Annotated in this window: 53 protein-coding genes and 1 pseudogene (2 of these 54 only partly in view); 35 read left to right on the top strand and 19 right to left on the bottom strand. The window is 70.2% G+C overall.

Annotated elements, in window-relative coordinates:
• Positions 1–1087, top strand: the 3' end of a protein-coding gene (locus ACQPXB_RS48770) for a DUF7507 domain-containing protein (protein ID WP_432848881.1). It extends 4268 nt beyond the left edge of the window; 1087 of the gene's 5355 nt are visible here — the last part of the coding sequence; the start codon falls outside the window, past its left edge; its stop codon occupies positions 1085–1087.
• 270 nt (positions 1088–1357) lie between these two features.
• Positions 1358–2014 carry a CAP domain-containing protein gene (locus ACQPXB_RS48765; protein WP_432848879.1) on the top strand — a complete coding sequence of 219 codons (657 nt, stop codon included), beginning with the start codon at positions 1358–1360 and terminating at the stop codon, positions 2012–2014.
• A 7-nt stretch (positions 2015–2021) separates the two neighbouring features.
• On the opposite strand, the gene ACQPXB_RS48760 is transcribed toward ACQPXB_RS48765, so the two are convergent.
• The 4 genes from ACQPXB_RS48760 to ACQPXB_RS48745 all read right to left on the bottom strand — a co-directional run bounded on the left by ACQPXB_RS48760 (position 2022) and on the right by ACQPXB_RS48745 (position 7150).
• Positions 2022–3023 (bottom strand): cation diffusion facilitator family transporter, encoded by a 1002-nt coding sequence (locus ACQPXB_RS48760; RefSeq protein WP_432848877.1) that lies wholly within the window; start codon positions 3021–3023, stop codon positions 2022–2024.
• Between the two features lie 27 nt (positions 3024–3050).
• On the bottom strand, positions 3051–3464 hold the full coding sequence (locus tag ACQPXB_RS48755) for a DUF742 domain-containing protein (protein ID WP_432848875.1): 414 nt from the start codon (positions 3462–3464) through the stop codon (positions 3051–3053).
• Between the two features lie 300 nt (positions 3465–3764).
• Entirely contained in the window at positions 3765–4700 is a 936-nt protein-coding gene (locus tag ACQPXB_RS48750) for a hypothetical protein (protein ID WP_432848873.1), read from the bottom strand.
• Between the two features lie 149 nt (positions 4701–4849).
• Positions 4850–7150, bottom strand: coding sequence for a (Fe-S)-binding protein (locus ACQPXB_RS48745; protein ID WP_432848871.1), 2301 nt, complete (start codon positions 7148–7150; stop codon positions 4850–4852).
• Positions 7151–7328: 178 nt separating this feature from the next.
• Here ACQPXB_RS48745 and ACQPXB_RS48740 point away from each other — a divergent pair, with 178 nt between their 5' ends.
• The 3 genes from ACQPXB_RS48740 to ACQPXB_RS48730 all read left to right on the top strand — a co-directional run bounded on the left by ACQPXB_RS48740 (position 7329) and on the right by ACQPXB_RS48730 (position 8765).
• The gene (locus tag ACQPXB_RS48740; protein ID WP_366580175.1) at positions 7329–7655 is read left to right on the top strand and encodes a DMT family transporter; all 327 of its coding nucleotides are present in this window, start codon (positions 7329–7331) and stop codon (positions 7653–7655) included.
• Positions 7652–8212, top strand: coding sequence for a TetR/AcrR family transcriptional regulator (locus ACQPXB_RS48735; RefSeq protein WP_364054429.1), 561 nt, complete (start codon positions 7652–7654; stop codon positions 8210–8212). Before ACQPXB_RS48740 ends, ACQPXB_RS48735 begins: the two co-directional genes overlap by 4 nt.
• Positions 8213–8324: 112 nt before the next feature.
• Complete coding sequence (locus tag ACQPXB_RS48730) at positions 8325–8765, top strand: GNAT family N-acetyltransferase (protein WP_366580178.1); 441 nt, start codon at positions 8325–8327, stop codon at positions 8763–8765.
• Between the two features lie 17 nt (positions 8766–8782).
• Here the strand turns inward: ACQPXB_RS48730 and ACQPXB_RS48725 are convergent, their stop codons facing one another.
• From ACQPXB_RS48725 to ACQPXB_RS48715, 3 genes are all read right to left on the bottom strand, one after another.
• Entirely contained in the window at positions 8783–9598 is an 816-nt protein-coding gene (locus tag ACQPXB_RS48725; protein WP_366580180.1) for an IclR family transcriptional regulator, read from the bottom strand.
• Between the two features lie 244 nt (positions 9599–9842).
• Positions 9843–10760 (bottom strand): amidohydrolase family protein, encoded by a 918-nt coding sequence (locus ACQPXB_RS48720; RefSeq protein WP_432848868.1) that lies wholly within the window; start codon positions 10758–10760, stop codon positions 9843–9845.
• 159 nt (positions 10761–10919) lie between these two features.
• Entirely contained in the window at positions 10920–11459 is a 540-nt protein-coding gene (locus ACQPXB_RS48715; protein ID WP_432848866.1) for a YbhB/YbcL family Raf kinase inhibitor-like protein, read from the bottom strand.
• A 171-nt stretch (positions 11460–11630) separates the two neighbouring features.
• Here ACQPXB_RS48715 and ACQPXB_RS48710 point away from each other — a divergent pair, with 171 nt between their 5' ends.
• The 6 genes from ACQPXB_RS48710 to ACQPXB_RS48685 all read left to right on the top strand — a co-directional run bounded on the left by ACQPXB_RS48710 (position 11631) and on the right by ACQPXB_RS48685 (position 17182).
• On the top strand, positions 11631–12401 hold the full coding sequence (locus ACQPXB_RS48710; RefSeq protein WP_432848864.1) for a DUF4097 family beta strand repeat-containing protein: 771 nt from the start codon (positions 11631–11633) through the stop codon (positions 12399–12401).
• 21 nt (positions 12402–12422) lie between these two features.
• A complete protein-coding gene (locus ACQPXB_RS48705; RefSeq protein WP_366580188.1) occupies positions 12423–12665 on the top strand; it encodes a hypothetical protein in 243 nt (80 codons plus the stop codon).
• Between the two features lie 313 nt (positions 12666–12978).
• Entirely contained in the window at positions 12979–14838 is a 1860-nt protein-coding gene (dnaK, locus tag ACQPXB_RS48700) for a molecular chaperone DnaK (protein WP_386944153.1), read from the top strand.
• Positions 14835–15530, top strand: a complete 696-nt coding sequence (grpE, locus tag ACQPXB_RS48695; RefSeq protein WP_432848862.1) for a nucleotide exchange factor GrpE — start codon at positions 14835–14837, stop codon at positions 15528–15530. Before dnaK ends, grpE begins: the two co-directional genes overlap by 4 nt.
• 33 nt (positions 15531–15563) lie before the next feature.
• Positions 15564–16742: a molecular chaperone DnaJ gene (gene dnaJ / locus ACQPXB_RS48690; RefSeq protein WP_386944155.1), complete on the top strand. Its 1179-nt coding sequence runs from the start codon at positions 15564–15566 to the stop codon at positions 16740–16742.
• Positions 16743–16747: 5 nt separating this feature from the next.
• Positions 16748–17182, top strand: coding sequence for a heat shock protein transcriptional repressor HspR (locus ACQPXB_RS48685; RefSeq protein ID WP_366580196.1), 435 nt, complete (start codon positions 16748–16750; stop codon positions 17180–17182).
• Positions 17183–17686: 504 nt separating this feature from the next.
• On the opposite strand, the gene ACQPXB_RS48680 is transcribed toward ACQPXB_RS48685, so the two are convergent.
• The 3 genes from ACQPXB_RS48680 to ACQPXB_RS48670 form a co-directional block, all read right to left on the bottom strand.
• A complete protein-coding gene (locus ACQPXB_RS48680) occupies positions 17687–18403 on the bottom strand; it encodes a dienelactone hydrolase family protein (protein WP_432848859.1) in 717 nt (238 codons plus the stop codon).
• An 11-nt stretch (positions 18404–18414) separates the two neighbouring features.
• Positions 18415–19587, bottom strand: coding sequence for a globin domain-containing protein (locus tag ACQPXB_RS48675; protein WP_366580200.1), 1173 nt, complete (start codon positions 19585–19587; stop codon positions 18415–18417).
• Between the two features lie 252 nt (positions 19588–19839).
• Positions 19840–21015, bottom strand: coding sequence for a globin domain-containing protein (locus ACQPXB_RS48670; protein ID WP_366580202.1), 1176 nt, complete (start codon positions 21013–21015; stop codon positions 19840–19842).
• A 376-nt stretch (positions 21016–21391) separates the two neighbouring features.
• Between ACQPXB_RS48670 and ACQPXB_RS48665 the strand changes: the two genes are divergently transcribed.
• Together ACQPXB_RS48665 and ACQPXB_RS48660 are read left to right on the top strand one after the other, a co-directional pair.
• A complete protein-coding gene (locus tag ACQPXB_RS48665) occupies positions 21392–21877 on the top strand; it encodes a MarR family winged helix-turn-helix transcriptional regulator (RefSeq protein ID WP_366580204.1) in 486 nt (161 codons plus the stop codon).
• Positions 21878–21914: 37 nt separating this feature from the next.
• Complete coding sequence (locus ACQPXB_RS48660) at positions 21915–23999, top strand: MFS transporter (RefSeq protein ID WP_432857165.1); 2085 nt, start codon at positions 21915–21917, stop codon at positions 23997–23999.
• Positions 24000–24092: 93 nt separating this feature from the next.
• Here ACQPXB_RS48660 and ACQPXB_RS48655 read toward each other — a convergent pair whose 3' ends face one another.
• Positions 24093–24383, bottom strand: a complete 291-nt coding sequence (locus tag ACQPXB_RS48655; protein WP_432848856.1) for a hypothetical protein — start codon at positions 24381–24383, stop codon at positions 24093–24095.
• 156 nt (positions 24384–24539) lie between these two features.
• Between ACQPXB_RS48655 and ACQPXB_RS48650 the strand changes: the two genes are divergently transcribed.
• From ACQPXB_RS48650 to ACQPXB_RS48640, 3 genes and pseudogenes are all read left to right on the top strand, one after another.
• On the top strand, positions 24540–25727 hold the full coding sequence (locus ACQPXB_RS48650) for an MFS transporter (protein ID WP_366580210.1): 1188 nt from the start codon (positions 24540–24542) through the stop codon (positions 25725–25727).
• A gap of 94 nt (positions 25728–25821) precedes the next feature.
• Entirely contained in the window at positions 25822–28416 is a 2595-nt protein-coding gene (gene clpB, locus ACQPXB_RS48645) for an ATP-dependent chaperone ClpB (protein WP_432848853.1), read from the top strand.
• Positions 28417–28656: 240 nt separating this feature from the next.
• Positions 28657–29347, top strand: a pseudogene (locus ACQPXB_RS48640) (hypothetical protein); the annotation flags it as partial.
• Positions 29348–29794: 447 nt separating this feature from the next.
• On the opposite strand, the gene ACQPXB_RS48635 reads toward ACQPXB_RS48640, so the two are convergent.
• Positions 29795–30688 (bottom strand): hypothetical protein, encoded by an 894-nt coding sequence (locus tag ACQPXB_RS48635; protein ID WP_432848851.1) that lies wholly within the window; start codon positions 30686–30688, stop codon positions 29795–29797.
• A 55-nt stretch (positions 30689–30743) separates the two neighbouring features.
• Between ACQPXB_RS48635 and ACQPXB_RS48630 the strand changes: the two genes are divergently transcribed.
• The 11 genes from ACQPXB_RS48630 (at position 30744) to ACQPXB_RS48580 (ending at position 39017) form a co-directional block, all read left to right on the top strand.
• Positions 30744–31511 (top strand): SDR family NAD(P)-dependent oxidoreductase, encoded by a 768-nt coding sequence (locus ACQPXB_RS48630; protein WP_432848849.1) that lies wholly within the window; start codon positions 30744–30746, stop codon positions 31509–31511.
• Positions 31512–31587: 76 nt separating this feature from the next.
• Positions 31588–32331, top strand: a complete 744-nt coding sequence (locus ACQPXB_RS48625) for an ABC transporter ATP-binding protein (protein WP_366580217.1) — start codon at positions 31588–31590, stop codon at positions 32329–32331.
• Entirely contained in the window at positions 32331–34829 is a 2499-nt protein-coding gene (locus ACQPXB_RS48620) for an ABC transporter permease (protein WP_432848846.1), read from the top strand. Before ACQPXB_RS48625 ends, ACQPXB_RS48620 begins: the two co-directional genes overlap by 1 nt.
• A gap of 39 nt (positions 34830–34868) precedes the next feature.
• A complete protein-coding gene (gene pyrE / locus ACQPXB_RS48615) occupies positions 34869–35432 on the top strand; it encodes an orotate phosphoribosyltransferase (protein ID WP_366580221.1) in 564 nt (187 codons plus the stop codon).
• An 80-nt stretch (positions 35433–35512) separates the two neighbouring features.
• Complete coding sequence (locus ACQPXB_RS48610; protein WP_366580223.1) at positions 35513–36061, top strand: RNA polymerase sigma factor; 549 nt, start codon at positions 35513–35515, stop codon at positions 36059–36061.
• The gene (locus ACQPXB_RS48605) at positions 36052–36609 is read left to right on the top strand and encodes an Asp23/Gls24 family envelope stress response protein (RefSeq protein WP_432848844.1); all 558 of its coding nucleotides are present in this window, start codon (positions 36052–36054) and stop codon (positions 36607–36609) included. The genes ACQPXB_RS48610 and ACQPXB_RS48605 overlap by 10 nt, the downstream gene beginning before the upstream one ends.
• The gene (locus tag ACQPXB_RS48600) at positions 36606–36974 is read left to right on the top strand and encodes an Asp23/Gls24 family envelope stress response protein (RefSeq protein ID WP_432848843.1); all 369 of its coding nucleotides are present in this window, start codon (positions 36606–36608) and stop codon (positions 36972–36974) included. Before ACQPXB_RS48605 ends, ACQPXB_RS48600 begins: the two co-directional genes overlap by 4 nt.
• A complete protein-coding gene (locus tag ACQPXB_RS48595; RefSeq protein ID WP_432848841.1) occupies positions 36971–37228 on the top strand; it encodes a hypothetical protein in 258 nt (85 codons plus the stop codon). The genes ACQPXB_RS48600 and ACQPXB_RS48595 overlap by 4 nt, the downstream gene beginning before the upstream one ends.
• Before the next feature lie 109 nt (positions 37229–37337).
• Positions 37338–37775, top strand: a complete 438-nt coding sequence (locus ACQPXB_RS48590) for an Asp23/Gls24 family envelope stress response protein (RefSeq protein ID WP_364054515.1) — start codon at positions 37338–37340, stop codon at positions 37773–37775.
• A 182-nt stretch (positions 37776–37957) separates the two neighbouring features.
• Positions 37958–38344: a DUF2784 domain-containing protein gene (locus ACQPXB_RS48585; RefSeq protein WP_432857162.1), complete on the top strand. Its 387-nt coding sequence runs from the start codon at positions 37958–37960 to the stop codon at positions 38342–38344.
• 16 nt (positions 38345–38360) lie between these two features.
• Positions 38361–39017 carry a TrmH family RNA methyltransferase gene (locus tag ACQPXB_RS48580; RefSeq protein ID WP_432848839.1) on the top strand — a complete coding sequence of 219 codons (657 nt, stop codon included), beginning with the start codon at positions 38361–38363 and terminating at the stop codon, positions 39015–39017.
• 305 nt (positions 39018–39322) lie between these two features.
• Here the strand turns inward: ACQPXB_RS48580 and ACQPXB_RS48575 are convergent, their stop codons facing one another.
• Positions 39323–40240 carry a hypothetical protein gene (locus ACQPXB_RS48575; protein ID WP_432848837.1) on the bottom strand — a complete coding sequence of 306 codons (918 nt, stop codon included), beginning with the start codon at positions 40238–40240 and terminating at the stop codon, positions 39323–39325.
• Positions 40241–40372: 132 nt separating this feature from the next.
• On the opposite strand from ACQPXB_RS48575, the gene ACQPXB_RS48570 reads away from it, so the two are divergent.
• Positions 40373–41392, top strand: a complete 1020-nt coding sequence (locus ACQPXB_RS48570; protein WP_432848835.1) for a glycoside hydrolase family 76 protein — start codon at positions 40373–40375, stop codon at positions 41390–41392.
• A 1082-nt stretch (positions 41393–42474) separates the two neighbouring features.
• On the opposite strand, the gene ACQPXB_RS48565 is transcribed toward ACQPXB_RS48570, so the two are convergent.
• Both ACQPXB_RS48565 and ACQPXB_RS48560 read right to left on the bottom strand, forming a co-directional pair.
• Positions 42475–43341, bottom strand: a complete 867-nt coding sequence (locus tag ACQPXB_RS48565; protein ID WP_432848833.1) for a LacI family DNA-binding transcriptional regulator — start codon at positions 43339–43341, stop codon at positions 42475–42477.
• A gap of 107 nt (positions 43342–43448) precedes the next feature.
• Positions 43449–44477, bottom strand: a complete 1029-nt coding sequence (locus tag ACQPXB_RS48560; protein WP_432848831.1) for a LacI family DNA-binding transcriptional regulator — start codon at positions 44475–44477, stop codon at positions 43449–43451.
• Positions 44478–44583: 106 nt separating this feature from the next.
• Between ACQPXB_RS48560 and ACQPXB_RS48555 the strand changes: the two genes are divergently transcribed.
• From ACQPXB_RS48555 to ACQPXB_RS48525, 7 genes are all read left to right on the top strand, one after another.
• Positions 44584–45606, top strand: a complete 1023-nt coding sequence (locus ACQPXB_RS48555; RefSeq protein WP_366580242.1) for a substrate-binding domain-containing protein — start codon at positions 44584–44586, stop codon at positions 45604–45606.
• Positions 45603–46598 carry an ABC transporter permease gene (locus ACQPXB_RS48550; protein WP_366580244.1) on the top strand — a complete coding sequence of 332 codons (996 nt, stop codon included), beginning with the start codon at positions 45603–45605 and terminating at the stop codon, positions 46596–46598. Before ACQPXB_RS48555 ends, ACQPXB_RS48550 begins: the two co-directional genes overlap by 4 nt.
• A complete protein-coding gene (locus ACQPXB_RS48545) occupies positions 46595–47419 on the top strand; it encodes an ATP-binding cassette domain-containing protein (RefSeq protein WP_432848828.1) in 825 nt (274 codons plus the stop codon). Before ACQPXB_RS48550 ends, ACQPXB_RS48545 begins: the two co-directional genes overlap by 4 nt.
• 7 nt (positions 47420–47426) lie before the next feature.
• Positions 47427–48281, top strand: coding sequence for a PfkB family carbohydrate kinase (locus tag ACQPXB_RS48540; protein ID WP_432857159.1), 855 nt, complete (start codon positions 47427–47429; stop codon positions 48279–48281).
• Entirely contained in the window at positions 48278–48913 is a 636-nt protein-coding gene (locus ACQPXB_RS48535) for a nucleoside/nucleotide kinase family protein (RefSeq protein WP_366580250.1), read from the top strand. The genes ACQPXB_RS48540 and ACQPXB_RS48535 overlap by 4 nt, the downstream gene beginning before the upstream one ends.
• Positions 48910–49656 carry an SDR family oxidoreductase gene (locus ACQPXB_RS48530; protein WP_366580252.1) on the top strand — a complete coding sequence of 249 codons (747 nt, stop codon included), beginning with the start codon at positions 48910–48912 and terminating at the stop codon, positions 49654–49656. The genes ACQPXB_RS48535 and ACQPXB_RS48530 overlap by 4 nt, the downstream gene beginning before the upstream one ends.
• Before the next feature lie 294 nt (positions 49657–49950).
• Positions 49951–50364, top strand: coding sequence for a VOC family protein (locus ACQPXB_RS48525; RefSeq protein WP_366580254.1), 414 nt, complete (start codon positions 49951–49953; stop codon positions 50362–50364).
• A gap of 939 nt (positions 50365–51303) precedes the next feature.
• On the opposite strand, the gene ACQPXB_RS48520 is transcribed toward ACQPXB_RS48525, so the two are convergent.
• The 4 genes from ACQPXB_RS48520 to ACQPXB_RS48505 form a co-directional block, all read right to left on the bottom strand.
• Positions 51304–51972, bottom strand: a complete 669-nt coding sequence (locus tag ACQPXB_RS48520; protein WP_360598142.1) for a DedA family protein — start codon at positions 51970–51972, stop codon at positions 51304–51306.
• A 162-nt stretch (positions 51973–52134) separates the two neighbouring features.
• The gene (locus ACQPXB_RS48515) at positions 52135–52959 is read right to left on the bottom strand and encodes a YceI family protein (RefSeq protein WP_366580256.1); all 825 of its coding nucleotides are present in this window, start codon (positions 52957–52959) and stop codon (positions 52135–52137) included.
• Complete coding sequence (locus ACQPXB_RS48510; RefSeq protein ID WP_432848825.1) at positions 52956–55577, bottom strand: MFS transporter; 2622 nt, start codon at positions 55575–55577, stop codon at positions 52956–52958. Before ACQPXB_RS48510 ends, ACQPXB_RS48515 begins: the two co-directional genes overlap by 4 nt.
• A 7-nt stretch (positions 55578–55584) precedes the next feature.
• Positions 55585–55782, bottom strand: the 3' portion of a protein-coding gene (locus tag ACQPXB_RS48505; protein ID WP_285971553.1) for a MarR family winged helix-turn-helix transcriptional regulator. The gene runs 327 nt beyond the window's last position; only the last 198 of its 525 coding nucleotides appear in the window; the start codon falls outside the window, past its right edge; it ends in the stop codon at positions 55585–55587.

The following is a 55782-nucleotide window of genomic DNA, read 5'->3' as shown; positions in this document are numbered from 1 at the left end:
GACCCAACGCGCGGTGACGGCGTCGGCGCAGGCGTCGTTCGAGGTGCTGGAGCCGAAACTCACCATCGCGAAAACCAGCGCCGAAGGTCCCTTCGCGCCCGACGAGTCCGTGCGCTTCGACCTCGTCCTCACCAACACCGGCGACACCGAGCTGCACGACGTCCGCGTCACCGACTCGCAGGCCCCCGAGTGCGCGCGGATCTTCCCGACGCTGCCCGTCAACGGCATCCAGCGCTACCCGTGCACCACCACCGCGACCGGCTCGACCACCGACACCACCCAGGTCACGGCCACCCCGTCCCGCGGCGCGCCCATCACCACCACGGCAAGCAACCCCGTCCCCGTGATCCACCCCGGACTCACCGTCACCACCGCTCACCTGAACCAGCCCATCCGCTCCGGTGACCCCGTCACGTACCTGACCACCGTCCGCAACACCGGAGACGCGGAACTGCACGACGTGACCGTTCGCGCCACCGACCCGGTCTGCGCCTTCACGTTGCCCAACCTCGCGCCCGGCACCCAAACCCTCCGCGCCTGCACCCTCACGGCCACGACGACGGCCGTCACGAACACCACCGTCACCGCCCAAGACCCCGCCGGCCACCGGCTCACGGCAACCACCACCACGACCACCGACGTCCTCGGCTCGCACACGACACTCGAGCAGCCGGTCAAGGCGGTCCCCCGACCGGCCCTGCACGTCACCGAACAAGCCGACCCCACAGCCAACCCGGGTGACACCGTCACGTTCCTCGTCACCGCCGCCAACACCGGCGACACACCCCTCACGATCGACGGCCACCACCTCGACCCGGGCCGCCGGCGCGAATGGACCCGCACCGCCACCGCACCCCGCGGCGGCACGCTCACGGACGCCGTCGAGGTCACCGCTTACCCCGTCGGCACGGAACCGCTCACCGTCCGAGCCGCCGCCGCAGTGCGGGTCCTCGGCCCACGCGCGCGAACATCCGCGGAAAACGAACCCCTTCCCGGCCCCGATCCCGACTTCACCCTCTATGTCCTGCTCGGCCTGGCGCTCCTCGGCTCAGGCGCCCTTCTCCTGCGCGTCACGCGCGTGAGGTGAGTCTCCCGGCCTGCGCAGACGCATCACCGCACGTCGAGATTAGCTTGCGCCTGCACCAGGAAAACGACGCCGGGCAAAGATCATTTCCGACGCTTGATCAAATAAGGCACTGCGCCTTTCGGGGGTAACGGTCGTAATCGGTTCGTGATAGTTTCCTCGCCCGTGTCCCCCATTGGTGCGCGTGGTCGAGTGGTTTTGGTGTCACTGAGTGTCCTTCTCGGCGGTTTCTCCGCCGCTGGGGGGACAGTGTGGCTCCACGACAGACCCAGCGTGGAGACGCTCGGTAGTGTCGTCGCAGGTCAGTCCGACCCGCTTTCCGGCGTGCCGCCGGTCGATCCGTACGCGAAGCAGCCGTCTTCGTCGACCGGTGCAGGGACCCCCGCCCCGAACGGCGCGAGCGGCACCCCGACGTCCGGCTCCACCGCCCCCACAACGTCGACTTCAGCCGGCCCCAACCCGGCCCCGACGACCGCGCCCGACGCCCCGAACTCCGACACCCCCGCGCCCCCGAAGCTGCCGAGCACCCCGACGTCGACCACTCAGGCCCGGACCACGAACCCCTCGATGGCCGGCCAGGTCGTGGACCTCGTGAACGACGAGCGCGCCAAGGCCGGCTGCGACCCCGTCGCCGACGAGTCCCATCTCGACCAGGCCGCGCAGGACCACAGCCACGACATGTCGGCTCGCAACTACTTCTCGCACGACACCCCCGAGGGCAAGCACTTCGACGAGCGCATCCGCGACGCCGGCTACAGCAAGCCGGGCGCCGAGAACATCGCGAAGGGCGCCACGAGCGCGAAGCAGGTGATGCAGCTGTGGATGAACTCCAGCGGCCACCGCGCGAACATCCTGAACTGCTCGCTGACCAAGCTCGGCGTCGGCGTGACCACCGACGGCTGGTACTGGACGCAGGACTTCGGGTACTGAAACCCGGCTACGAATCCTCGATCGGCCGCGTGCTCAGGTCGCCGTAGCGCGCCAGCACCGTCGCCCGCAGGTTCGGATCCGACCGCGGCACGGGCTCGATGAACACCTCGGTGACGTCGTGGAACTTCTCGGTCAGCTCCCCCGCGATCCGCACGCAGGCGAACTCGACGTCGGCCGCCCCCAGCGAATCGTCGAAGTCCACGCGGGCGCACACCAGCACCTGGTCCGTGCCCATCAGCATCGTCTGCAGGTCGACCAGCGCCTCGATCTCCGGCGCCGACACGAGATGGTCACGCACCCCGCGCACGATCCGCGGGTCGGCCTGACGGCCCACGAGCAGGCCCCGGTTGGTGCGCCCCAGCAGGTACGCGACGCACGCGAGCAGCAGGCCGATGAGGATCGACGCGATGCCGTCCCACACCGACGAACCCGTGAGCTGGTGCAACCCGATGCCGGCGAACGCGAGCAGCAGACCGATCAACGCGGCCGAGTCCTCGAACAGCACGGTCTTCGGCGCGGGGTCGTCGATCATGCGCAGGTAGGTGAAGAACGAACGCCGCTCCTGGCGGGATTCCCGGCGCACCTGCCGGATCGCCTGCAGCCACGAAGTGCCTTCGAGGATGAACGCGATGCCGAGCACCGCGTAGCCGACGATCGGGTTCGTCTGGTCTTCGCTTTCGCCGAACACCGTGGTGAAGCCCTCGTACAGGGCGAACATCGCGCCGGAGGCGAAGATCGAGACGGCCGCGAGCAGCGACCAGAAGTAGCGCTCCTTGCCGTAGCCGAACGGGTGGACCCGGTCGGCCGGGCGTTCCGACCGCTTCAGCGCCGTGAGCAGCAGGACTTCGGTGATGGTGTCGGCGAAGGAGTGCGCCGCCTCGGACAGCATCGCGCCCGAGCCGGTGATGATCCCGGCGATCAGCTTCAGGATGGCGATGGCCAGGTTCACGCCGCCGGCCAGCAGCACCGTGAGGGTGCTCTCGCCGCCCGATTCCTCTTGCTCGCTCACGGCCAGAACACTAGCCGCGCGCGGACGTCAGAGTCGGTTGAGACCCGAAAGCACCCGCTGCATGAGCGCGATCGCCGAGCGGCCGTCCTCTTTGCGCTGCGGCGCGTGGATCGTCACGAGGCCGAGCTCGGCCAGGTCGTCGAGCAGGATGCGGGCGACGCCAAGGGGAACGCTCAGCGTGGCGGCCACCTCGGCCACCGACCGCGGGTACAGGCACAGCGACCGCACGATGCGGAACTCGCCCTTCACCTGCGGCGAGTTCCAGCGCGGGTCGCGGGCGTTGGCCTTCACGAGCGCCTCGACGGCGAGGTTGCGGCGGGAGCGCGTGCGGCCGCGGGTGAGGACGTACGGCCGGACGAGCGTCCGCGGGCCGGGGACCGGCGACGGGTCGGAGACCCAGCCGTCGCCCACCACGGGCTCGCCCGCGAACTCCTCGGGCACTTCGCTCGGCCAAACGGGTTCAGGGGTTCGGCCCGGGGCGACGCTCACTCGCCCGGAAGGCGGAAAGGGGGTGCCGGAGTGGCCGGTGTAACCAGGCCCGCTGTACCCGTTCACCACGTCGCGCCCCCTTATGTCGGTAGCCGAATTCGTTTCCCGCAAGCGGCGCCGGTCGCGAGGAACCGTAGATTACGCCCGTTGTCCTGTCTGTCATCAGCAATGTGACGAAGCCGGACCAGGGGTGCAGAAATTGTGCACGGAAAACGTTTTCGCGGGTAATTCGGTACGTGTGTACCTCTCGTGTCAAACGTTTACCGGAATTCGCCGGCGGGTCGCGAGACCCAACACGAGCAGGGCTGCGGCGACCAGGACCACCTGTTCGATCAGCGCCACCGGGTTGCCCGCGGCGGTCAGCAGACCGACCCAGCAGTACGTGACAATCGCGCCTGCTGCCAGTGAAAACGCGGGCGGATGCGAGCGCATGGCATAGCCCGCAACGGCCGCTTCGAGCGCCAGCATGAGCGCGACCGTGCCCCACGAATGGAGCAGTGCGGTCTTGTCCACCAGGTGGAACAGCGTGCTCGCCCCCAGTCCGACGGCGAACCCGCCCCAGGCCGAGCCGTGCTTGTCAAGGGTTCGGACGGGCAGCCGCAAGGCGAACACGACCAGTGCGCCGGCGACCACGGCCGCGCCGAGCAGCTGTCCGGGCGCCGCGAGGAACGCCGTCGTTCCCATCATGCGAGACACCAGGAACGTGCCCGCCGCACCGACGAGCAGCACCACCGTCCACGCCACCGTGCCCGGCCGGCGCAGCCACGGCTCGCGCCCGAAGCACGCGTCGGCGACCGCGATCGGCGCCGCGATGCTCCAGACCACGTGCAGGGTCAGCACGAAAACCGTCCACTGGCCACCGATGCCGAGTCCGGGCACGTGCGCGGGGCTCAGCAGGTCGAGGCCGAGGTAGTGCGGGTTGAACAACGTTTGCGTGAGCAGACCTTCTTCGACAACACCGAAGGCCAGCGCGAGGATCAGGATCGTCGGCCAGCCACGGCCGCGGCGGCGCGCGAGCTCGCGGACCAGCACCGCGGCGGAGCCGTACAACGCCACGAACATCGCGAACATGCCGAGCTGCTGTCCGAGCTCGGGCGGGCCGGCGAGGTACTGATCACCGAGGAGGAACTCGGCGACGAACGGCGAGAACAAGGCGAGTGCGGCGACCGCGGACTTGCGAAAGGGCATGAAGTGATCGTGTCGCTGTGCGAGCATTCGCACACGGGCCGTAAATCACGACTGTCCCCATGACAAATGTCGGGGCCGGGAACGGGCGAACGCCCCTTTCACGACCGTTGTTGATCGTGAAAGGGGCGTTCATTCGAGCTTGATACGGGCTATTTGTCCCCGTCCGGCAACGGGGTGCCGGTCGCCTTCTCGTCGGTCGGCAGGTCGGGCTTGCTCGTGACGTCGGCGTCCGACTCGCCCTCGAGCGAGGGCGCGCCCGCCGCCACGAGCGCCGGCTCGGGGTTGCGCTTCACGGCCGTGAGCAGCAGCTGAGCCACGTCCACGACCTCCACGCGCTCGCTCGCGAGGCCGTCGCTCTGGCGCGCGGTCACGCCGTCGGTGAGCATCACGCGGCAGAACGGGCAGCCGGTCGCGATCTTCGACGGCGCGGTGCCGAGTGCCTCGTCCACGCGCTCGACGTTGATCCGCTTGCCGATCTTCTCCTCCATCCACATCCGCGCGCCGCCGGCGCCGCAGCACATGGACCGGTCGCCGTGGCGCGGCATCTCGCGCAGCTTCGCGCCCGAAGCGCCGACGAGTTCACGCGGAGCGTCGTAGACCTTGTTGTGGCGGCCCAGGTAGCACGGGTCGTGGTAGGTGACGTCCTCCGCGACGGGCGCGACCGGCGTCAGGTACTTCTCGCGCACCAGGCGGTTGAGCAGCTGCGTGTGGTGCACGACGTCGAACTGGCCGCCCAGCTCCGGGTACTCGTTGGCGAGCGTGTTGAAGCAGTGGGCGCAGGTCACGACGACCTTGCGCGCCTTGCGCTCGCGGCCCTCGAACACCGAGTTGAGCACCTCGACGTTCTGCTGCGCCAGCATCTGGAACAGGAACTCGTTGCCCGCGCGACGCGCCGGGTCACCGGTGCACGACTCCTCCGAGCCGAGCACGGTGTACTTCACGCCCGCGATGTGCAGCAACTCCGCGACGGCCCGCGTGGTCTTCTTCGCGCGGTCCTCGAACGCGCCGGCGCAGCCGACCCAGAACAGGTACTCCGCGTCGCCCAGGTCGCCGTCGAACACCGGCACCTCGAAGTCGAGGTCCTCCGTCCACTGGAGACGGTCCTTGGCGTTCTGGCCCCACGGGTTGCCCTTGTTCTCCAGGTTCTTGAACATGCCGTTGAGCTCCGTGGGGAACGACGACTCGATCATCACCTGGTAGCGGCGCATGTCCACGATGTGGTCGACGTGCTCGATGTCCACCGGGCACTGCTCGACGCACGCGCCGCAGGAGGTGCACGACCACAGCATGTCCGGGTCGATCACGCCACGGTCGTCCGCGCCGCCGATCAGCGGCCGCTCCGACTCGGCCAGCGCCAGCACGTCGATGCCCGCGTGCGGGTTGTCGCCGGTCAGGCCGATCTCGTCGCCGGCCATGTCGCGCTTGCCGCCGGCCAGCAGGTAGGGCGCCTTCGCGTACGCGTGGTCGCGCAGCTGCGTGATCAGCAGCTTCGGCGAGAGCGGCTTGCCCGTGTTCCACGCGGGGCACTGCGACTGGCAGCGGCCGCACTCGGTGCAGGTGGAGAAGTCGAGCCAGCCCTTCCAGCTGAAGTCCTCGACCTTGCCGACGCCGAACGTGTCCTCGTCCGGATCGGCTTCCTCGAGGTCGAGCACCTTGCCCTTGCTCATCATCGGCTTCACCGCGCCGAGGGCGACGCCGCCGTCGTCCTCGCGCTTGAAGTAGATGTTGAAGAACGCGCTGAACCGGTGCCACGCGATGCCCATGGTCATCGTGCGGGCCACCACGATCAGCCACACCGTGGCGCTCATCAGCTTGATGAACGCGAACACGGACACGAGCGCGGCGCTGGCAGGCAGCGCGTGCGACAGCGGGTTGGACACGAAGGCGGCCCACGTCGGCGTCTCGTGCACGCCCATCGCGGCCTTCGCCGCGCGCACACCGATGATGCCGATGCCCTCGATGATCACCACGGCCTCGACGAAGTAGGCCCACTTGAAGTTCGAGCCCGCGAAGCGCGACTGCCGGTCGGCGCGGCGGGGGTGGTTGGCCTGGCGGATGAGCACCAGCCCGATGCCGCCGACGATCGTGGCCACGCCGAGCAGCTCCATGAGCAGGCTCCAGAGCGACCAGTCCTCGAGGACCGGCCAGCCCCACGTCGGCACGAACACCTCGCCGTAGGCCTCGAACAGCGCGAGCGACCCGATGAGGAAGCCCCACATCACCATCCAGTGCCAGGGCGCGACCTGACGGAACTTCGCCATGCGCGTGTGCGCGGCGAACTCCTTGATCAACGTGCCGAGCCGCGGCATGAACGGTCCGTTGCGCGTCGGGTCGGGCTGGCCCAGCCGGATCACCCGCACGAAGCGGGCGATGGTGGCGATGAACAATCCCCAGGCGACGATGCCCAGGAGGACCGAGATCCCCCCGAGCGTCAGCTCTACAGCGCCCATCGTCGGGTGCCTTTCGTCCGGTGTGGTGGTGCCGGTGCGTGTGCGCGGGTCACAGCCCCGGTGCCGAGCAGGGTAACGCTTCTTACTGATGGGTAACTGGTTGGCAGCGCCCAAGTCCCACCGATGTGGTGCACGCCTCGCTGGCTAATGAGACGATCGTTCAGGTAGTTTCGTACTCATGGGTGCTTACTTGTACCTCGCTTTGGCGATCGCCGCAGAAGTGACGGCCACCGTTTCCCTGAAGCTCTCCGAGGGCTTCACCAAAGTCCTGCCGTCCGTGCTGGTCGCCGTGGGGTACGGCGTAGCGTTCTTCGCACTTTCCCGCGTGCTGAAGTCGGGGTTGCCGCTCGGCATCGCGTACGCGGTGTGGGCCGCCGTCGGCGTGGCGCTCGTGGCGATCATCGGGGTCCTGTTTCTCAAGGAACCGATCAACCTGGTGATGGCCGGTGGGCTCGTGCTGGTGATCGGCGGGGTGGTGCTCATCGAGGTCGGGAGCAACCAGTGAAGATCCAGGTCGACGGTCGCAAGGCGCGCGGCGAGAAGCGGCGCGCGGAGATCATCGCGGCCACCCTGCGGGTGATCGAACGCGACGGCGTCGCCGGAGTCACGCACCGCACGGTGGCGGTGGAGGCCGACGTGCCCACCGCGTCGACGACGTACCACTTCGCCTCGCTCGACGACCTGCTCGTGGCCACGCTCATCTCCTGTGCGCGTGACATGGCCACCGAGGTCTACTGGATGATCGATCGCGCCCGTTCGCGCGGCAGCCGCGGCGCCGAGGAGGTGGCCGGCCTGCTCGCGGAGGCGCTCGGGCCGCGGCGCGGGCGCACGATGGCCGAGTACGAGCTGTACCTGCTGGCCGCGCGCAAGCCCGAGCTGCGCCCGGCCGCGCGGCGCTGGCTCGACGTGCTCACGTCCATGGTCCGCCATGACGACGAGGTCGCGTTCCGCGTGTTCCTCGCCGGCATCGATGGTCTGCTGATCCAGGGCCTGATCGACGACGAGCCACCCTCGGCCGACGAACTGCGGCCGGTCGTCGACTACCTCCTCAAACCACGCTGACTGTGCTGATGGTTACCAACCCGACCACAGTCACGGCGGGAACAGTCGCCGGCCGTTGTCAGGTCCGGTTGCGTACCCGCCTACTTTCGGCCGGATTGGTAACTTGCGGGACATGCGGATCGCAGGTGACTACGAACTCGACGACGACCCCGGCCGGCTCGACCTCGACGTGCTGTGGAAGTTCCTCTCCACCGAGGCCTACTGGGGCCGCTGGCGCACCCGTGATCAGGTCGAAGCGGCCATCGCCGGGTCCTGGCGCGTGGTCGGCGTGTACGAACGCGCCACCGGCCGCCAGGTCGGCTTCGCGCGGGCGATCTCCGACGGCGTGACGTCGGCCTACCTCGCCGACGTGTTCGTGGTCGAGGACGCGCGCGGTTCGGGGCTGGGCAAGGAAATCGTGCGGGAGATGATCGACAACGGCCCGGGCGCGGGCATGCGCTGGATGCTGCACACGGCCGACGCGCACGGGTTGTACCGGCAGTTCGGGTTCGGTGAGCACACCAAGGGCCGGTTCCTCGAACGTGAGGGGGCCAACCGCGAGGCGCTGCGGTAGACCGGTCGGTCGAATTTTCAGTTGTCCTTGGCGGACAACAACTTCGAGAAGTGCGCGGCTCCGGCGCGCGCGGCGCGTTCGAGGTCCGAGCGGCGGTCGGCGAACTGGTGCACCGGCACGGAGAACGCGACGGCGCCCGTCACGCGCTGCTGGGTGTCGAGCACCGGGGCCGACACGCACGCGAGCTGGGGCTGGAACTCCTCGATCTCCAGCGCGATCCCCGAGCGCGCCACGGTTTCGAGCTCAGTTTCGAGATCGCGGGCCGTCACGCGGGTGCGGTCGGTGAGGCGGGGCATGCCGGCGCCGGCGAGGTAGTCGCGGCGCTCGCGTGCGGGCAGCGACGCCAGCATCACCTTGCCGAACGCGGTGGCGTGGGCGGCTTCGTGGAAGCCGAAGTCGAGCGGCTGGGCGCGCGGGAACTCGGGCGAGTCGGCGACGGCCGCGACGACGACGTCGGTGTCGCGGAAGACCGTGTAGTACGCGGGCGCGCTCACGCGCAGGTGCAGCTGGTGCAGGCCGTCGCGCAGCTGGTGGTCGACGTCGAGCTCGCCGAGCAGGCTGTGGTAGAGACCGCCGACCTTGTAGCCCAGGCCGAACCCGCGGCCGTGGCCGAGGCGGATCAAATAGCCTTCGTGGACCAGCGTGTTGAGCAGGTGGTAGGTGGTCGAGAGCTTGTAGCCGGCGCGCCGGGCCACGGCCTTGGCCGCGATGCCGTCGCCGGCGCCGGCCACGATCTCGAGCACGCGCAGCGCCCGCTGCGCCGAACCGATCAGCCCGCTGGGTTCCTTCTCGGTGGTGTCGTCGTCGGAAAGCGGCAGGGCGGGTTCGGACACAGCGGCACCTCCGTGAACCGTTCGGCAGTGAACGGGCGATCACATGCGCCCTCCACCATACGTGCTCCGAACGGCTCAAGCGGAGCCCCCGGTCGGCAACGATTCCGACGCCGTCTTCGGCGCTCACGCTGATCGTCACCCGGCTTCACCCGGTGAGATCAGTGCAGGTCGTCAGCCCACGGGCCGTGGTGACTCCGGCGTACCGGGATTTCGGCCCATTGGACCGAACGGGTGAGTCCCGGCGTCACACCGGTACTTTCGAGTTCGAACCGATCTCGTCGCGTTCGGCCGCCGCTTCGGTGGTCCCGCACCCGTCCGGCACCTCGAGGTCGTACAGGCGCGCCGCGTTGAGGCCGAGGATCTTCTTCTTCACGTCCGTGGTGAGCTCGCCGTACTCGTCCTGGAAGTCCTCCGGCATCTCGAAGTCCACAAAGGACTCGATCAGCCACTTCGGGTGCTGGCGTCCGTAGTCGCTGGCGAAGATGATCCGGTTCTCGTCCATCCAGTAGAGCAGTTCGCCGACGATCTCGGCGAACTGGCGCGGCCGGGTGAGGATGGCGGGCAACGCGAGCGCGAGGCCGGCGTACACGTTCGGCTCCTGCGTGGCGATCCAGCAGAAGTCCTGCAGCCGTGCCAAGCCCACGTGCTCGACGATGAAGCGCAAGTCCGGGAAGGCCGCGGCGACCTCGTCGAGACCGGCGGCGTCGAAGGCCGCGGACGCGTCGGCGCCGTCCGGGCCGTCCGGGCCGCCCGAGCCGTCCGTGCCGTCGCGGTCGAACGGGCGGATCGAGGGGGCGGCGTGGAGGTGGACGTTGCGGATGCCGAACTCCTGGCACTTCTCCAGGAAGCGGTAGGAGCACGGGTCCGACAGCTGCCGGCCCGCCTGTTCGGTGGTGACGAGCTTGACGCCCTTGATGTTGCCGACCACCGGCTCGAGCCCGGCGACGGTGAACCGGCCGGGGTACCGCTCGGTCAGCGCGCTCCCGGGTGCCGCGCCGTCGGGGTCGGCGGGCTGGAAGATCGCGTGGTCCACGTACCCGGTCTCGAACAGGTCGTGGCTGATCGTTTCCTCGCTCTGGCGGCGAAATCCGTCTTCGGTCGGCTTCCAGAAGTGCACGTGACCGTCGACGATGAAGTAGCGCTCGCCGTCCTTTTCGTACATCGGTGCCGGCTCCCTTGCGGTACGAGGTACGTGCTGATGTGCAGCTTCCGATCGTCTTCCCCGGCGAGGGAGCGGGTCAACGGCAGTGATTCCACCTGTCGGAAAAACACCGCAGGGCCACCGCGAGCGAACCCGCGGTGGCCCTGGTACCGGTGAAACTCAGCCCTTGTTCTCGTAGACCGCCATGATCGTGGCGCGAGCCAGGGTGTGGCCGAACAGGTTGAAGCCGAGGAACGCGGGCGTGGCGTCGCCGTCGATCTCCAGGGAGTCGACGTCGAGCGCGTGCACCACGAAGTAGTAGCGGTGCGGGCCGTGCCCGGGCGGCGGGGCGGCGCCGAGGAACTGCTTCACGCCGCCGTCACCCTTCAGAGTGACAGCGCCCTCCGGCAGGCCCGAGCCGTTGGCGTCGCCGGCGTTGGCGGCCAGCTCGGTGACCGACGCGGGGACGTTGAACACGGCCCAGTGCCAGAAACCGCTCGCGGTCGGGGCGTCGGGGTCGTACATCGTGACCGCGAAGCTGCGCGTCTCCTCGGGGAAGCCCTCCCACGACAGCTGCGGCGACCGGTCTTCGCCACCGGCGCCGAAGATGCCGGACAGGTGCGGCGTCGCGAGCGTCTCGCCCTCGGCGATGTCCGTGCTGTGCAGCGTGAACGACGGCACGGACGGCAGGAAATCGTAGGGATTGGGCGATTGGGGCATCAATCCTCCTGAACACGTTGATCTTGGAAGTCCAGTCGACACCAGGCTATGACCCTGACCCGGACCCCGGCACCTCAGGGATGTTTCGGGGGGTTTACCGGATGTCGCGGCACCCGTGCCCCTCCTACCGTTTGCGGAAGACGGATGAGCAGTACTGAGGGGACGGACACCATGGCACGCCCGCTTCTGGCACTGGGTGGCGTAGTTCTGATCGGCGTGGGAGTGGCCATCGCGCTCGGCTGGGGGCTGGGCAGCACGGTGGAGCGCAGCGCGACGGTCTCGCAGCAGATCCGCGGCGTGAAGCTCGCCGCGAACTCCGGCGACATCCGGATCCGCACCGGCTCCGGCGCGATCTCCGTGCACCAGAAGCTGCACTACAACTTCCGCGGCGAGCCGGGCGACGCCTTCCGGGTGGAGGGCGACCAGCTCGTGCTCGGCGACTGCGGCCGCAACTGCACCGCCGACTTCGACGTCGTCGTGCCGGCCGGGGTACCGGTGACGGGCCAGTCCGACTCGGGCGAGGTGGACCTCACGGGCGTCGCGAGCGTCGACGTCACCGCCGACTCCGGCAGCGCGCACGTGACGAACGTCGCGGGCCTGGTGAACCTGCGCCTCGACAGCGGTTCGATCGACCTGCAGAACGTCGGGCCGGTGCAGCTGCACAGCGACTCCGGCCACGTGAAGGCCGACGGGGTGCGCGGGCCGGTCGACGTCTCCGCCGACTCCGGCAGCGTCGAGCTGGCCCTGGCCACGCCCAACGACGTGAAGGTGCACGCCGACTCCGGCAGCGTCGACGTGCGGGTGCCGGACGGGTCGTACAGGGTGATCGGTGACACCGACAGCGGGCACCGGAGCGTGGACATCCCCACGTCCAACGGCGCGGATCAGAAGACGCTCGACCTCAACACCTCCAGCGGCAGCGTCACCGTCAAGGCCGCCTGACACCTTCGGGGGAACAGCCACATGCGCAAGATCGAGAACCGGGTCCTGGCGGCCGTCCTGGCCGGGGCGGTGGGGGCGTTCGTCGTGACGGCGAGCCTGGGCCTGGCGGCCAAGCCCGACGCCACGACGCCGGTCCCCACGCCCGTCGCCGTGGTCCAGGTCACGGTGCCACCCGGCGACGTGCGCCTCGCGGAGCCGGTACTGGTGCGGGACGAGGGGTCCCACCGCGCTCTCCGGCCGCTCGCCGCGGCTCGTCCGGTCTGACGCCGGGCGTCCTCGGCTGCCGCCGACACCGCCGGTCGTGCGCTTCGGCGCCGGCCGGCAGCGGTTTGTCCGGGGACAAATACCTGGTGAGCGGCCTCACACCCCCTCGCGGCACGATCTGCCGGTGAGCCCGGGAACAAGAGCCACTACCCCTTCGTTAGCCTGATACGAAGGTTGAGTGCAGCTGACTCAAGTCTGGCTTGACGAAGCGCGCGAAGGCCCGATAGAACTTGCCAGGGGTCCGCTCAAGGCGGACCCGAAACATGCAGGTCACGAACATAGCAGTCGAGCTGCGAACACAGGAGGAAGCACCATGGCGCGAGCGGTCGGCATCGACCTCGGCACGACCAACTCGGTCGTAGCCGTCCTTGAGGGCGGCGAGCCGACGGTCATCGCCAACTCGGAAGGCTCCCGGACCACCCCGTCCATCGTCGCGTTCGCCAAGAACGGTGAAGTGCTCACCGGTCAGTCGGCGAAGAACCAGGCCGTCACGAACGTCGACCGCACCATCCGGTCCGTCAAGCGGCACATCGGTACCGACTGGAACACCGAGATCGACGGCAAGAACTACACGCCGCAGGAGATCAGCGCGCGCGTGCTGATGAAGCTGAAGCGCGACGCCGAGTCGTACCTGGGCGAGGAGATCACCGACGCGGTGATCACCGTCCCGGCGTACTTCGAGGACGCGCAGCGGCAGGCCACCAAGGAGGCCGGGCAGATCGCCGGCCTGAACGTGCTCCGCATCGTCAACGAGCCGACCGCCGCCGCGCTGGCGTACGGCCTGGACAAGGGCGAGAAGGAACAGACCATCCTGGTCTTCGACCTCGGTGGCGGTACGTTCGACGTGTCGCTGCTGGAGATCGGCGAGGGTGTCGTCGAGGTGCGGGCGACTTCCGGTGACAACCACCTCGGTGGTGACGACTGGGACGAGCGCATCGTCAAGTGGCTGGTCGACAAGTTCAAGGCCTCCAACGGCATCGACCTGACCAAGGACAAGATGGCCCTGCAGCGCATCCGCGAGGCGGCCGAGAAGGCGAAGATCGAGCTGTCCAGCTCCAACTCCGCCGGCATCAACCTGCCCTACATCACGGTCGACGCCGACAAGAACCCGCTGTTCCTGGACGAGACGCTGTCGCGCGCCGAGTTCCAGAAGATCACCGCGGACCTGCTCGAGCGCACCCGCAACCCGTTCAACAACGTGATCCGCGACGCCGGCATCGCCGTCGGCGACATCGACCACGTCGTGCTCGTGGGTGGTTCCACCCGCATGCCGGCCGTGTCGGACCTGGTCAAGGAGCTGACCGGCGGGCGCGAGCCGAACAAGGGCGTGAACCCGGACGAGGTCGTGGCCGTGGGTGCCGCGCTGCAGGCCGGTGTCCTGAAGGGTGAGGTCAAGGACGTCCTGCTGCTGGACGTGACCCCGCTTTCGCTGGGCATCGAGACCAAGGGTGGCGTGTTCACCAAGCTCATCGAGCGCAACACCACGATCCCGACCAAGCGTTCGGAGATCTTCTCCACGGCGGACGACAACCAGCCGTCGGTGCAGATCCAGGTGTTCCAGGGTGAGCGCGAGATCGCGGCGCACAACAAGAAGCTCGGCATGTTCGAGCTGACCGGTCTCCCGCCGGCCCCGCGTGGCGTGCCGCAGATCGAGGTCACCTTCGACATCGACGCCAACGGCATCGTGCACGTGACCGCGAAGGACCTGGGCACGAACAAGGAGCAGTCGATGACGATCACCGGTGGCTCCGCGCTGCCGAAGGACGACATCGACCGCATGGTCAAGGACGCCGAGGCCCACGCCGAGGAAGACAAGAAGCGCCGCGAGGAAGCGGAGACCCGCAACCAGGCGGAGACTCTCGTCTACCAGACCGAGAAGTTCGTCAAGGACAACGAGGACAAGCTCCCCGAGGACCTCAAGGGCAAGGTCAAGACCGCCATCGACGAGGCCAACGAGGCGCTGAAGGGCACCGACTCGGCCAAGATCCGCGAGTCCATCGAGAAGCTGAACACGGCTTCGCAGGAGCTGGGCACCGCGCTCTACGCCAACCAGGGTGCCGCCGGCGCCGACGGTGGCGCTCCGGGTGCCGACGCCGGTTCCGCCGGTGGGGCGCAGGACAAGGCCGATGACGTGGTCGACGCCGAGATCGTGGAAGAGGACGAGAAGAAGTGACCCCACGACACTCCGAAGCCGAGGGCCGGGGCCCCGAGGAACCGGTGGTCGTGCGTGACCGGCGGCGGGTCGACCCGCAGACCGGTGAGGTCCGTCCTCCTGCCCCGGAAGAAGTCCAGGTCGACGAGGCGCCCGCGCAGCACGCGGGCCCCTCGCTCGGCGACTCGGTGGACGACGCGGTCACGGTCGCGTCCGACGTCGAGAAGCAGCTGGCCGAGCGCACGGCCGACCTGCAGCGCCTGCAGGCGGAGTACGCCAACTACCGCAAGCGCGTGGACCGCGACCGCGAGTCTGTGGTGCTGGGCGCGAAGGCGTCGGTGGTCGGTGACCTGCTGCCCCTGCTCGACGACCTCGAGCGGGCCGAGCAGCACGGTGACCTCACCGGTGCGTTCAAGGCGGTCGGCGACAAGCTGGTGAGCGGCTTGCAACGAGCCGGTCTCGAGTCGTTCGGCGCGGAGGGCGAGCCCTTCGACCCGAGCGTGCACGAGGCCGTGCAGCACAACACCTCGCCGGACGTGGCGGGTCCGACGGTCACCGTGGTCATGCGCCGCGGTTACCGCTTCGGCGACCGGGTCCTGCGGGCGGCGCTGGTCGGGGTCACCGACCACGAGCCGGCCGCGGCACCGGTCGACCCGCCCGTCGGCGGCGAGCTGCCGCTGGACGGGTCGATCGATGAGCCGAACCAGCAGTAACAACCGTTTCGTAGCGAAAGGAGGAGGCACCCGATGAGTGCTCGGGAGTGGATGGGCAAGGACTTCTACAAAGAGCTGGGTGTCTCCTCCGACGCCACTGCGGACGAGATCAAGAAGGCCTACCGCAAGCTGGCCAAGGAGAACCACCCGGACGCCAACGCGGGCAACACCGCGGCCGAGAACAAGTTCAAGGCCGTGTCCGAGGCCTACGGCGTGCTGTCCGACGCGGCGAAGCGCAAGGAGTACGACGAGGCCCAGCGCCTCTTCGGCTCCGGCGGCTTCGGCGGCGGGTTCCCGGGCGGCGCCGGCGGCGCGGGCGGCTTCGACATGGGCGACATCTTCGGCCAGGCCGGCGCTGCCCAGCAGGGCGGCTTCGGTGGGCTCGGCGACATCCTGGGCGGCATCTTCGGCCGTCAGGGCCGGGCCGGCGGGGCCGCGTCGGCCAACCGGCCGCAGCGTGGCGCCGACGTCGAGACCGACGTGCGGATCGACTTCACCGAGGCGGTCAAGGGCGCGACCCTGCCGCTGCGGCTGTCGAGCCCCGCGACGTGTTCGACGTGTGGTGGCAACGGTGCGAAGCCGGGCACGTCGCCGCGCCAGTGTCCGACGTGTGGCGGTTCGGGTCTCGTCAGCCGCAGCCAGGGTGCGTTCGCGTTCTCCGAGCCGTGCCGCGACTGCCGCGGCCGCGGCCAGATCATCGACGACCCATGCCCCGAGTGCGGCGGCGAGGGCATCAGCACCCGCACCCGCACGCTGACCGTGCGCATCCCGCCGGGCGTCGACGACGACCAGCGGATCCGCCTGGCGGGCCAGGGCGAACCCGGCCGCGGTGGCGCGCAGGCCGGTGACCTGTACGTCCGCGTGCACGTGGCACCGCACAAGCTGTTCGGGCGCAAGGACCTCGACCTGACGCTGACCGTGCCGGTCGACTTCACCGAGCTCGCGCTGGGCACCACGATCACGGTGCCGACTCTCGAGGGCAAGGTGTCGCTGAAGGTGCCCGCGGGTACCGCGAGTGGCCGAGTGTTGCGCGTGCGCGGAAAGGGAATTCAGAAGCGGGACGGTTCGCAGGGTGACTTGCTCGTGACCCTGCAGGCTGCGGTCCCCGCCAAACTGGACGACAAGGCGCGCGAGGCCCTCGAGGCCTACGCGGAGGCGATGAAGGGCCACGACCCGCGGCCTGAGGTGACCGAGATGCTCGAAGGCAGGTGAGGGTGATGTTCGGCGGTATCCCGGGACTCCCGCACGGCGCGGACGAGGACACCCCCGTGTTCGTGATCTCCGTGGCAGCCCAGCTCTCGGGCCTCCACGCGCAAACCCTGCGCTCCTACGACCGCCAGGGCCTGGTCTCCCCGGGCCGGACCTCCGGCGGCGGCCGGAGGTACTCGATGCGCGACATCGCCCTGCTGCGCGAGGTCCAGCGCCTCTCGCAGGAGGACGGCGTCAACCTGGCGGGCGTGAAGCGGATCATCGAGCTGGAAAACCAGGTCGACGCCCTGCGCGCCCGGGTCCACGAGCTGACCGAGGAGCTGGCGTCCGCCTACGCCGCCGCCGAACAAGCCGCCGCGGCGGTGCACGCTTCGTACCGCAAGGACCTGGTGCCGACGCGGCAGCAGACGTCCTTGGTGGTGTGGAAGCCCAAGCGCCGCTGAGGTTTTCGTGGGACAGCCCCTTTGCCACCGGGTCGGTGGTGGAGGGGCTGTTTCGCGTTTGAGGTGCGGTGGTCCTCGCGCGCGGGTGCGTGTGCCGGTAGCGACCGGTCCGCTCGCGCGCGGTCCGTGACTGGTCCCTTCGCGCCCCGGTTAGTTCCGCGACCGGTCACTTCGCGCCACGGCACCTACGTGACTGGACCTTTCGCACCGCACGGCTCGGCACGAGCGGTCCGTTCGCGCGGCGGTGCAGGCGGTCCCGCCGCGTCCTGTCTGCGGCGCGAGTGGTCCCATCGCTACGGGTTGCGGACGCGAGGGGACCGGTGGCGCCGCCAAACGTGCGCGACTGGTCCCTTCGTGCCGTGCGCATGCGAGCTGGCCCTGCTGAAGAGCGCGACTGGACCGTTGGCGCTGCGCGTGTCTGCGTGAGGGGACCTTTCGTGCAGCAGCGCAGCAATGCAGCAATGCAGCAATGCAGCAGAGAACCGGCGAACCACCCAGACCGCGTCAGCCTTCCGAACCGTCCGACGGCTTCTTCAGGTACTCCCCGAAGAACGTCATCACCCGCTGCCACGCGTCGCGGTCCGAAGGTTCGTGGTAGCCGAACCCCACCACCTTCGCCAAGGCCTGCACCGGCGCCGGGCCCATTTTGTTCGCGAAGCTGTGCCCCGCGTCGGGGTATTCCTTCACGTCGTGGGGCACGTTGCGTTCCGTCAGGGCAGCCGAGAGCTTCGCCGCGGCGCCGCGCAGGGAGGGGTCGCGGCGGCCGAAGCTGGCGACCACGGGGCAGGCTTCGTCCAGGACGGACAAGTCGCGGGGCAGCTGGCCGTAGTACGGGGCCGAGACGTCGAACGAGCGCGAAGCCGCCACGAGCGCGAAGCCGCCGCCCATGCAGTAGCCGGCGATGCCGATCTTGCCGCTGCAGTCCTCACGCGCGGACAGCAGGACCCGCGAAGCCTCGATGTCGTCGAAGGCGCGGCCGCTGCGCGCGAACATGTCCTTGAACACCTGCCGCACGCAGCGGAACAGACCGCCGCGCGAGTAGAGGTCGGGGCTGAGCGCCAGGTACCCCTCGGAGGCGAACCGGTCGGTGATCTCGCGCGCGTCCTTGGACAGGCCGATGGCGTCGTGGATGATCACGCCGGCCGGGAAGGGGCCTGGACCAGCGGGGACTGCGAGGTAGCCGTCGATGTCGCCCGCCGGCGTGGGGATCGTGATCTCCATGGACCAGCACTCTAGTCCAAAGTGAACGGGTCATACCGGATTCGTTCGAGGTCCACTCCCGCGGCCAGCAGTTTCGCGATCGTGCCGCGGATCATGTCCGGCGAGCCCGCCACCAGCACCTCGTGGTCCTTCCAGGCGCCACGCTGCGTCACCGCGGTGGCCAGGGTGCCCCGGTCGCCGCCGGGGACCGCGCCTTCCTCCGTGACCGGGGTGACGGTGAGCCACGGCGACGTGACGGCCAGCCGGCGCAGCTCGTCGAGCGCGTACAGGTCACCCGGCTTGCGGCCGCCGAAGAACAGGTGCACGGGCGGGTTGCGCTTCCAGCGGGACAGGTCGTCGAGGATCGCCATCAGCGGAGCGACGCCGGTGCCGCCCGCGATCATCAGCAGCGGCCGTTGGTCGGCGGTCGGCACCACGGACAGCGCGCCCAGCGAAGGACCCAGCCGCCAGACGTCGCCGGCGTGGGTGTGGTTCACGATCGCCCGCGAGACCCAGCCGCCGGTGACCGCGCGCACGTGGAAGGTGAGCAGGCCGTCGTCGCGCGGCGCCGTCGCCATGGACAGGTACCGCCACAGCCGCGGCCGCTGCGGCACCTCGACGCTCACGTAGCCGCCGGAGCGGTACGGCAGCAGCTGCTCCGTGCGCACCCGCACCAACGCGACGTCGGCCGAGAGCTTCCGGTGCTCCAGCACCGTCCCGCTCCACCACGCCGGCCCCGTCTCCTCACCCGCGGCTTTGCGCATCGTCTCGGAGATCAACTGGTACGCCGACGTCCACGCCGTTTCCACCTCGGGCGTCCACGCTTTGCCGAGAAATCGTTTCATCGCGCTGATCAACGCGGTTCCGACGGCGTCGTAGTGGCGCGTCACCACGTCGAACTTCCGGTGGTCGCGGCCCAGTTGGCCGAGGAACGTGGTGAGTTCGTCGGGCCGGTCCACCATCTGCACCACGTACACGAGCGCCCGCAACAATCTGCTCCGTTGTGTGGCCATCGTCACCGGGAACAGATCGCGGGCATCCGGCGCGATCACGAACAGCGCTCCGTAGAAGTACTGCGCCAGCTCCTCGGCTTTCGGCTCGACCAGGGCGAAACTCTCGCGGATCACCCGCGCGGTCTCGGAACCGGGCAGCGGTCTGCGGACCACGGCGGGAGCAAGATCGATCTTCACGGATTCAGCACTCATCGGGAACGGTTTTCTCCAGTCATGCCAAGCAGTTTCAGTCTTCACGCGGCTATGCGTACGCGTGCCGCCCCCGAGGAATCCCGACTGTAGGCGCCACTGGAGAAAAACGGGTGTAGTTAACGCCGTTCCCGCTCGAACGGAGCAATTATCGACACGGCTGGTAAACCTGATCTGGCGCTCTGTGAGAATGATCTTCCGCGGTTTCCCTTGGCAGGGAACACTTTTCGTGGGCCGATAACCGCCCAGCGCGGATCAATCGATGGTGAACGGGTCGTACTGGATTTGGCCCAGCACACTTCCGGCGACCAGCATGCGGGAAACTGTCGCGCGGATCATCGAGGGAGAACCCGACACGAGGATGTCGTGGTCGGGCCAGGCCCCATACCGCGTAACCGCTTCCGCCAAGGTCCCCTGCTCGCAACCGGGCAGGTGGTCGCCGCGTTCGACGACCGGGGTCACGGTCAGCCACGGGTTCGTGGACGACAGCGCGCGCAGCTCCTCGAGGTCGTAGAGGTCCTCTCGTGCGGGCCCGCCGTAGAACAGCCGCGTCTTGGGGTTCTCGCCCCACATCGCCAGGTGGTCGAGGATCGAGCGCAGCGGCGCGACACCGGTTCCGCCGGCGACCATCACGACGCCGCGGGACCGTTCACGGTCCACGGCCATGCGCCCCAGCGGCGGACCGAGCCGCCAGACGTCGCCGGGCTGCGTGTGGCTCACGATCGCGCGCGAGACCCAGCCGCCGTCGACCGCGCGCACGTGGAACTCGATGCCCCCGTCCTCCCGCGGCGCGTTGGCCGGCGAGAGGTAGCGCCACAACCGCGGCCGCTGCGGCACCTCCACGCTCATGTACTGCCCCGGCAGGTACGGCACGGGCTGCTCGGGCAGGAGCCGCACCAGGGCCAAGTCCCACGTCAGCCGCCGGTGCTCCACCACCGTCGCGTGCCACGACGCCGGGTTCACGTCCGCGGCCGCCGCCTCCTGCATGGCGCGCGCGACGATCGTGAACGCCTCCGCCCAGGCGCGCTCGACCTCCGGGGTCCACTGCGGCCCCAGGTGGTTCTTCAGCGCGGCCAGCAGCGCCGTGCCCACGGCCTCGTAGTGCCGCGGGATCACGCCGAATTTGCGGTGGTCGCGCCCGAGCTGGCGCAGGAACGGCACGAGGTCGTCGGGCCGGTCCACCATCTGCACGATGTGCACCAGCGCGCGCACGAGCCGCCCGCGCTGCACCTCCATGTTGATGGGGAAGAAGTCGCGCGTGACCGGGGCGAGCGTGAACAGCATCCCGTAGAAGAACTGCGAGATCTCCGGGATGAAGGGCTCGGACATCGCCCAGGTGTCACGGATCAGCCGCACCATCGCGGCCACGGCGGCAGGCGTCTCGCGGGGCGCCGCCGAGCGGGGGATCGGGCTGATCGAATCGGCTGTCATCGAGTGTCGTTCGCAGGTCGGGGGCGGTTCGGGGACGCGGGCGGAGCGATCACGGGCGAGTGGCCGGGCCGTGGCAGCACTCCGGCTCGGGCCGGCCTCTGCGGTCGGCGCCGAGGGAATTCACCACTGTCCCACCTCGTTCCCCTCAATAGTCTTCAGGACGCTGTCGTCGCGTCCCCTGACTGCGGCTCGTCCGCAGAGTAGCCGCCCTGCGGCCCTTTGCCAGCAACGTTGCTCCGGTCGGGTTACCGGTCAGGTCGGCGAGCGTGGGGCAGGTCACCGGATAGATAGTTGCCCTACGCAACCATCAGGACATAAACTTGTATGGCACAACCAAGTGGGCGCTCGAACAGTGTCCGGCCCGGAAGGAAAGCCCATGAGCTCTGCCGACGACGTCAGGGTCGAACTGATGCGTGAGCTCAGGAACGCTTCGCAGCTGCAGCACCTGTGGATCATGCAGGCCTGGGAGGCCGAACCCGGCCTCCACCCCGCCGCCGGGATGCTGCTGTCGGACCTCGCGAAGCACGGTGAAGCCCGGCCCTCCGAGCTGGCCAAGCGCAAGCTCGTGGACCTCTCGGTGGTCAGCCGCCAGATCTCGCAGCTGCAGGCTGCCGGCCTGGTGGACCGTCGCCCCGCCCCGGAGGACGGGCGCGCGTCCCTGATCAGCATCTCCGAGAAGGGGCTGGCCGAGGTCGAGAAGTGGCGGGAACGCTACATCGCGTTCTTCGAGAAGGCCCTCGGTGGTTGGGACGAAGAGCGGATCGCCGACCTGACGACCCGGCTAGCAGAACTCAACAGCGGTCTCCGCACCGTGCTCGGGCCCCCCGAGTGCGCCGTGGACCAAGCGGAAGTCGGGAAGTGACCCAACGCAAGTGAGTACCGAAGTCACCGGCGAGCAGATGAGCCACCGGCAGATCATGAAGGCCTTCTCGGGCCTGTTGCTCGCCCTGCTGGTGGCGATCCTGTCGTCGACGATCGTGTCCAACGCGCTGCCGACGATCCTCGCCGACCTGCACGGTTCGCAGAGCCAGTACACGTGGGTGGTCACCGCGACGTTGCTGACGTCGACCGCGACCACGCCGATCTGGGGCAAGCTCTCCGACCTGTTCAGCAAGAAGCTGCTGTACCAGCTCGCCATCGTCATCTTCACGATCGGCTCGGCGCTGGGCGGCATCTCGCAGTCGATGCCGGAGCTGATCGCGTTCCGCGCGCTGCAGGGGGTGGGCCTCGGTGGCCTGCAGGCGCTGATTCAGGTCGTGATCGCCGCGATGATCGCCCCGCGCGAACGCGGCCGCTACTCGGGCTACACGGGCGCGGTCTTCGCTGTCGCCACGGCCGCCGGGCCGCTGATCGGCGGCCTGATCGTGGACTCGCCGCTGGGCTGGCGCTGGTGCTTCTGGGTCTGCGTGCCCATCGCCGTGATCGCGTTCGTGGTCCTCGGCCGCACGCTGCACCTGCCGGTGCTCAAGCGCAAGGTGCGCATCGACTGGCTGGGCGCCACCCTGCTCGTCGGTGGCGTGGCCCTGGTGCTGATCTGGGTTTCGCTCGCCGGCGCCACCTTCGCGTGGGCCTCGTGGACGAGCGTGGCGTACGTCGGTGGCGCGGTGGTGGCGCTGGCGCTGGCGGTGCTCGTGGAATCGCGCGCCGCTGAGCCGGTGGTGCCGCTGCGCCTGTTCCGCAACCGCACCTTCACGCTTTCGGTGCTCGGCTCGCTGGCGGTGGGCACCGCGCTGTTCGGTGGCTCGGTCTTCCTCGGGCAGTACTACCAGATCTCGCGCGGCTTCTCGCCCACGCACGCGGGCCTGATGACGCTGCCGCTCGTGCTCGGCCTGGCTGTCGCGTCGACGAGCGCCGGACAGGTCATCTCGCGCACGGGCCGTACGAAGCCGTTCATGATCACCGGCGGGATCTTGCTGCCGGCCGGGCTCTTCCTGCTCAGCACGGTGGATCACGCGACGAACCTGACGCTGATGGGCGTCTACCTCGGCCTGGTCGGCATCGGGCTCGGGTTTCTCCTGCAGAACCTGGTGCTGGTCGTGCAGAACACCGTGGCCATGAAGGACATGGGTTCCTCGTCCTCGGTGGTCACGTTCTTCCGCTCGCTCGGCGGCGCCGCGGGCGTTTCGGCGCTCGGCGCGGTGCTGTCCGCGAAGGTGGCCACGAACATCACGTCGTCGCTGACCCGCCTCGGCCTCCCGGCCGGCGACGCGGTGCACGGCGGTGGCGGCACGTTCGACATCGACGGCCTGCCCGCCGCGCTGCAGCCGATCGTCCGCGCGGCGTTCGGCGACGCGACCGGCACGGTGTTCCTGTTCGCCGGCTTCATCGCCGTGGTGACGCTGCTGGCGGTGGTTTTCATGAAGGAGGTCCCCTTGCGCCGGACTCTCGACGCCGACACCACTCCGGCCGTGGCGCCCGCGCCTGCGGCCGAGGTCGCGACGGCTCTGCGCGGCCGCGTCCTCGACGCCGACGGCCGCCCCGTCCCGGGTGTCGTGCTCACGCTCACGGACGCGTCGGGCCGCCAGGTCGACGTCGGCCGCAGCGCCCGCAACGGCGAGTTCGCCCTGGTGGCGGGCTCCACCGGGGAGCACGTGCTGCTCGCGACGGCGGGCTCGCTCCCGCCGGCCGTGTCCACAGTGCGCCTCACCGGCATACCGGCGTGGCACGACCTGCTCCTCGGCGGCACGGGCGGAGTGGCCGGCCGCGTCCGCACGGCCGGGCGCCACGCCGCGGTCGCCGGCGCGGCCCTGACGCTCACCGACAGCGCCGGCAAGGTCGTCGCCTCGGGCCTGAGCGGCAGCGCCGGCGCGTACGACCTCGACGGCGTGCCCGCGGGCGCGCACACGCTCACGGTCACCGCGTACGGCCACGCGCCGCACGCCGAGCCGCTCACGGTGAACCTCGGCACCCCGGCCCACCACGACGTGGTGCTGGAGGCCGAGCCGGACTTCGTGCGCCACAGCGGCACGCTCAATCTCGGCTGAACCTCGACCAGCGGAAACGCCTGAGCCCCGGCCCCCTACGCCGGGGCTCAGGCAGTTCCGGGGCCGCTCACGTGGTCTGCGAGCAGCTCAGCGTCACGGTCGCGGTGAAGATCGGGACGGGTCCGGCTGCGTCTGCTGCACGTTCTGGCCGGACACCGAGCAGTCGTTGTAGCCGTTGTACTGGTTCAAGGCCGCCTGGTTGCGCGCGTCGAGCGTCGCGCTCTGGACGGCGGCCGGCCCGTAGGTCGCGGTGGCCGTGCCGGTGAAGGTGTTCCACCGGAAGCCGGCTGGGTCGGCTGGATTGGCGGAGGCCGCGGGCGCCACGACGGCAAGAGCAGCGGCCGCGACGAACGTTCCGGCGATCGTCTTGCGAAGAGTTCCCATGCCCGGCAACGTAGATCCGCCGGCCCGGGACCCCTCCCGGTCAACCGGACGGACGTGGCCGGGCCGGCCCGCTCTACCGCCAGTGGCATTCGGCGGCTCGTGAAGTCTCCTTCCGGCCCTGACCTCGGGTCCTGTCCCGGCGGTAGCGTCCAGGTCGTGACGCGGAGCCGGGTCGCGTTGTTGTGCGCGCTGGGGATCGACAACTTCGGCTCCGGCCTGTTCCTGCCGCTGGCGCTGGTCTACGTGACGCGCGTGGTCGGCGTCCCGCTCGCGTTGGCGGGCACGGCCGTGACGCTCGGGACGCTGGCGGGACTGGTCGTGCCGCCGCTCGCGGGCCGGCTCGTGGACCGCACGGGGCCGCGCGCGGTGATCGTCGGCGCGCAGCTGCTGCAGGCGGCGGGCGCGGCGGCGTACCTGATGGCGGACGGCGTCGCCGCGGTCGTGGTGGCGGCGGTCCTGCTGGCGGCCGGACAGCAGCTGTTCTACAGCTCGCTGTACGCGCTGATCGCCGACGTCGCCGGCGACGTGCCGAAGGACCGGCCGTTCGCGGAGGTCGGCATGGTGCGGGCGGGCGGTTTCGGGCTCGGCGGGCTGACGTCGTCGGGGATCCTGCTGTGGATCGGCGACGACGGGTACAGCGTGGCGCTGGCGCTGGATGTCGCAACGTTCATGGTGGCGGCCGTGCTCATCGCGGGGGTTGTGCGGCCGCAGCGGAGAAGCACGGCGTACCCGAAGGCACGCAGCGGGGTGCTGCGCGACCGGCCGTACCTGGCGTTGATCCTGTTCAGCGGAATGTTCGGGCTGTCGCTGGACTTCTTCCTCATCGGCACGCCGGTGTTCGTGCTCGACCTGCTCCACGGCCCGCGCTGGCTGCCGGGCGCGATCCTGTTCCTGCTCACGGTGGTCACCAGCGTCGGCGGCACGCTCGCGTTGCGGCTCACGCGCCGGCTCAACCGGGTCGCGGCGATGCGGGGCGGCTCGGCGCTCTTCGCGGCTTGGTGCGTGGTCAGCCTGGGCGTGCTGGTCGTGCCGCGCAGCTGGCAGGTGGTATACCTGCTGGCCGCGACGCTCGTCTACGCCGCGGGCGACCTGGTCTTCGGGCCGCGCTCGGGCGCGCTCGCCGAGGCCGCCGCCCCGCCGGAAGCGAAGGGCCGGTACCTGGCCGCGTTCCAGTACGCGTTCACCGTCGCGCAGGTGCTGGCGCCGGCGGTGGTGGCGTTGTTCTCCGTGTCGGCGTGGTTACCCTGGGTGCTGGTCGGCGGCTGCGCTTGCCTCGCCGTGGCGGGCCTGGGCAGGCTGGGACCGAGGCTTCCGGCGGACGCGGTGACGCCGGTTCAGAGTTGAGCGGAACAGACTCAAGTTTTCTGACGTTGTACAAGTCGATGGTCCTTGGTCAGGGCTGTCACCTGGACTTTTCACAGAGCGCATGAGGTGAGGGATGGACGCTTTCAACCCGACCACGAAGACCCAGCAGGCGATCTCGTCGGCGGCACAGGCGGCCACGATGGCCGGCAACCCGCACGTTTCGGCCGCCCACCTGCTGGGCGCCCTGCTGGCGCAGGGTGAGGGACTGACCGCACCACTGCTGACCGCGGTCGGGGCCGACCCGGAGGTGGTGCACAAGGAGCTCGACCCGATCATCCACGCGTTGCCGTCCGCGACGGGCGCCACCGTGTCGACTCCGCAGTTCGACACGAACGCCGTGAAGTCGCTGACGCACGCGCAGAAGCTCGCCACCGAGCTCGGTGACGAGTACGTGTCGACCGAGCACCTGCTCGTCGGCCTCGCCACCGAGGGTGGCCAGGTCGCGGAGCTGCTGAAGCGCCACGGCGCGACGCCCGAGGCGTTGCAGGAGGCGTTCGCGAAGGTGCGGGGTTCGGCGCGCATCACGAGCGCCGACCCGGAGAGCACGTTCAAGGCGCTGGAGAAGTACGGCGTCGACCTGACCGAGCGCGCCCGCGCCGGTGAGCTCGACCCGGTCATCGGGCGCGACACGGAGATCCGCCGCGTCGTGCAGGTGCTTTCGCGGCGCACCAAGAACAACCCGGTGCTGATCGGTGAGCCGGGCGTCGGCAAGACAGCGATCGTCGAGGGCCTGGCCCAGCGCATCGTCGCCGGTGACGTGCCCGAATCGCTGCGCGGCAAGCGCGTGGTGGCCCTGGACCTGGGGTCCATGGTGGCCGGTGCGAAGTACCGCGGTGAGTTCGAGGAGCGGCTGAAGGCCGTGCTCAAGGAGATCACGGACTCGGCCGGCGAGGTCATCACCTTCATCGACGAGCTGCACACGATCGTCGGCGCCGGTGCCACCGGCGAGGGCGCGATGGACGCGGGCAACATGATCAAGCCGATGCTCGCGCGCGGTGAGCTGCGGATGGTCGGCGCGACCACGCTCGACGAGTACCGCCAGCACATCGAGAAGGACGCGGCTCTGGAGCGGCGCTTCCAGCAGGTGCTGGTGGGCGAGCCGTCGCCGGAGGACACGATCGCGATCCTGCGTGGGCTCAAGGAGCGCTACGAGGTGCACCACGGTGTCCGGATCACGGACGCCGCACTGGTGGCCGCCGCGACCCTGTCCGATCGCTACATCACCGCCCGGTTCCTGCCGGACAAGGCGATCGACCTCGTCGACGAGGCCGCCTCCAAGCTGCGCATGGAGATCGACTCGCGCCCCGTCGAGATCGACGAGGTGGAGCGCGCGGTGCGGCGCATGGAGATCGAGGAGATGGCACTGTCCAAGGAGGACGATGCCGCTTCGTTGGAGAGGTTGTCCGCGTTGCGGGCCGAGCTGGCCGAGAAGCGGGAGACGCTGACCGCGTTGACCGCTCGCTGGCAGAACGAGAAGGGTTCGATCGAGCGCGTCCGCGAGCTCAAGGAGCAGCTGGAGCAGCTGCGCGGCGAGTCGGAGCGCGCCGAGCGCGACGGTGACCTGGGCAAGGCCGCCGAGCTGCGCTACGGCCGGATCCCGGCGCTGGAGAAGGAGTTCGAGGCGGCCACGGCCGCGTCGGAGGTCAGCCAGCAGAACGTGATGCTGAAGGAAGAGGTCGGCGCGGACGACGTCGCCGACGTGGTCAGCGCGTGGACCGGCATTCCCGCCGGCCGGCTGCTCGAGGGCGAGACGGGCAAGCTGCTCCGCATGGAGGAGGAGCTCAGCCGCCGCGTGATCGGGCAGGAGCAGGCCGTGCAGGTGGTGTCGGACGCGGTCCGGCGCGCCCGCGCCGGTGTTGCCGACCCCGACCGTCCGACGGGTTCGTTCCTGTTCCTCGGCCCGACGGGTGTCGGCAAGACGGAGCTGGCGAAGGGCCTGGCCGAGTTCCTGTTCGACGACGAGCGCGCGATGCAGCGCATCGACATGAGCGAGTACTCCGAGAAGCACTCGGTGGCGCGGCTCGTGGGTGCCCCTCCGGGCTACGTCGGCTACGACCAGGGCGGCCAGCTCACCGAGGCCGTGCGGCGCCGCCCGTACACGGTGGTTCTGCTCGACGAGGTCGAAAAGGCGCACCCGGACGTGTTCGACGTGCTCCTGCAGGTCCTCGACGACGGCCGGCTGACCGACGGCCAGGGCCGGACGGTGGACTTCCGCAACACCATCCTCATCCTGACGTCGAACCTCGGCTCCCAGGCCATCGCCGACCCGTCGCTGGACGAGAACCAGCGTCGCGACGCGGTGCTGGAGACCGTGCAGCGGCAGTTCAAGCCGGAGTTCCTGAACCGGCTGGACGACATCGTGGTGTTCCACGCCCTCGGCACCGAGCAGCTGACGTCCATTGTGGACATCCAGGTCGCGCGGCTCGCGGCCCGGCTGGCCCAGCGGCGGCTGCACCTGGAGGTCACCGACGGGGCCCGCGAGTGGCTGGCCCTGAACGGCTTCGACCCGATCTACGGCGCCCGGCCGCTGCGCCGGCTGGTGCAGTCGGCGATCGGCGACCAGCTCGCGAAGAAGCTGCTGTCGGGTGACATCCGCGACGGCGACACCGTGCGGGTGGACATCCCGCAACTGGAGGCCGGAGACACGCTGACGGTCGAGCGGGTCTGACGGTTGCCGGGTTTGAACGGCCCTTCCACTTCGGTGGGAGGGCCGTTCTGCTGTGTTCGGGGCTTCGCCCGCGTGGCCCGCTGGTGCCACGAGACGGGTCGGCGGTGGGGCGCCGTGCTGCTGAAAAACAGGCAGACAAGGCGATTTGTCGACCTCGTTTCGACAGCTGCCTCGAAAGGGGCGCGCCGACACGGTGCGGGCGTTCGGATGTAGAGCCCGAGCAGCGATACCCTCACCGTCGTGGGTATCTCGGCGTGGATCTGGTTCGTCATCGCCGCCGTCGCGCTGGTGGCGGGGCTCGGCCTGCTCGCGGCCGACCGGGCCAAGGAAGGCTCGCGCAATCGCGAGCGCATGCGCTGGGCCCAGTTGCGCGGCTGGCAGTTCGTGGAGGAGGACGAGCGGCTGCCCCGGCAGTGGTCGGGCGGTGCGATCGGCTACTTCGGCGCCGACGCGGCGGTGAACGTCGTCGCGGGCTCCACCTTCACCTCCGACGGCCGCCGTCCGGTGTTCATCTTCGACATCGAGTCCGAAGGCCAGATCCCGGCGACGGTCGTGGCTGTGCGCTGCAACAAGACGCACCGCGTGCCCGTGGAGATGTGGCTGTCGAGCGTGCCGTTCCAGCGCGAGAACATGCCCGAGATGCTCGGCCCGATCGGCCAGCGCTACGCCTTCGCCGACGACTCCGAAGGCGCCCGCGCCGTCATCACCCAGGAGCTGGTGGACGCGGCCGACCAGCTCGGCGGCGACGTCGGCGTCGCCTGGCTCGAGAACGAGTGGGTGCTGGCGAGCGTCGTGCCCAACGCCGGGCCTTCGCGCCTCGAGCGCCTGCTGCGCGACCTCGGCGAGATCGCCGACATCGTCGACCCCTTCGACGAGGACTACGACACCGGCCGCACCTGGACCCCCGCCGCCGCCGCTTCGGAACCCCGCTCGGCCACCCGCGCCCCGTCCCCCGCGGACACCCGCGCCACCACCCCGGTCGACACCCGCGCGACGACCCCCGTCGAAACCCACCCGGCCGACGCCCCGACCCCGCCCGAGCCCCGCACCCCGTCGAGCGGCCCGAGCACCTACGGCTCCGTCCCGGCCGCCCCACCGGCCAAACCCGACCCAGACGTCGACGACGACTGACCCCGAACGCGAAACGGCCGCCCCGAAAGAGGCGGCCGTTTTATGTCCGGGTCAACACCTTCATGTCGGTTCCGCCGCACGTCAACGGTGCATCGCATCCGCCCCGTTCATGGCCTCGCCGGCGAAGCCAGACCCTGACCTCGACGAAGCCCAACCCCGTGCGCGAGTGCGGCCGCCCGCAAGGCGGCCGCCCGACGGCGAGGCTTCATTGCACGCGAAACGGCCGCCCCGAAAGAGGCGGCCGTTTTCATCTCCGGAAGCAGCTCACCTCAACGGCGGCGTCGAAAGCACCACATCCGGCACCACCGGAGCCCCGAACGCCGTCGCCCCCGCCGACTGCGTGTGGCCGACCCGCGACGAAACCCGAAGTCACCGTCGAAACCCGCGCCGAAGTGGCGTCCGCTGCCTTCAGTTCGCCGCGGAAGTCGTTGCCCGACAAGGACTGCGTGGTCAGCAGGAAGCCCGAAACCGGCCCGGCGTCGGCTGTCGCGATGTGGCGCTGGCCGACGTCCGAGACGTCCAGGGAGCCGACGAACTGGCCCGTGGCGTGGTGCTCCGAGTTGGCCACCACCGAGCCCGGCCCGCCGAAGTCCACGGCGTAGCCGGACGTGCGGTGCACCCCCACGCCGCCGCCGAGGTCGCCGGCGAAGCTGCCGGCGCCGGAGGAGTCCGTGGGGACGTCGACGCCGTAGGGCAGCCAGACGCCCTCTGCCGTGGAAGAAGCGGGCGAAGTGGACGTGACCCGCGACGAGTTGCCCGTCATCAGCCGGACCGGCGAGCCCGTTCGCACTTCGTGGCGCTGTGACTGCGAAAAACCGTTGGTCGTTTTCACCGCTGTGAGTGAATCCGAAAGGCCGTACCCGGTGGTGTCGGACACCGCCTGCGTCAGGGAAGAAGCAGTCGACACCGGAAGCCCGTGGGTCGCCACGGAGGTGTCGCGGGCGACCCCCACCGATGCGGCCGAGGAGTGCACGGAGTGGTCGAGCGTGCCGTGCTGCTGCAGGTCCAGCGGCAGGCCGTCGAGGGGAAGAGTGGGATCGGCCAGCGCGGACGCAGGGCCGGCGAGCAGCAGTGCGAGGGGTGCCGCACCGGAGGCCACCTTCGGGAGGTAACCGGGCTTTCGCTGGGTGTGCTTGCCCATGGGCGGGACCATACTTCGCCACTGGGACAAACGCGACTGCAGGTAGGTTCGCCCCATGACCGCCACCGCCGTGATCACCGGAGCCACCGCGGGCATCGGAGCGCAGTTCGCGCGCACGCTCGCCGCCGAGAAACACGACCTCGTGCTCGTCGCCCGCGACCGAGCGCGCCTCGAGGCGTTCGCCAAGCAATTGGCAGATCGCCATCAAGTGAACACCGAGGTGCTCCCCGCCGATCTGTCCGAAGTGGACGGCCGCGCGAAGGTCGAGGAACGGCTCACCGCGGAACCAGTCGACCTGCTGATCAACAACGCCGGATTCGGCCTCTCCGGCGACTTCTGGAAGATCTCCCCCGACGCGTTGCAGCGCCAGCTCGACGTGAACGTCACCGCCGTCCTGCGCCTCACCCGCGCCGCGCTGCCCGGCATGGTCGAGCGCGGCCACGGCGACATCATCAACGTCTCCAGCGTCGCCGGCTTCTTCTCCGGCCGCGGCTCCACGTACACGGCCAGCAAGAACTGGGTCACGTCGTTCACCGAAGGCATCGCAACGTCGCTGCCGCCCGGCGTCCGCGTGATGGCGCTCTGCCCCGGCTTCACCACCACGGAGTTCCACGAGCGCGCCGGCCTGGAGAAGGAAGGCCCGCAGGCGTTCTGGCTCGGCGTCGAGCAGGTCGTGAACGAAGCGCTCGCGGATCTGCGCCGCGGCAAGGTCATCTCCGTGCCGAGCCTGCAGTACAAAGCGCTGGTCGCAGTCACCGGGCTGCTGCCGCGCGGGGTGCTGCGCCGCCTGTCGGCCGGGTTCGGCAACCGGAGCCGCACGTGAGGTAGGGCTGCCCCCACCCCGGCCCGGCGAGCTGGCACCAGGGTGCGAACCGCCGTCGCTGCCTAGCGTTTTCCCCATGACGGATGAGGCGGTGCGGCTGCAGGCCGTGCGGAAGGACTACGGGCGGGTCACCGCGCTGGCGGGCGTCGACCTGGTGTTCCCGCGCGGCGGGTTCACCGCCGTGATGGGGCCTTCGGGCTCGGGCAAGAGCACATTCCTGCACTGCGCCGCGGGCCTCGACCGCCCGACCGCCGGCTCGGTGCACCTCGACGGCCAGGACCTCGCGAAGCTGTCGGAGACGCAGCTGACGAAGCTGCGCCGTGACCGGATCGGCTTCGTGTTCCAGGCGTTCAACCTCCTGCCCGCGCTGACGGTCGAGCAGAACGTGGTGCTCCCGCTGCGCCTGGCCGGCCGCCGCGTCGACCGCAAGCTGGTGACGCGGATGCTCACGCACGTCGGCCTGGCCGACCGGCGCCGGCACCACCCGGGTGAGCTGTCCGGCGGGCAGCAGCAGCGCGTGGCCATCGCGCGGGCGCTCGTGGCGCGCCCGGCCGTGCTCTTCGCCGACGAGCCCACGGGCGCCCTCGACACGCGCACCGCGGCCGAAGTCCTTGCCCTGCTGAGGGATTCGGTGCGCGGCGGGCTCACCGTCGTGATGGTGACGCACGATCCGGTCGCCGCCGCGCACGCCGACCGCGTGGTTTTCCTCGCCGACGGCCGCGTTGCCGGCGAGCTCGCGCACCCGACTCCCGAAGCCGTGGCCGCGCGGATGACGCACCTCGGCGCGTGGGCCGGCGCCGTCGCGGTCGGTGGTGCCTGATGTTCCGGCTCACGCTGCGCACGCTCCGGTTGCGCAAAGGCGGTTTCCTCGCGACGTTCGTGGCCGCGTTCCTCGGCGCGGTGATCGTGTCGGCGTGCGGTGGCCTGATGGAGACGGGCATCCGCGCCGACACACCGCCGCAGCGGCTGGCGGCCGCGCCGATCGTCGTGGCGGGGCAGCAGGAGATCCGGCTCCCCAAACGGGATCCGGGCGAGGGCAAGCTCAAGACCGAAGGGGTCGCGCTGCCGGAGACCGTGCGCCTGGATCCGGCGCTGGCCGCCAAGATCCGCGCGACACCCGGAGTGTCCACTGTGGTCAGTGACGTCACCGTTCCCGTGGCGCTGCCGCAAGGTCCGGCGACCGGCCACGCCTGGGATTCCGCCGTCCTCACGCCGTACACGCTCACTTCGGGCCACGCTCCTGGCGACGGTGAGGTCGTGGTCGCCGACGTGACCGCGAAGCCCGGCGACACCATCCAGCTCGCCGCCCGCGGCACCACCGGCACCTACCGCGTCGCCGGCATCGCCACCGCGTCGACGACCGCGCCCACGATCTTCTTCACCACCACCGAAGCCGCGCGGCTGGCCGGAAACCAGATCGACGACTTCGGTGTGTTCACCAGCGAAGACCCCGCCACCGTCGCCGCGCGCCTGAATCTTGGCGACGGAATCGTCGCGTTGACCGGCGACGACCGCGGCCACGCCGAGTTCCCGCAGGCCGACGCCAGCGGCACCAACCTCGTGGTCCTCTCGGCTGTGTCCGGTGGCCTGTCCGTGCTCGTCGCGTTGTTCGTCGTGGCCAGCACCTTGGGCCTCGCGACGCAGCAGCGCCGCCGGGAATTGGCTCTGCTGCGCGCCATCGGCACCACTCCGCGGCAGCTGCGCCGGATGGTGCTCGGCGAGGCTGTCGCGATCGGCGTGCTCGCCATCGCCGCGGCCGCCGCGCTCGGCCCGTTGCTCGGCCGCCGGCTGTTCGGCCGTCTGACGAACGCCGGCGTCGTGCCCGACGTCGTGCAGTTCCACCAGGGCTGGCTGCCGATGGTCGTCGCCGCCGGCGCGACGTTGCTCGCCGTGGTGCTCGCGGCCGTGGTCGCGGCCCGGCGCGTGAGCCGGATCCGGCCGACGGAAGCGCTGGCCGAAGCCGCGGTCGAACGACGGTGGCTCACGCCGTTGCGGCTGATCGTCGCCGTGCTCTGCTTCGGCGGCGGCACGGCGCTCGGAATCGTGACGCTCGCGGTGATGACCGGTCCCATCGCGGCGAGCACGGCGGGACCCGCGGTGATGCTGTGGGCGATCGGCGTCGCGGCGATCAGCCCTGGCGTCACGAAGCTCATGGCGCTGCTGCTTCGCGCTCCAGTCCGCCTGTTTGGCGGCGTCACCGGCTGGCTGGCGCTGGCCAACACGCGGGCCGCGGCGACGAAGGTGTCGGGCGCGGTCACGCCGATCATGCTGGCCGTGGGCATCGCGACCGCCAACATCTACCTGCAGACGACCACCCAAGCGGTGTCGCAGCAGGCTTTCACCGAAGACCTGCGTGCCGACGCGGTGATCGCCGCCCCGGCCGGCGTCAGCCCCGAGCTGCTCCGGCGCGTGCAGGACGCACCGGGCGTCGTCGCCGCGTCGGAGTACGTGACCAGCACGGTCTTCGTCACCGCGCCCTACGACGACAGCCAGGACGACGACGGCCACCCGGCCCTCGGCCTCACCGCCGGCAGCGCCGCGCAGACAACGTCGGCGAAGGTCACCGCGGGCAGCCTCGACGCGCTCACCGGCGACGCCGTCGCGTTGCCCGCGAGCGTGGCCACAGGGCTGCACCGCGGAGTCGGCGACGTCGTCACGCTCCGGCTCGGGGACGGGTACGAGGTGACCGTTCGCGTCGTCGCGCTCGTCGACCAGCGCGCCGGGTTCGAGACGCTGCTGTTCCCCGCCGGCCTGCTCGCCGCCCACACCACCGCGGGTCTCGCGCCGCAGGTGCTGGTGCGTGCCGCGCCCGGCGTCGACCAAGCGCGGCTCACGGCGAACCTCACGACGGCCACCGCCGGCGAACCCGTGTCCGTCGGTGACCGCGATTCGCTGCTCGCCGCGCACGCAACCGGTGACGCGGTGGGCGCGTGGGTCAACTACCTGATGATCGGGATGATCATCGGCTACACCGTGATCTCGGTCGTGAACACGCTCGTGATGGCCACCGCGCGCCGTCGCCGCGAGTTCGGCCTCCAGCGTCTCGGCGGCTTCACGCGGACGCAGGTGCTGCGCATGGCGGGCGTCGAAGGCGGCCTGATCGCGACGATCGGCGTGGTGCTCGGCACGGTCGTCTCCGCGGGCGCGATCGTGCCGTTCTGCCTGGTGGCCACGGGTTCGCCGCTGCCGACCGGGCCGATCGGGATCTACCTCACCGTGGTCGCGACCGCCGCCGTGCTCGCGCTGGTGGCGTCGCTGGTGCCCGCCTGGGTGGCCACGCGGACGCGGCCCGTGACAGCCGTCGCGCTCGGCGAGTGACGAGCGGGCCTGTCGGTGGCGTGTGTAAGACTCTCGGCCGTGGCGTACCCCGGGTTGGATCAAAGTGCGAAGCTCGAACTGGCCAGGCTGGTCACCGAACTGGCCGTGGTGCACGGCAAGGTGACCCTATCGTCGGGCAAGGAAGCCGACTACTACGTCGATCTCCGCCGGGCGACTCTGCACCACGCGGCGGCGCCGCTCATCGGGAAGCTGCTGCGGCAGCTCACGGCCGACTGGGACTACGTCGCCGCCGGCGGCCTCACCCTCGGTGCCGACCCGGTCGCGCTGGCGATGCTGCACTCCGCCGCGAGTGACGGGATGGTGCTCGACGCCTTCGTCGTCCGCAAGGCGGTGAAGGAGCACGGCATGCAGCGCCGCATCGAGGGCGTCGAGGTGCGGGGGCAGCGCGTGCTGGCCGTCGAGGACACCTCGACCACGGGCGGCAGTGTGCTCACGGCCGTCGAGGCGCTGCGCGAGGCCGGGGCGATCGTCGCCGGCGTCGCCACGGTGGTCGACCGCGACACGGGCGCGCGTGAGGCCATCGAGAAGGAAGGCCTCGAGTACCGCTACCTGCTCGACAAGGACGACCTCGGCCTGAGCTGAGCGCGATTCTCGAAGATCACCGAGAATGCGTGCGTGACGAACGCCCCCTCGCAGGTGTCCCCCTGGTGGAAGGGGGTGCCGTGACCACGACGGAGCTCGACGACGCGACGCTGGTCGGCCGCGCCCGAGACGGCGACGTGCGGGCGTACGAACAGCTCGTGCTGCGTTACCAAGCACCCATGTTCCGGCTCGCGGTGAAGATGCTCAACCACCGTGGCGACGCCGAGGACGTGGTGCAGGAGGTGTTCCTCGGCGCCTGGCGCAAGCTCGCGCAGCTGCAGGACGACAGCGCGTTCGTCGGCTGGCTCTACCGCAGTACCGCCAACCGCTGCCTCAACGTGATCCGCGCGCGCCGTCCGCAGGCCGACGTCGACCTGGAGCTGGCCGAGTCGCCGCGCACCGACGGACAGCCGGAGCACGCGGCGCAGGTCAACGGGCAGCTCGAAGCGCTCAACGCGGCGTTGCAGCAGCTCACGCCGCCGCAACGCGTGTGCTGGCTCCTGCGTGAGGTCCACGGCCGCTCCTACGACGAGATCGCCGAGGTCGTCGGGGTGAACCCGGCGGCGGTCCGGGGCCGCATCGCCCGGGCTCGGGCGCAGCTGGCGGAGGTGATGAAGCCGTGGCGGTGAACCAAGGGTATGAACTGCCCTGCGGCCGGGACCTGGACGCGCTCTGGGACCTGCTCGACGCGGTCGACGAGCACGAGGCGACCTGCCCGCACTGCGGCACCGCGCGCGCGAGCCTCCTGGCGTTGCGTGAGGCAACGGCCGAGCTCGTCGCCGAGCCGGATCCGGTGCCGCCGGGCCTGGTGGGACGCATCATGTCGGCCGTGCGCGCGGAGGCGCGGCGCGGACAGATGCTCGACCTGCTGACGCCGGAACCAGGTCGCGTGGAGGTGAGCGAGGCGGCCGTTGCCGTCGTGCTCCGGTATGCGGCCGACTCCGCGGGTGACGTCCGCGCGCGGCGCTGTCGCGTCCGCGCGGTCGGGGTGGCTTCCGACGGGGGCGGGATCGTCGAGGTCGAGCTCACCCTCGCGGTGCGGCTGGGCAACGTCGCCGGTGCCGAGACGTTGGCCCGGGTGCGCGAACGCGTCACGGCCGCGGCCGCGGCGCGCGTCGGGCTGACGCTCGCGAAGCTCGACCTGCTGGTCGAAGACGTGTACGAGGACGGGGAATGACGGGCGAGGCCGAGTACGTGATCGCGGACCCCGTGGTCGCGAGCGTCGCGGCCCGGGCCGCGCTCGACACCCCCGGCGTGGTGCGGCTGGAGCCGGGCCTGCGTGGTCTCGTCACGGCGTGGACCCGGGCGGCGCGCGGGCGGTGGCAGGGGCTGGATCCGGCCCCGATCGACGGGGTGCGCGTGCGCAACGTCGAGGGCGGGTTGTCGGTGGAGGTCGACGTGGTGACGTCGGCGTTCGACCAGGCCGCCGCCGTGGGGCGAGCGGTGCAGCGGTCGGTGACGCGCGTGTTGGCCGAGCAGACGGGGCTGGCGGTCGGCGCGGTGGTGGTGTCCATTGTGGATATCGAGCTGGAGCGCCGGTGAGCGTCGCCGAACGGGTGGTCGCGGCACTGGCCGATGTGGAGGGATTGCGGCCGGCCGTCGAGCGGAGTTGGGGTTCTGCGGTGGATCTGACGCCGGAGGCGGTGCAGGTCCGGCTGATCGCCACGCGGCTGCCGCTGCCGCCGTTGCTGGCGCGGGCGGAGGCCGTGGTGCGGCCCGCGCTGGCGGACACGGAGTGGGCGGGCGCGACGCTGCGGCTGATCGTCACCGACGTCGACGCCGGCGCGTTCTCCTGAGCGTCACACGATCGGGTCGTGACGATCACCGGGCCGTTGTGTCGAAGAGGTGACGGGGCAGGAAAGCCTTGTCCCGCCGCGCTTCCCAACCTACTGAGGGAGATTTTCGATGACTGTCGCCGAGAAGACCGTTGACCTCGTGGTGGCTCCTGGCCTCGTGACCGACCAGGGCACCACGACGATCGCCGACGTGGTCGTGCAGAAGATCGCCGGTCTCGCCACGCGCGAGGTGCCGGGCGTCCACGCGCTGGGCGGCGGCGCGGCGCGGGCGCTGGGGGCGCTGCGCGACCGCATCCCGGGCGCGTCGGCAAGTGCGGGCCAGGGCGTGGCCGTGGAGGTCGGGGAGAAGCAGGCGGCGGTGGACCTGGAGATCGTCGTCGAGTACGGCGTGCCCATCGCGGACCTTTCGCGCCAGGTGCGGCGCAGCGTGATCGGCGCGATCGAACGCATGACGGGGCTGGAGGTCGTCGAGGTGAACATCAACGTCGGCGACGTGTACATCCCGAGTGCGGACGAAGAGCCCACCACGAGTGATCGGGTGCGGTGAGGGATCTTTCCGGCACGGAGTTCGTACCCGGAGTGACCACTCCGTTACCCCTCGGGTGAACGCGTTGCTCCCCTGGGTTGAACATCACAGCGAGTGAGGAATTTTCGCCCGCCGGGGCACGGTTACCGGAGTAACGTCGCTGGTAGAAGCCGTGGGGAAAGGGGGCGGTGGTGAACGCTTCGGTGGCGCATTTCCTCGCCGACGTGACGGTGGCGGTGCACATCCTCGCCCTCTTGTTCATCGGGCTCGGCGGTTTCCTCGCGTGGCGCTGGCCGCGCGTCGCTCTCGTGCACGTGTTTTTCGCGGCGTGGGGCGTGCTGGTGAACGTCACCCCGGTCCCGTGCCCGCTGACCGCGGCGGAGAACTTCTTCCGGCACCAGCAAGGACTTGGTGACTTGCCGGGCGGGTTCAACGCGTACTACCTGTACGACACGGTGGTGCCGCGTTCGCTGCTGCCGGCCGTCGCGGTGATCGCGTTGGCGCTGGTCATCTTCTCCTACGTCGGCGCCTACCACCGCTGGCGTCACCGCCCCGACGACACTCCGGCTCACCGCGTCCGCCTGGGCTGAGCGAGAATCGTCCCTTGTGACGGAAGATCCCGAGGCCGGCCCCACCGAGTGGGTGGGTCGTGAGCCGGTTGGTGTGGGTCCTTGGGTGGGCTCGTGGCCCACGGACCCGCGGTACGACCCTGAGTTGCTGGAGCACGGGGACCGTCGGAACGTGGTGGACGCGTACCGGTACTGGCGCCGCTCGGCCATCGTGTCCGATGTGGATGCTCGGCGCCATCCGTTCCACGTGGCCATCGAGAACTTCCAGCACGACCACAACATCGGCACGGTCGTCCGCACGGCCAACGCCTTCGCCGCCGCCGAGGTACACATCGTGGGGCGCCGGCGCTGGAACCGCCGCGGGGCGATGGTGACGGATCGGTACCAGCATCTGCGACACCACGAGGATGTCGCGGGGCTGGTGTCTTTTGCCGCTTCTGCCGGGCTCGCGGTGGTTGCGGTGGACAACACGCCGGGTTCGGTGCCGGTGGAGGTGGCTTCGTTGCCGCGGGAGTGCGTGCTGCTCTTCGGCCAGGAGGGGCCGGGGCTGTCGGAAGAGGCTCAGGCTGCTGCGTCGATGGTGGTGTCGATCGCGCAGTTCGGGAGCACGCGGTCGATCAACGCCGGGGTTGCGGCGGGGATTGTGATGCATGCTTGGGTTCGGGAGCATGCGGATTTGTCTCGGTCTTGGTGATTTTGCCGAGGACCGGCTCGACCCGCTGGCGCGGATCATTGCCTTGTTCCGCGGTGTGCGCGGGCACCCCGATTTTTTAGTGTCACTACGGTCTGGACCACTTGTCAAGGCGGGAAAGAGTACCTTGACAAGTGGTCCAGACCGCGTGGAAGGCGGGGATCGAGGTGCAGGGCCGGGTCTGGGTGCGCCTCGGGTTGTGTAGGTCGGTCGCTGGATTTCGGTGTTGTGGGCCGCTTCTTTGAGTTTGTTGCGGGGTTGGGCTGGGGTCGCTGGGTGGCTCCAGCTGGGCGCCTGGGTTAGGGCTTTCAGCGGTGGGCGGGCGCGGGAGCGGTGACGCGGGTGCGGTGCTGGGCAGGAGCCGGGGCGGCGGCGCGGGTGCGGTGCTGGGCAGGAGCCGGGGCGGCGGCGCGGGTGCGGTGCTGGGCAGGAGCCGGGGCGGCGGCGCGGGTGCGGTGCTGGGCAGGAGCCGGGGCGGTGACGCGGGTGCGCTCGACGGCGGCAGTGGTGCCGCGCTGCGCGGGCGCGCTGATCTGTCGTGCGGGAGATGCGGCACTGCCGCGCTGCTCGTGAGCTGCGGCGGCGACACCGGTGCGGCCGGTCGGCGCCGGCGCGCTGGCTGGGGCGACGCCCCGAGCGGGAGCAGCGGTGCCGCGCTGGGCAGGAGCAGTTGCAGAAGCGCCGATGCGACCGGCCCGGGCCGGGGCAGCCGTGCCGCGCTGGGCCGGAGCGGGTGCGGTGGTGCCGCGTTCGGCGGGTGCGGAGGCGCCGGTGCGGCCGACCGGGGCCGCTTGACGCCGGGCCGGGGCAGCCGTGCTGAGCTGGGCGGGAGCAGATGCGGTGGTGCTGCGCTGGACCGGAGCGGCGACACCGGTCCGACCTGCCGGAGCCGTGGCCGCTCGGCGCTGGGTCGGGGCAGCCGTGCCGCGCTGGGCGGGAGCGGGCGCGGAGGCGCCCCGTTCGGCGGGTGCGGCGACATCGGCGCGGCCGGCCAGGGCCGCTTGACGCTGGGCCGGGGCAGCTATGCCGCGCTGCGCGGGAGCGGGAGCGGGAGCGGGTGTGGCGGTGCCGCGCTGCGCGGGTGCAGGAGCAGCGGTGCGCTGGGCGGCAACCGGAGCCGGAGCGCTGGTGGGCGCGGCGTTGGCGGCCGGGCCGAAAAGCGCGAGAGCGCCGCAGGCGGCGGCCACTCCGATGAGTCCGGAAACGGTGAGCTTCTTGGCGTTCATGGTGTTCTCCCCGACTGTCGAGTGGATCTTGGGCCCCACCGAACGTAGGGGCGGGTTGTCAGGAACCGGTTTCAATCGGGTCAGGCCGGGATCAGGGGGCGGCATCCTGCGCGAACGGGCAGAATCGCGGGTATGAGCGTCGACCGGGCTGGGCGGGCGGCTGCGGCGGAGCGCGCCGTGCGGGGGCGGCACCTGCGGCGTGTCTGGGGTGTGCCCGGGACGGTGCTGGGGCGCAGCGGCTGGCCGCCGACCGTCGGGCAGCGGTTGCACTGGCACTGGAACTACTGGTGGCAGGCGCATTTGCTCGACTGCCTCGTCGACGCCCAGCTGCGCGACCCGCAGCCCGAGCGGGCGAAGGTGATCGGGCGGTTCGTGAAGTCCATGCACTTCCGCAACTTCGGCAAGTGGATCAACGACTACTACGACGACATCGCCTGGCTCGGCCTTGCCCTGCAACGCGTCCGCGCGCTCGACCTGTCCGATGTGGACCGCGCCATCGCGGACATCGACGCCCAGCTCCACGAAGGCTGGACCGACGACGCCGGCGGCGGCATCTGGTGGCGCCGCGGCGACACGTTCAAGAACGCCCCCGCCAACGGCCCCGCCGCCATCTTCCACGCCCGCGAAGGCGACGCCACCCGCGCGCGCGACATGACGAAGTGGCTCACCGACACCCTCGTCGACCCCGCCACCGGCCTCGTCTGGGACGGCCTCCGCGTCGACACCGGCGAGCTCATCAAGCACATTTTCACCTACTGCCAAGGCGTCTACCTCGGCGCATGCCTCGAACAGTCCAATGTGGACGCCGCCTCTCGCACCGTCCGCGCCATCGCCACCCACCTCGCCCCCTCGGCCATCCTCCGCGGCCAAAACGGCGGCGATGGCGGCCTCTTCGCCGCCATCGCCGCCCGCTACCTCGCCCTCGCCGTGCCGCGCCTGCCCACCCCCGAAGCCGCCACCGCCCGCACCCTCGTCCTCACCACCGCGGACGCCTGCTGGTCCGGCGCCACCCAGACACCCACCGGCCCCCTGTTCAGCGCCGAATGGGCCGCCCCGGCGTCCCTGAGCCCGCCACCCCCAGACGCCCCCGAACGCGACCTGTCCGTCCAAACCGGAGCGTGGCTACTCCTCGAAGCCGCCGCGAGGCTCTGACCTCGGCTTTCTGTTCGCTGCAATGATTCCTGTGCAGCGTCGCCATCGAGGCCCTGCCGACGGTGGCCGGCGGAGCTCCCTTCTTATGCCGCCATATCCTGCGGATCGCCAGCCGCGCCTGAGCGCTGCTGCTCTGTGAACCGCCGCGGTCGCCGTCGATCTCCTCGCAGCTGTCGCGATTGCCGCCCTCGCGCCGACGGCCGCCACGAGTTTCCGCGACCTGCGACGATCCTGATTTCTCTCTTGGACTCGAGTACGGCAACTCGCTCCCTGTCATACCTCTCGCCCCTTGTGCACAGCCACTTCCAGCGAGGTGACCCCAGTTGTCCACAGGGTTCCCCGAGTTGTGGGCAACTGGCACCCTCAGGGCGCTGAACAGCCGATTTCGTCGGGTTACCCCGGTAGAATGGGCATGGGAGCGCCCCCCAGGGAGGGCGGGGGCTGTGTGTCGGGGTGGGCCCTGGGGCAGCAGGGGGAAAGGCCTGGTCCGGAGCGCGGTCCGGTGTGGTGGCGCCAGGCTGCGGCGGGGGCGAAGTGCGGAGAGGTGGGGCCGCAGACGCCGGTAGGTGTCGTTCGACCCCGGAAGTCCGAAGCGAAACGAATTGCGTGCGAGAGCTGCGCCGCCGGTGCGATCGGGTGCGGAGGTACGGGAGCTCAGTAGTCGTAAGAGGTCCGGTCTGCCAACGCAATCGGGGAATCGCCCCGTCGGAATCCTGAAGGCTCAGCAGTTGGCGCGAGAACCGGGCGGCACGATGCGATCGAGCGGCCGCATCGCCGAGTGCCGCAGCAGCGCGGGCTGTCGGGAGCAGCGCGGGGGAAGCCGGCAGTCAGGCGCGGCGGCCGAAGGCTTAGCAGCCGCATGAAGCGCGGTGCAAGAACCGTGGCGCCAGCCGCACTGCTTCCGGCTGGTGGTCCGGTTCCTGCACCCGCGCGATCAGCAGCTGTACGGCCCGGCGGCCGAAGGCTTAGCAGCCGCATGAAGCGCGGTGCAAGAACCGTGGCGCCAGCCGCACTGCTTCCGGCTGGTGGTCCGGTTCCTGCACCCGCGCGATCAGCAGTTGCATGGCCCGGCGGCCGAAAGCTCAACAGCCGCATGAAGCGCGGTGCAAGAACCGTGGCGCAAGCCGCACCGCTTCCGGGCGGCGGTCCGGTTCCTGCACCCGCGCCATGAGCAGTTGCACGGCCCGGCGGCCGATTTCCGAGATCGGCTGGGCCATGGTGGTGATGGCGGGAGACACGGTGCGCGCCCAGGCCATGTCGCCGAAGCCGACGACGGCGAGTTCGGCGCCGATGTGGATGCCGCGGCGGTGGGCTTCCCATTGGACGCCCATGAGCATCGACTCGCCGGCGACGACCACTGCGGAAGGCGAGGGCCAGCCGTCCAGGAGTTTGGCGGCGGCGCGGGCCGCGCCGCCCGGGGAGGACATGCCGCAGGCGACGAGTTCGGGGTTGTAGCGCAGGCCGGCGCGGTCGAGGCCGAGGCGGTAGCCCAGCGTGCGTTCTTCGCTGACGGCCGAGTCGGCGGCGCCGGTGATCATGGCGATGCGGCGGTGCCGCCGCGAAGCCAGGTGCTCCACCAGCGATGACACCGCCTGGATGTTCTCCGAGCCCACCTGGTCGACGTCGTTGCGGCCGGCGATGCGGTCGACCAGCACCGTGGGGACGCCCATGCGCACCAAGCCGTTGATGACCGCGTCGTCGCCGGGGGCCGGGACCAGGAGCACCCCGTCGACGCGGTCCGCCCGCAGCGCACGCACCACGGCCGCCTCTTCGGCGACGGAATCGTGGGTGTCGGCGAGCATGAGGTCGCAGCCGGCGCGCGCGGCGGCGCCGCGGATCGCGCGCAGCAAATCGCCGGTGTACGGGTTCGCGTGCATGCCCAGGGCAACACCGAACCGGTGCGTGACCGGCGTACCCCAAACCGGGATCTCCGGCGCCAGAGCGGTCATGTGCGTGGCCCTCGTCGTCGTGCTTACCCAACGGTAACCGCTCGGGAGGCCCAGCCGAGATGCGCGAAGGGCGATCCACTCCAAGAATCACCAGTGTGAGTGAACGGTCAGGCCGCTCCGGGGCACCCGCACGACTGTCGGTGGCGCAGCGTGGGCGGCAGCCGCACGGTCTCGGCCGCGCGCGTCGGGTCGGCGACGCGGGCCAGCAGCAGCTGCACGGCGCGGCGGCCGATCTCCTCGATCGGCTGCGCCATCGTGGTCAGCGGTGGATCCACCAGGTCGGCCCACTCCACGTCGTCGTACACGACCACCGGCAGGTCACGGCCGATGCGCAAGCCGCGCCGGCGGGCCTCGTGCAGGACGCCGACCATCATGCTGTCGTTGGCCACCACCAGCGCCGTCGGCGGTTCCGGCAGCGCCAGCAACGTGCTCAACGCCAGCGCGCCGCCGTCGCGGTGCGAGTTCCCGCAGGCCACGAGGTCGGGCGACCACGCGAGCCCCGAACGGCCCAGGCCCAACCGGTAGCCGAGCACGCGTTCGTCGCTGGTCGTGAGACCCGGCGCGCCGGAGATCATGCCGATCCGCCGGTGCCCGAGCGACGCGAGGTGCGCGGTCAAAGCCGAGGTGGCCTGGATGTTCTCCGCGCCGACCTGGTCGACGTCGGTGCGGGTCGAGAGCCGGTCGATGAGCACCGTCGGCACGTCCAGCGACACGAGTTCACCGATCACCGAACCGTCGCCCGGGGAGGGAGTCACCAGCAGGCCGTCGACGCGACGGGACCGCAGGGCCCGCACCACGTCACGTTCGGTCGCCGTGGCATCGTGCGTGTCGGCGAGCAGCACCGTGTAGCCGTTGGCGGAGGCCTCCCGTTCGATCGCCTGCATCAGCGCCGCGAAGTACGGGTTGGCGACCAGCGAGATCGCCATCCCGATCGAGCGCGTACCGCCCGTGACCAGCGAACGAGCGATCGCGTCACCGGTGTAGCCGGTGGTCTCGATGGCCCGCAGCACGGCGGCCTTCGTGTCCTCCGCGACGGCGCGCGTGCCGTTGACGACGTGCGAAACCGTCGTGATCGACACCCCGGCGAGCTCCGCGATGTCGCGCTGGGTGGGCCGGGAGGAGCGGGTTGGTGGCATGTCAGTCCTTCACGAGGTTCACTCGCAAGCGTTTGCGCAAACGCTTGCGACGTGTGCTGAGTCTGTCTACCTTGCCGACCATCGGCAACCTCGCAGGAGGGCATCCATGAGACAGCGCAGTCTCTCCGCACTGGTGCTGATCGTCGCAGTCGGCGCGATGGTCACCACCGGCTGCACGGTCGAGCGCCACTGGGGCGGCAACACGACCCCGGCCGGCAGCGGCAAGGCCAAGGTCGGCCTGGTCACCAAGACCGACACGAACCCGTACTTCGTCGAGCTGCGCAACGCGGCCAGTGCGGCCGCGAAGGCCAACGGCGCCGACTTCAGCGCTCTCGCCGGCCAGTTCGACGGCGACAACGACGGCCAGGTCCGGGCCATCGAGAACCTGATGCAGCAGGGCGTGAACACGATCCTGATCACCCCGAGCTCGTCCACCGGCGTGCTCAAGGCGATCAAGGACGCGCGCGACGCCGGTGTGCTCGTGATCGCGCTCGACACCGCCACCGAGCCGGCCGACGCCGTCGACGCCACCTTCGCCACCGACAACTTCGCGGCCGGCCAGCAGCAGGGCGCGTACGTCAAAGCCGCGCTGGCCGGCGTCGACCCGAAGCTGCTGATGGTCGACGGGACCGCCGGCTCCTCCGTCGACACCGAACGTCACGGCGGTTTCCTCAAGGGCATCGGCCTCACGGACTCCTCGCCCCAGATCAAGGGTCACACCGCGGCCAACGGCGACCAGAGCCTCGCGCAGCAGGGCATGGAGAACCTGTTGCAGCGCACCACGGACATCAACGCCGTGTACTCCATGAACGAACCCATGGGCCGCGGCGCGTACGCCGCGCTCAAGGCCCGCGGCCTCACCGACCGCATCGTGATGGGCTCGATCGACGGCGGCTGCGAAGGCGTGCAGAACGTCAAGGACGGCCTCTACGCCGCCACGGTCATGCAGTTCCCGAAGAAGATGGCCGAACAGGGCGTGCTCGCGGCCGTCGAATACGCCAAGACCGGCAAGAAGCCCACGGGTTTCGTGAACACCGGCTCCACCGTGATCACCGACAAGCCCATGCCGGGCGTCCCCAGCCAGAACACCACGTGGGGCCTGCAGAACTGCTGGGGAGGCGCGAAATGACCACCGCGACGGTGAACGGCACCCGGGAGCGCGAGTCGCTCGGCGAGTTCCTCCTGCGCGCGCCCGCGGTCGGCCCCGCGCTCGCGCTGATCGTGGCCATCGTGGTCTTCTCCCTGGCCACGGACACGTTCTTCGACCTCGACAACCTGTCCACAGTGGTCCAGCAGTCGCTGGTCGTCGGCACGCTCGCGCTCGGCCAGACGCTGATCATCCTCATCGCCGGCATCGACCTGTCCAACGCGGCGTCGATGGTCGTGGCGACGCTGATCATGGCCAAGCTCGCCGCGGCCGGCACCAACGGCTTCGTCGCGCTGCTGGCGGGAATCGCGTTGACGGTGCTCGTCGGCCTGTTCATCGGCACACTCGCCACGCGGATCAAGCTGCCCGCGTTCATCATCACGCTCGGCACCTTCACCGGCCTCACCGCCGTCGCGAAGCTGATCGCCGGCGGCCAGGCCGTGCCGGTCACCGACGGGCTCCTGCAGTGGCTCGGCACCAAGCGTTACCTCTTCGGCGGCATCCCGATCACCTACGGCATGACGCTCGCGCTGATCATGTTCCTCATCGTCTGGTACTCGCTCACGAAAACCGCGTGGGGCAAGCACGTCTACGCGGTGGGCAACGCGCCGGAGTCCGCACGCCTGTCCGGCATCAAGGTCAACCGCACGGTGATCTCCGTGTACCTGGTCGCGGGCTTCTGCTTCGGCATCGCCGCGTGGCAGGCGCTCGGCCGCACGCCGAACGCCGACCCGAACCAGTTCCAGCTCGGCAACCTCGACTCGATCACCGCCGTGGTCCTGGGCGGCACCAGCCTCTTCGGCGGCCGCGGTTCGGTGCTGGGCACGTTGTTCGGCGCGCTGGTCGTGGCGGTGCTGCGCTCGGGCCTCACTCAGATGGGCGTGGACGGCAACTACCAGGACCTCGCGACCGGTGCGCTGCTCATCGCCGCCGTGGTCGTCGACCGGATCGCACGGAGGCAGCAGCAGTCATGACTTCCGACAACGGGCAACAGACCACGCTTTCCGCACGCGGCCTTGTGAAGCGCTACGGCCGCGTGACCGCCATCAACGGCGCCGACTTCGACCTCTACCCCGGCGAGGTGCTCGCCGTCGTCGGCGACAACGGCGCCGGGAAGTCCAGTCTCATCAAGGCGTTGTCGGGTGCGCTGATCCCCGACGAGGGCGAGATCCGCGTCGACGGCCGGGTCGTGCACTTCAAGTCCCCTTTGGACGCTCGCCACCACGGGATCGAGACGGTGTACCAGGACCTGGCCGTCGCGCCGGCGCTGGACATCGCGTCGAACATGTTCCTGGGCCGGGAAAAGCGGCTGCGCGGGCCGTTCGGCGGCATCGCGCGCAAGCTCGACACGGGCGAGATGCGCAAGGAGGCGCAACGGATCCTCGACGAGCTGGGCATCAACATCAAGTCCATCAACCAGCTCGTCGAGACGCTCTCGGGCGGCCAACGCCAGGGCGTCGCGGTGGCGCGCGCGGCGGCGTTCGGTACGAAGGCCGTGATCATGGACGAGCCGACGGCCGCGCTCGGTGTCGCGGAGTCGGCGAAGGTGCTGGAGCTGATCGGGCGCATCCGCGACCGAGGGCTGCCGGTGGTGCTGATCAGCCACAACATGCCGCACGTGTTCGACATCGCCGACCGGATCCACGTGCACCGGCTGGGCAAGCGCGTGGCCGTGGTGTCGCCGAAGACGCACACGATGAACCAGGTCGTCGGCCTGCTCACGGGTGCGCTGCAGCTCGACGAAGAGGGCCAGGTCACCGAAGTCGCGGCCACCACGCACGCCGGGCTCACCTGACGTGCGCGTGCTGCTGGCGGGGTTGTGCACCGTCGACGTCGTGCAACGGGTCTCGCAGTTCCCGGCGCCGGGCGAGAAGGTGCAGTCACTGCGGGTGGACGTCGCCGCCGGCGGGCCGGCGACCAACGCCGCGGTGACCGTGGCCGCGCTCGGGGCCGCCGCGACGCTCGTGACCGTCGTCGGGGCCCACCCGCTGGCAGCGCTCGCGCACGCCGACCTCATCGCGTGCGGGGTCGACGTCGTGGACCTCGACCCCGCGCGCACCGATTCGCCGCCGCTGAGCGCCGTGGTCGTGCGCGCCTCCGACGGGGAGCGAACGGTCGTTTCGCGCAACGCGGCTTCCGGTGCGCCGGTGGAGGTTCCGGATCTCACCGAGCTCGTGCGTCAAGCGGACGCCGTGCTCGTCGATGGGCATCACCCTGAGCTCGCGCTCGCCGTCGCGCGGGCCGGGCGGTCACTCGGCGTGCCCGTCGTGCTCGACGCCGGCAGCTGGAAACCGGTGCTCGACGACCTGTTGCCGCTGGTCGACGTCGCCGCGTGCTCCGCGCACTTCGCCGCGCCCGGGCCGGGACTGCGTGAACGCGGAGTACCCGTCGTGATCAGGACCGCGGGGCCGGATCCGGTGCGCTGGAGCACTGCGGAAGACTCAGGCCAGGTGCCTGTCAACGATGTCGAGGCGCGGGACACACTGGGGGCCGGCGATGTGTGGCACGGCGCGCTCGCGCACGCGATCGCGGCCCGTGGAAGCTCGGTGGACGGGTGGATCCGGCACGCGAACGCGGTGGCCGCCGAGCGCGTCCGCCACGTGGGGCCGCGGTCGTGGACGGCGGCGATCTCGAAGTTGGGAGAAGGAGTGCGATGACGGCGTTCGAAGACCTCCTGGCACGGGCCGAAGGGCTCGCCAAGCCGCGGCAGCGCAGCGTGCTCGGCATCATCGGCGCGCCCGCGTCCGGCAAGACCACGCTGGCCTGGGCGATCGCCAACGCGCTGGGGTCCCGCGCGGCCGTCGTCGGCATGGACGGCTTCCACCTCGCGCAGGTGGAGCTGCGCCGGCTCGGCCGCGCCGAGCGCAAGGGCGCGCCCGACACGTTCGACGCCGCGGGTTACGTCCACCTCATCCGCCGGCTCGCGAAGGGCAAGGAAACCGTGTACGCGCCGGAGTTCCGCCGCGAGATCGAGGAACCCATCGCCGGTGCGGTCGCGGTGGCGCCCGAAGTGCAGCTCGTGATCACGGAGGGCAACTACTTGCTGCTGCCCGACGACCCGTGGAGCGGCGTGCGTCAGTACCTCACCGAGGCGTGGTTCCTGGCGCCCGACGAGCCGGAGCGGATCGAACGGCTGGTTTCGCGCCACCGTCGTTACGGCCGGTCACTGGTCGAGGCGCGCCAGCGGGCGCTCGGCTCGGACCAGCGCAACGCCGACCTCATCGCGAGCACGCGTGACCGTGCCGACCTCGTGCTGGAGAACCTGCCGCTCGTGAACTTCGCCCTGTGAGCGGAGTTCTCGTTGTCACGGGCGGCAGCCGGGGCATCGGCGCGGCGATCTGCACGCTCGCCGCTTCGCGGGGCTACGACGTGGTGGTCAACTACTCCGGCGACTCGGAGCCGGCCGCGGAGGTCGTTTCGCAGGTGCGCGCGCACGGGCGCAAGGCGCTCGCGGTACGCGCCGACGTCGCCGACGAACGGCAGGTCCGCAAGCTCTTCGGCACCGCCGGGGAGATGGGGTCGCTGGTCGGCGTCGTGAACAACGCGGCCATCACCGGCAACACGCCGGGGCGCCTCGACGAGCAGAGCGCGGCCACCGTTCGGCGCGTGCTGGAGGTCAACGTCGGCGGGGTGTTCCTGTGCTGCCGCGAGGCCGTGCGGCGGCTCTCGACGCGGTACGGCGGTCCCGGTGGCGCCATCGTCAACGTCTCGTCCACGGCCGCGCGCACGGGCTCGGCCGGCGAGTGGGTGCACTACGCGGCGACGAAGGCCGCCGTCGACACGCTCACGTACGGCTTGGCGCAGGAAGTGGCGGGCGAGGGGATCCGGGTGAACGCCGTCGCGCCCGGCCTGGTGGCCACGGGCCTGCACTCCGCGGCCGGCTTGCCGGACCGCCTCGAGCGCTTGGCGCCCGGGATCCCGCTGGGTCGGCCGGGCGAGCCGGAGGAGATCGCCGAGGCCGTGCTGTGGCTCCTGTCACCCGCGTCGTCGTTCACGGTCGGCGCCGTGCTGGAGGTCGGCGGCGGCCGCTGAAAGTGCGTCCCACCATGTGGTCTTCGCGCATTTCAGCGTTCCGCTGGGGCGCTACTCGTGTTCACGTCATCCCGGCTTGTGGGACGGCGGGCGACGAGGAGATCACGATTCGTGGCGGAAGTCGGTGAATCCGCCCGCCCGATCGGGGCGGCTGTGTCACTCTGGTGGAGCCTCCGGGGCAGTCGGACGACCGGGGCCGCGGCGGCGCCGGTTCACGGGGTGGGTGACAAGCGCCCCGCGTCGCAAACGCACGGAGTGCGCAGCCGGGGGTCGGAAAGGACGGCCGCAAAAGTCATGCCCAAGCTCACGTCTGTGCACCATCTGGCGCTCACCGTGACCGATGTGGAACGAAGCGTCCCGTGGTACGCGCGGGTGCTCGACCTCGAGGAGTGCCACCGCCGCGAAGACCCGGAAACCGGGATCCACAAGGTCGTGCTGAAGTCCGCGGGCGACGGGTTCTCCGTCGTCCTGGTCCAGCACCCCGACACCGACCGCCGCTGCTTCGACGAACGCCGGACGGGGCTCGACCACGTCGCGTTCTCGGTGTCGTCGAAGGCGGAACTCTGCGAGTGGGAGGACCGGCTCTCGGAGTACGGGGTGTCGTACCTGCCGCCCACGACGTCGCGCACTTTCGAGGGCTCGTCGGTGATCGTGTTCCGGGACCCGGATGGGATTCAGCTGGAGATCTGGTCGGATCCGGAGCTGTAGAGCCTCGTTTTGCGGGGCTGGCCTCGTTTTGCTGGGCTGGCCTTGGGTTTTGGCGAGGCGGGTTTGGTTGTGGCTGAGGTTGGTTGTCCGAGCTTCGTTGTGGTGGCGCGGTTTTGGCGGCGCTCGGGTTTGAGCTGTGGTGGTGGCTGGGCTCGGTGTGGGTGATGTGGTCGCCGGAAGCCCGGAAGCCCGGAAGCCCGGAAGCCCGGAAGCCCGGAAGCCCGGAAGCCCGGAAGCCCGCAAGCCCGCAAGCCCGCAAGCCCGGGCAGTTGCGGGTCGGTTTCCGTTGTGGCGCCGAACAACTCCGGTGATGGCTGTGCCTCACCGCGCTCGCGGTTTCTCGATACCGGCCGGGCGATCGGAGTTATCCACACCCTGGGTCCAGTTGTGGACAAGTCGGCGGTTTGCGGCCTTGGCCACCGGTTTTGTCGTACCCCGCCGGTAGACTGGGCATGGGACGTCCCCCCAGGGAGGGCGGGGGCCGTCCGGCGGTTGCTGGTGAGTGTTGGCACAGCAACTCAGCCAAAGAGGTCCGTGTGGGAGGGGCGTGCTGAGGCCACGCCGAAGCGGCGCGGGAAAAGGTGGACCGTGGCTGTATCGCCGCGAGGTCAGGGTCGTCGAAAGGCCGGGCGCGCGCCGAGCTGAGGACCGCTGGAACGTCAGGTTCAGAGCGGAAGGCCCGCCGGAAGTTCAGTGGTGAATCGCCGTGCCGCGGGGCGGTGGCAAATCGTGCGAGGGACGGATCGGCGGTGCGCCCTCAGTCGAGTCGGTCGGGATGGCCGAACCGAAGGGCCTGGGGCTGGGGACGCGACAATGTGCACAGGGGGCGATCGGTGTGGCCGAGGCTTCCGCGCGCTCAGCAGACCTGTCGCCGTGGCCGCAGGGAACAGCGGAAGAAGCGTGGGCCAGCGGATCAGACGTGAAGCGAAGCCCGGAGCGTCACGCGTGGGCGTCGTCCGGTTCGTCCACCGGGCGGCGCATTTCCTGGCGGTACCGAAGCACCCCGTACCCCGTGCCCAGGACGAAGAACGCCACCGAGACCCACAGGGCGGCCGTCTTCAGCCAGGGGAGGGCGTCGAGTAGGCCGGCGCCGTAGTAGCCCAGCAGGACGAGCGTGGGGACCCACAAAAGGCCGCCCAGGCTGGTGGCCGCGAGAAACCGCCGGGGGTCCATGCGGGCGGCGCCGGCGATGAGCGGCGCGAGGGTGCGGATCCACGGGATCCACCGGGCCGCGACGATGGCGAAGAAGCCCTTGCGGTCCAGGAAGCGTTGGGCGCGGTCGAGGTTGTGGCGGTTGAGCACCTTGCCGCCGCGGCGGGCGATGAAGCGGGTGCCCGTACTTCGGCCGATGTAGTAGCCCACCTGGTTGCCGCCGACGGCCACTACGAGTGCGGCGCCCGACAGGAGCCACGCGTTGGCGTCGGAGCCGTGCTGGGCGAGGACCACGCCGGCGCCGAACAGCAGGGAGTCGCCCGGCAGGAAGAGGCCGACGATGAGCGCGCATTCCACGAAGACGAAAGAAAGCACGATCACCCAGACGAGCAGCGGACCGGCGGTGTCCAGCCAGCTCACGCCGACGCCGGCGGCCTCGATGCTTGCGGGGTTCACGCGAAGAGCCTACGTGGCCGCGATCGCCGGAAAGAAGGAACCATCGAATCCAGCCTTCCGGTCACTTTCGGTATTCCTGGAATGAACTGCGCGTTCACCAATGGACCAAACGAACGAGCCGCCCGGGACAGTTCCCCGGGCGGCCCGATTCTCGAAAAACCTCTAGAACTGTGGCAAGGACTCGCCTTGCACCGCTTCGATGTCCAGCTCCACCTTGACCGTGGTGCCGATCGCGGCGACGCCCGCGCGGACCATCGCGCTGTAGTTGATCGCGAAGTCGTTGCGGTGCAGCTGGGTCTCGGCGTGGAACGCGGCGCGCACGCCGCCCCACGGGTCCGGGCCGTGGCCCTGGTAGCGCAGGTCGAGCTCGACCTGGCGGCGCTCGCCGTGCAGGGTCAGCTCGCCCAGCAGCGCCCAGGTGTCCGTGCCGCGCTGCGAAATGCCCGTGCTCTCGAACGTGATCAGCGGGAAGGCCTCCACGTCGAGGAACTCGGCCGAACGCAGGTGGTCGTCGCGCATCTTGATGCCGGTCTCGATGCTGCCCGCCTTGATCTCGGCGCGCACCGTCGAACGCTCCACCGGCCGCGTGATGTCGATGCGCCCGCCGACGTCGGGGAAGCGCACCTTGATGCTCGCGATGCCCATGTGGCGGGCGGTCGCGACCACCGAGGAGTGCACCGGGTCGATCGTCCACGGGCCGGCCGGCGGCAGCTCCACGGCCTCGGCCACGGGGGCCAGGGCGATGTCGCCGAGCAGCCCGGCGCCGTCGGAACCGACCTGCACGGTGCGGGCCATCGGCGTGTACCCCGGCGCCGTGATCACGGCGGTGTAGACGCCCGGGGGCAGCGGATCGGTCGCCACCGCCCCCTTCGCGTCCGTGACCTGGCGCGCGATCTGACGGCCGTTGAGGTCGGTCACCGTGAGCACGGCGTTCTCGACCGGCCAGCCGCCGTTGGCGCGGAGCTGTGCGCGCAGGCCCCCGCTCATGAGCGGTCGACCAGCTCGTCGAGCGCCTGGTCGTAGCTCAGGCGCACGTTGTGCTCGGCCTCGCCGTCGGTGAGCGTCACCTGGCTGGTGGCCGGCGGGTAACCGCTCGCCACCACCGTGTAGGCGCCGACCGGCAGGTCGCTCACCACGTACCGGCCTTCACCGTCCGTGCGCGCGACCGCCGCGACGTTGCCGTTCGCGTCGAGCACGGTGATCCGCGCGTCCGGCACGATCCGGTCGCCCTCGGTGCGCGCGATGCCCTGCATCAGCACGGCGCCGGCCAGCTCGACGTCGTGGCGCACCACGCCGCTGTCGGGCACGGTCAGGGTGACCGCCACCGGGCGGTAGTGCGGGCCGCTCGCGACCAGCGTGTACTGCCCGGCACCGACGCCGCTGAAGGTGTAGACGCCGTCGTCGGCCGTGATGAACGCGCCGTTGACCTCGCCGCGCGAGTCGGTGAGCGTCACGGTGGCGTTGGCCAGCGGGGAACCGATCCCCACGGACCGCACGACACCCGTCAGCTCGCCCGAGCCGGTGAGCGTCACGTCGAGCTTCGCCGGCCCGCCGCCGACCACCACGCTGGAGGCCTGCGGCTGGTGGCCGGGCGCGGCCACGATCAGCACGTAGGTGCCCGGACCCTGCGTCGGCACGGAGTAGCTGCCGTCGCCGTTGCCGGTCGCCCGCGCCACCTGACGGCCCTGCTGGTCGATCAGCGTCAGCGCGGCGGCACCGACGTGGCTGCCGTCCTGCCGGCGCACGTGCCCGGTCACCGGGGGACCGCCCGCGCCCAGCGGCACGTCGATGCCCGCACCCGCGGCCGAGTTGGTGATCGGCATGGGCAGCGAGCCCGAAATCGCCTGCGGGTCGCCGTGACCGTTGCCGTTCATCGAGTGCCTTCCGCCTGCGCCGACGAGAACGGGTTCCCGCGGCTGTTCTTCGAAGAGCGAGCCAGGCTTGGCCGCCTGGTCGACGATGTCCGTCGGCGTCTCGTCCTCCTCGAGCAGCGCCTCGCCGCCCTCGACCGCCGCGGCGGCCGGGTTCATGCCCGCGAGCGGGATTTCCTTCAGGAAGCACAGGACGATCGTGGCCAGCAGCGCGACCGCGCCGGCGACGTAGAAGACCGTGGTGATCGAGTCGGTGAAGCCGATCAGGATCGGGGTCTTCAGCGCGTCCGGCAGCGTCTGGATGACGCTGGTGTTGGTCTGCAGGTCGGCCAGCTGCGCACCGGCACCGGCCGGCGGGTTGCCGCCGAACGCCTTGGTGATGTTGCCCGGCAGCACGTTGAACAGAATCGTCAGGAACACCGCGACACCGGCCGTACCACCGATCTGGCGGAAGAACGTGGCCGACGCCGTGGAGGCGCCCATGTCGCTGCGCGGACCGGCGTTCTGCACCGCGATGACCAGCGTCTGCATGCACTGGCCGAGGCCGAGGCCGATGATGGCCGCGGCGACCAGCGGGTGCCACAGCGGCGAGTTGTACTGCACCTGCGCGAAGAAGAACGCGCCGCCGGCGATCAGCAGGGTGCCGACGATCGGGAACACCTTGTAGCGCCCGGTCTTCGACATGATCCGGCCGGAGCCGATCGAGCTCAGCATCAGGCCGCCCATCAGCGGCAGCATCAGCAGACCGGACTCGGTCGGCGTGTAGCCCTGAACCACCTGCATGAACTGCGGGATCATCGTGATCGCGCCGAACATGGCGACACCGACGATGACACCACCGATGATCGCGACGGTGAACGTCGAGTTCTTGAACAGCCGCAACGGGATCAGCGCGGCGTCCTTCATCAGCTTCTCGACGAGGATGAACGCGACGATGCCGACGCCACCGATCACGTAGCAGATGATGGCCTTGAAATCGCCCCAGCCCCAGGTCTGGCCCTGTTCCGCGACGATCAGGAACGGCACCACGGCCACGACGAGCGAAAGCGCGCCCCACCAGTCGATCTTGTGCTTCTGTGGCACGTGCGGCACGTTCAGCACCTTGGCGACCACGAAGAGCGCGACGATGCCGATCGGCACGTTGATCAGGAAGACCCAGCGCCAGCCGGAGATACCGCCGAGGGTGTCGAAGCCGGCGAAGAAGCCGCCGAGCACCGGACCGAGCACAGTGGACAGACCGAAGACGGCGAGGATGTAACCCTGGTACCGCGGGCGTTCGCGCGGCGGCACCACGTCACCGATGATGGTCATGGCCAGCGACATCAGACCACCGGCGCCGAGGCCCTGCACCGCGCGGAACGCGGCGAGCTCGTACATCGACTGCGAGAACGTCGAAGCCAGCGAACCGGCGACGAAGATCGAGATCGCGGCGAGGTAGAACGGCTTGCGGCCGTAGATGTCCGAGAGCTTGCCGTAGATCGGCGTGACGATCGTCGACGTGATCAGGTACGCCGTGGTGGCCCACGCCTGCAGGTCGAAGCCGTGCAGGTCGTTGGCGATCTTGACGATCGACGTACCCACGATCGTCTGGTCCAGTGCGGCGAGGAACATGCCGCACATGAGCCCGCTCAGGATCGTGACGATCTGGCGGTGGCTCAGCCGCGGCACACCGGCCGCGTCCACGACGGGTGCTCCCCCCCGTTGCTGAGGTTGTTTCTCGACGGTGGTGCTCATGCTGTTCCTAGGCCCCCTTGGAGTGCACCGAATCCGCCGGCGCGGAGTCGGTCATGTCTGGAAAGTTGTTCTCGATACCGGTGTTGAGCCGCCCGAACAGCTCGTTGAGGGTCTCGCGATCCTCCTGGGTCCAGTCGCCGAGGACGTCGGCGAGCCAGAGGTTGCGCTGCTTGCGGTTCTCGTCGAAGACCCGCAGGCCTTCGGC

This window comes from Amycolatopsis sp. CA-161197 (assembly GCF_050942255.1).
Classification (GTDB): Bacteria; Actinomycetota; Actinomycetes; order Mycobacteriales; family Pseudonocardiaceae; genus Amycolatopsis.
This window is presented reverse-complemented; position numbering and strand designations above follow the sequence as displayed.

What these genes read in the sequence shown, in the direction of transcription:
- ACQPXB_RS48750 (WP_432848873.1), bottom strand. Translation starts at nt 4,700, where the DNA reads ATGCCCTTTCGCAAGTCCGCGGTCGCCGCACTCGCCTTGTTCTCGCCG.
- ACQPXB_RS48745 (WP_432848871.1), bottom strand. Translation starts at nt 7,150, where the DNA reads ATGGGCGCTGTAGAGCTGACGCTCGGGGGGATCTCGGTCCTCCTGGGC.
- ACQPXB_RS48740 (WP_366580175.1), top strand. Translation starts at nt 7,329, where the DNA reads ATGGGTGCTTACTTGTACCTCGCTTTGGCGATCGCCGCAGAAGTGACG.
- ACQPXB_RS48730 (WP_366580178.1), top strand. Translation starts at nt 8,325, where the DNA reads ATGCGGATCGCAGGTGACTACGAACTCGACGACGACCCCGGCCGGCTC.
- ACQPXB_RS48720 (WP_432848868.1), bottom strand. Translation starts at nt 10,760, where the DNA reads ATGTACGAAAAGGACGGCGAGCGCTACTTCATCGTCGACGGTCACGTG.
- ACQPXB_RS48715 (WP_432848866.1), bottom strand. Translation starts at nt 11,459, where the DNA reads ATGCCCCAATCGCCCAATCCCTACGATTTCCTGCCGTCCGTGCCGTCG.
- ACQPXB_RS48710 (WP_432848864.1), top strand. Translation starts at nt 11,631, where the DNA reads ATGGCACGCCCGCTTCTGGCACTGGGTGGCGTAGTTCTGATCGGCGTG.
- ACQPXB_RS48705 (WP_366580188.1), top strand. Translation starts at nt 12,423, where the DNA reads ATGCGCAAGATCGAGAACCGGGTCCTGGCGGCCGTCCTGGCCGGGGCG.
- dnaK (WP_386944153.1), top strand. Translation starts at nt 12,979, where the DNA reads ATGGCGCGAGCGGTCGGCATCGACCTCGGCACGACCAACTCGGTCGTA.
- dnaJ (WP_386944155.1), top strand. Translation starts at nt 15,564, where the DNA reads ATGAGTGCTCGGGAGTGGATGGGCAAGGACTTCTACAAAGAGCTGGGT.
- ACQPXB_RS48685 (WP_366580196.1), top strand. Translation starts at nt 16,748, where the DNA reads ATGTTCGGCGGTATCCCGGGACTCCCGCACGGCGCGGACGAGGACACC.
- ACQPXB_RS48680 (WP_432848859.1), bottom strand. Translation starts at nt 18,403, where the DNA reads ATGGAGATCACGATCCCCACGCCGGCGGGCGACATCGACGGCTACCTC.
- ACQPXB_RS48675 (WP_366580200.1), bottom strand. Translation starts at nt 19,587, where the DNA reads ATGAGTGCTGAATCCGTGAAGATCGATCTTGCTCCCGCCGTGGTCCGC.
- ACQPXB_RS48670 (WP_366580202.1), bottom strand. Translation starts at nt 21,015, where the DNA reads ATGACAGCCGATTCGATCAGCCCGATCCCCCGCTCGGCGGCGCCCCGC.
- ACQPXB_RS48665 (WP_366580204.1), top strand. Translation starts at nt 21,392, where the DNA reads ATGAGCTCTGCCGACGACGTCAGGGTCGAACTGATGCGTGAGCTCAGG.
- ACQPXB_RS48660 (WP_432857165.1), top strand. Translation starts at nt 21,915, where the DNA reads ATGAGCCACCGGCAGATCATGAAGGCCTTCTCGGGCCTGTTGCTCGCC.
- ACQPXB_RS48655 (WP_432848856.1), bottom strand. Translation starts at nt 24,383, where the DNA reads ATGGGAACTCTTCGCAAGACGATCGCCGGAACGTTCGTCGCGGCCGCT.
- clpB (WP_432848853.1), top strand. Translation starts at nt 25,822, where the DNA reads ATGGACGCTTTCAACCCGACCACGAAGACCCAGCAGGCGATCTCGTCG.
- ACQPXB_RS48635 (WP_432848851.1), bottom strand. Translation starts at nt 30,688, where the DNA reads ATGGGCAAGCACACCCAGCGAAAGCCCGGTTACCTCCCGAAGGTGGCC.
- ACQPXB_RS48630 (WP_432848849.1), top strand. Translation starts at nt 30,744, where the DNA reads ATGACCGCCACCGCCGTGATCACCGGAGCCACCGCGGGCATCGGAGCG.
- ACQPXB_RS48625 (WP_366580217.1), top strand. Translation starts at nt 31,588, where the DNA reads ATGACGGATGAGGCGGTGCGGCTGCAGGCCGTGCGGAAGGACTACGGG.
- ACQPXB_RS48620 (WP_432848846.1), top strand. Translation starts at nt 32,331, where the DNA reads ATGTTCCGGCTCACGCTGCGCACGCTCCGGTTGCGCAAAGGCGGTTTC.
- ACQPXB_RS48600 (WP_432848843.1), top strand. Translation starts at nt 36,606, where the DNA reads ATGACGGGCGAGGCCGAGTACGTGATCGCGGACCCCGTGGTCGCGAGC.
- ACQPXB_RS48590 (WP_364054515.1), top strand. Translation starts at nt 37,338, where the DNA reads ATGACTGTCGCCGAGAAGACCGTTGACCTCGTGGTGGCTCCTGGCCTC.
- ACQPXB_RS48575 (WP_432848837.1), bottom strand. Translation starts at nt 40,240, where the DNA reads ATGAACGCCAAGAAGCTCACCGTTTCCGGACTCATCGGAGTGGCCGCC.
- ACQPXB_RS48570 (WP_432848835.1), top strand. Translation starts at nt 40,373, where the DNA reads ATGAGCGTCGACCGGGCTGGGCGGGCGGCTGCGGCGGAGCGCGCCGTG.
- ACQPXB_RS48565 (WP_432848833.1), bottom strand. Translation starts at nt 43,341, where the DNA reads ATGACCGCTCTGGCGCCGGAGATCCCGGTTTGGGGTACGCCGGTCACG.
- ACQPXB_RS48560 (WP_432848831.1), bottom strand. Translation starts at nt 44,477, where the DNA reads ATGCCACCAACCCGCTCCTCCCGGCCCACCCAGCGCGACATCGCGGAG.
- ACQPXB_RS48555 (WP_366580242.1), top strand. Translation starts at nt 44,584, where the DNA reads ATGAGACAGCGCAGTCTCTCCGCACTGGTGCTGATCGTCGCAGTCGGC.
- ACQPXB_RS48550 (WP_366580244.1), top strand. Translation starts at nt 45,603, where the DNA reads ATGACCACCGCGACGGTGAACGGCACCCGGGAGCGCGAGTCGCTCGGC.
- ACQPXB_RS48545 (WP_432848828.1), top strand. Translation starts at nt 46,595, where the DNA reads ATGACTTCCGACAACGGGCAACAGACCACGCTTTCCGCACGCGGCCTT.
- ACQPXB_RS48535 (WP_366580250.1), top strand. Translation starts at nt 48,278, where the DNA reads ATGACGGCGTTCGAAGACCTCCTGGCACGGGCCGAAGGGCTCGCCAAG.
- ACQPXB_RS48525 (WP_366580254.1), top strand. Translation starts at nt 49,951, where the DNA reads ATGCCCAAGCTCACGTCTGTGCACCATCTGGCGCTCACCGTGACCGAT.
- ACQPXB_RS48515 (WP_366580256.1), bottom strand. Translation starts at nt 52,959, where the DNA reads ATGAGCGGGGGCCTGCGCGCACAGCTCCGCGCCAACGGCGGCTGGCCG.
- ACQPXB_RS48510 (WP_432848825.1), bottom strand. Translation starts at nt 55,577, where the DNA reads ATGAGCACCACCGTCGAGAAACAACCTCAGCAACGGGGGGGAGCACCC.